The sequence below is a fragment of the Fructobacillus parabroussonetiae genome (assembly GCF_018437265.1).
GTDB lineage: Bacteria > Bacillota > Bacilli > Lactobacillales > Lactobacillaceae > Fructobacillus > Fructobacillus parabroussonetiae.
In genome coordinates this window covers 57,150-103,009 of the sequence record NZ_JAAMFL010000004.1, presented here as the reverse complement: position 1 = coordinate 103,009, position 45,860 = coordinate 57,150, and the positions used below count along the sequence as shown (strand labels likewise).

Genomic DNA, 45,860 nt, shown 5'->3' with positions numbered 1-45,860 from the left:
GGTTCGAATCCAGGATGGCCCATTGATCAGTCGACTTCGGTCGGCTTTTTTTGTGCCCTTTTTTCAAAATACTTCTTGTCAAAGTCGGCCTTCTAGCATACAATAAGGGAAGAGCTCATCATAAGTAGGTCGAAAACAGAAAGGTAGCGGTTGTTGGAAGCTGCCAGATCGAAACTCCAATGAGTCACGTTTAGCAGGTAATGATGCTCGGTTTCCACCGTTATCAGGTAATGAGTGCTGTACATCATTGTGCAGAAACTGGGTGGTACCACGGATTGCGTCTCTTTCGTCCCTGACTTTTGTCGGATGAAGAGGCGCTTTTTATATCAAAGGAGAAGAGAGCAATGCTTGATTTAAAATACTTACGTAAGAACAAAGAAGAAGCGGCAAAGAAGCTTGCCGACCGCGGCGTGGCAGAAGGCGTCTTGGCAGGACTTTTAGAAAAGGATGAAGCACGGCGTGCCCTCATTGCCAAAGTCGAAGAAATGAAGGCCAAGCGCAACGAGGCGTCGGATAAGATTGCCTTTGCTAAGCGTCAAAAAGAGGACGCCTCCGAAGCGATTGCTGAAATGCAGGCCGTTGCCAAGAAAATCAAGGAGATGGACCAACAGCTGGCTGATCTTGATGCAGCAGTTCATGAAGCGGCGGCCCACTTACCAAACATTGCGGAAAGTGACGTACCAGTTGGTCCCGATGAAGATAGTAACGTTGAAGTTCGCAAGTGGGCGCCAGCTGATTATCAAGGCCGTCCGGAAGCGTTGACGAAGGCACCGGCTTGGTTGAAGCCCCACTACGAAATTGGTGAAGACCTTGGCATTTTGGACTTCGAACGAGGCGCCAAAGTCTCTGGTGCCCGCTTCCTCTACTACGTTGGTGATGGCGCTCGTTTGGAGCGTGCGGTTTACAACTTCATGTTGGATGAGCACCGTAAGGAAGGCTATACGGAGATGATTACGCCGATTGTTGTCAACGATTCGGCAATGTATGGAACCGGGCAGTATCCAAAGTTTAAAGATGATGCCTACCGAGTACAGGATTTGGATCAAACTTACATTCCGACGGCGGAAGTACCGCTGACAAATTACTACTCAGGTGAAACGTTGCCAGCTGAAGATTTGCCAATTTCCTTTACGGCTTTGTCACCTTCTTTCCGAAAGGAAGCGGGTGCTGCTGGTCGTGATACTCGTGGCCTCATTCGTCTGCATCAATTTAACAAAGTCGAAATGGTGAAGTTTGCAAAGCCAGACGATTCAGACAAGCAATTAGAAATCATGACTAACAACGCGGAAAACATCTTGCAGAAGTTGGGCTTGCCTTATCATGTCATTACCTTGTCAACGGGGGACATGGGCTTCTCAGCAGCCAAGACTCACGACGTTGAAGTTTGGATTCCGGCACAAGACGCTTACCGTGAAATTTCTTCGGTATCGAATACCCGGGATTTCCAAGCCCGTCGAATGCACATTACTTTCCGTAACGAAGATGGTAAGTTAGAATTAGTGCACACGTTGAACGGATCTGGTTTGGCCGTTGGTCGGACGGTTGCTGCCATCTTGGAAAATTACCAAAACGAAGATGGTTCAGTAACAGTGCCAGAAGTACTGCGCCCATACATGGGTGGACAAGAAAAGTTGAACAAAACGCCACACCATTAAAAGGGAGAAAAAGCGCGAAAATGAAGGCTCTGCCTTCTGTCCTTTTCGGGCTTTTTTTGCTATAATAAAGCTTAGTTTCTAAAATATTTCAGATTAAGTATGACTTTTATGAAAGGGGCGTATCTGGGCAACTAGATACCGAACATTCGATGGCAAATCCAATTCGTAAGGTGCTGGATAACTCCAAGCACAAATTAAAGAAGATTGACAAGGTAGCAAACCAGGTTGAGGCCTACGCCGAAACGATGGCTGCCATGTCCGATGAGGCCTTGCAAAAGAAGACCCAGGATTTTCAAATTCAAATTCAAAAAGCCTTGGCTGGTGTTAAAGATGACAAGGCCAAGCAAAAGGCGACCGCCAAAGTATTGGACGAGTTGTTGCCTGAAGCTTTTGCCGTCGCTCGAGAAGGGGCCAAGCGTGTGCTTGGTTTGTATCCTTACCACGTTCAGGTGATGGGGGCCATCGTGCTTCACGGTGGAAACATTGCCGAAATGAAGACGGGTGAAGGAAAGACTTTGACGGCTACCATGGCGGTTTACTTGAACGCCTTGGCCGGAAACGGTGTTCACGTTGTGACGGTTAACGATTACCTGTCAAAGCGTGATGCCGAACAAATGGGCCAGCTTTACAACTGGTTGGGCCTTTCGGTTGGAATCAACGTTGGTGATGATTCACCAGACAAGAAGCGTGAAGCTTATGATGCCGACATCACCTATTCAACCAACTTCAACATTGGTTTTGACTACCTTCGTGACAACATGGTCAACCGGGCCGAAGACCGCGTGATGCAGCGTGGCTTGAATTATGCCCTAATTGATGAAGCGGATTCCATTTTGATTGATACGGCCCGTACGCCATTGATTATCTCAGGACCAGGTTCCGGTATTTCACCACTTTACCAACGGGTGGACCGTTTCGTGAAGACGTTGACCCGTGATGAGGATTACAAGGTCGACGAGGAATCAAAGAACACTTCCTTGACGCCTGAGGGAATCAAGAGCGCGGAAATCTTCTTTAACTTGGATAACATTTACGGCAGTGACAACACGGCCTTGACGCACCACATCGATCAGGCCTTGCGTGCCAACTTCAACTACTTGCGTGATAAGGACTACGTGGTCCAAGAAGGCGAGGTCAAGTTGATTGACCAGTCAACTGGTCGTATTTCGGAAGGGACTCGTTTGTCAGATGGCTTGCACCAAGCCATCGAAGCCAAAGAAGGCGTCGAGATCAAAGAAGAAAACAAGTCGATGGCCCAAATTACTTACCAAAACCTCTTCCGTATGTACAAGAAGATTTCTGGTATGACGGGTACGGCGAAGACTGAAGAAGAAGAGTTACTTGAAATTTACAACATGGAAGTCATCGAGATTCCGACGAACCGTCCGGTTCAACGAATCGATATGCCTGACTTGTTGTATCCTTCCCTTAAGTCAAAGTACAACGCGGTGGTCAACCGAGTGGCTGAACTGCACAAGAAGGGACAACCCGTCCTATTGGGAACGGGTTCCGTCGAATCTTCCGAATTGGTTGATAAATTATTGACGGCACACAATATTCCACACAACGTGTTGAACGCCAAAAACAACGAGCGTGAAGCCGAAATTATTGCCAATGCTGGACAAAAGGGTGCCGTGACCGTTGCCACAAACATGGCTGGTCGTGGAACCGATATTAAATTGGGCCCTGGAATCGACGACTTGGGTGGTCTTGCCGTGATTGCAACGGAACGACACGAATCACGTCGTATTGATAACCAGCTACGTGGTCGTGCTGGTCGTCAAGGGGACCACGGGTTCTCACAGTTCTACTTGTCTTTGCAAGATGACTTGATGATTCGTTTCGGTGCTGAAAAAGTCCGAGCACTCTTGCAGCGCATGAACATGGACGATGATGAAACGGTCATTACTCACCGTTGGATTACGCGTTCTGTTGAATCCGCACAAAAGCGTGTGGAAGGTAACAACTATGATACGCGTAAGAACGTCTTGCAGTATGATGATGTGGTTCGTGAGCAGCGTGAATTGATTTATAAGGAACGTGACCAAGTCTTGGATGAAACCAAGTCCTTGGATCAGGTATTGATGCCAATGGTTAAGCGGACCATCGACCGTGTTGTTGATGCGCAAACCGAAGAAAAGGATTCAAAAGACTGGCATTTGGATGCCATCAACGACTTTATCGAGTCATCCTTAACGTCACCTAAGCACGGTGCCGTTCGCTTGCAGAACTTAACACGTGACGAAATCAAGGATAAGCTCTACTCGCTTGCCCAAGAAAACCTTGAGGAAAAAAAGCAGGACTTACCTGATGAAGGTCAGTTGCTGGCCTTTGAACGCGTGGTCATCTTGCGTTCGGTTGATCAACACTGGACTGATCACATTGATGCGCTTGATCGCTTGCGACAGGGTGTTGGCCTCCGTGGTTACGGACAGCTGAACCCATTGGTTGAGTATCAAAACGAAGCCTTTGCAAACTTTAACAAAATGATTGCTGACATCGAATATGATGCCACTCGGACTTTCATGAAGGCCGAGATTCGCACCAACATGTCAGCCTAAGCACAAAGCGAACGATGAGTTCGCTTTTCTTATGGGAGGATCGCCATGGAAGTAGTGGCAGCCAAACAGGCCTTAGCCGGCATTCGAGAAGAAGTGGCGGGCTTTGAAAAAACATTAGATTTGGATGCATTGACGGAAGAAATTGCCGACTTTGAAAACCAAATGACAGAACCGGGCTTTTGGGACGATCAGCAAAAGGCCCAAGGCGTGATTGATGAAACCAACGTGTTGAAGAAGCGGCGGGATTCGTTTTTGGCGCTGGGTGAAGCGGCCGATGAAATCGAGATGTTGATTGAAATCGTCGCCGAGGATCCTGACGATGCCGACTCTGCCGAAGAGTTGGGTAATCTTGTCGAAAAGACCCAGGAAGCCGTGACGGCGTATAACTTAGAGCAGTTGCTGACGGGTGAATACGATGCCAACAACGCCATTTTGGAAATTCATCCGGGATCTGGTGGCACGGAATCAACCGATTGGGGTGAAAAGCTCTACCGGATGTACACCCGTTGGGCACAGGCCCACGACTTTAAAGTCGATGTTTTGAACTACAACGCGGGGGATGAAGCCGGCATCGATTCTGCCACCATTAAGGTGACGGGGCACAATGCTTACGGCTTCTTACGTTCTGAAAAAGGCGTGCACCGTTTCGTCCGGATTTCACCCTTTGATTCAGCCGGTCGCCGTCACACCTCCTTCGTGTCGGTTGATGTCATGCCGGAGTTGGATGATTCCATTGAAGTCGAAGTTCGAGATGATGACATTAAGATGGATGTCTTCCGTTCGGGTGGTGCCGGGGGTCAGAACGTGAACAAGGTTTCGACCGGTGTTCGCTTGACCCACGAACCAACGGGCATTGTTGTCTCATCAACGGTGGAACGGACGCAGTATGGCAACCGTGATTACGCGATGCGACTTTTGAAGGCGAAGTTGTACCAAATGGAGCTGGAAAATAAGGAAGCGGAACGAGCTGCCTTGGCAGGGGAAAAGAAGGAAAACGGCTGGGGTTCTCAGATCCGTTCTTACGTTTTGCACCCTTACCAAATGGTTAAAGACCACCGGACGAACTATGAAACAAATCAGCCGCAAGATGTCTTGGATGGTAACTTGGATCCCTTCATTAACGCCTATCTTCAATGGCAGTTATCTTTGAAAAATCCCGATTAAGAAAAAAGCAGGTAAGCCTGCTTTTTTTGTTACCAAGGATTCTGTGATCGAGACTGCGCTTTATGAAGACATACGACTGCGTTATAATAGAAGCCAATCAAAGAAACGAATGGAATAAAAAAAGGAGCAGATATGGCGAATCAGTATACAAATTCAGCAAAGACTGCCCTGGCAATTGCCCAGGACCAAGCCAAGTACTTCCGTCACTTAGCGGTTGGAACAGAGCACCTGCTCCTGGCCTTGGCCATGGAAAAGCAGGGCGTTGCGGGTAAAATTTTAGCCGAATTTTCTGTTGGGCCAAAGGACGTGCAAGAAGAAATTGAACACTACACGGGCTTTGGAATCGAACAGGCCTTTGATCAGGAGATGTATCTCCCCTATTCACCCAAGGCTGGCACGGTGTTGAACTGGGCCAAGGAACAAAGCGAAACGTTGAATCAAGGCGAAATTGGAACGGAACTGCTCCTCTTGGCTCTTATTCAGGATCAAAGCATCCTGGCGGCGCGGGTCCTCTTGGCGCTGGACGTCAATTTGATGGACTTGCAAAAGGCGATCTTGCGTCGCTTGGGCATTTCGGATTTGCGTAAGCAAATGAAGAAGGGAAAGCCTAGCCAAAAGCCGCTCGAAGGCACGCCAACGCTTGATAAGTTGGGCCGTGACTTAACGCAGGTGGCTCGAAGCGAACAGCTGGATCCGGTTGTGGGGCGTGATCACGAAGTTCGACGTGTCGTTCAGATTTTGTCCCGGCGGACAAAGAATAACCCGGTGTTGGTCGGAGAACCCGGTGTTGGAAAAACGGCCATTGCCGAAGGCTTGGCCCAGCGGATTATCAAGGGACAAGTGCCTGATAATCTGAAACACAAGCGCCTGATGGTTTTGGACATGGGTTCACTGGTGGCTGGAACGAAGTATCGTGGTGAGTTCGAAGCACGGTTGAAGCAAATCATCGACGAAATCGAACAAGATGGGCAGGTGATTCTCTTTGTTGACGAACTGCACACCTTGGTTGGTGCCGGTGGTGCTGAGGGCGCAATCGACGCGGCCAACATTCTCAAGCCGGCCCTGGCGCGTGGTGAATTGCAGTTGTTGGGTGCCACGACTTTTGACGAATATCAGCAGTCGATTGAATCGGATGCGGCGCTTGAACGCCGTTTTGCAAAAGTCACGGTCAACGAGCCTTCGACGGAGGAGGCAGTCGCCATTTTGAAGGGCATCCGGCCAAAGTTTGCCAACTATCACCGGGTCAACATTTCGGATGCAGCCATTGAGGCCGCTGTGAAACTTTCGGCCCGCTACATTACGGATCGCTTTTTGCCAGACAAGGCCATCGACTTAATGGATGAGGCCGCCGCCAAAGTCCAAATCGACGCGGTTGACCGGCAAACACCATTGCATAAGGAACGGGCCGCTTTGGCTAAAATTGTCAACGACAAAGAAAGTGCCATCGCAGACATGGACTTTGAATTGGCCGCCGACCTTCGTTTGCAAGAAATCGCTTTGCGTCAAAAGATTGACCAGGCGGTGAGCCGGGCTGAAAAGAAGCAGTCGAAGCAAAAAGAGTACAGCATGGCTGTCACGGAAGACGATATTGCTGCCGTTATTTCCGAACAAACAGGTGTGCCGTTGACCCAGGTTCACGAAAGTGAAACCGATCAGTTAATCAACCTGGAGAAGGAGTTGGGAAAGCGAGTCATTGGTCAAAGAGAAGCGGTTTCTGCCGTTTCGCGAGCCATTCGTCGCTCACGTTCTGGCTTAGCCGATCCCAAGCGGCCAATGGGGACTTTCCTCTTCCTTGGACCAACGGGTGTCGGTAAAACAGAGCTGGCAAAGGCCTTGGCTGAATTAGTCTTTGGCTCCGAAGAAAACATGATTCGAATTGATATGTCGGAATACCAAGAACAGTATTCTGCTTCACGTTTGATCGGATCTGCTCCGGGCTATGTTGGTTATGACCAAGGTGGTCAATTAACAGAGCAAGTGCGCAAGCACCCCTACTCCATCATTTTGCTCGATGAGTTGGAGAAGGCGAATAAGGACATCTACAATTTGATGCTTCAAGTCTTCGACGACGGCTTCTTGACGGATGCCAAAGGCCGCCGGGTCAACTTCCGAAACACCATCATTATCATGACCTCGAACCTGGGGGCCACTCGTCTGCGGGATGAAAAGACCGTTGGCTTTGGCTCGGTTGATCAGGCGGAAAATAACGCGGCCGTTGCCAAAAAGATTAAGGAAACGGTCAAGGAGACTTTCCGTCCTGAGTTCGTCAATCGAATCGACGAGGTGCTGGTCTTTGACGCCCTGGAAGAAAACGAGGTTGAACAGATTGTCCGACTCTTGTCCAAGTCCCTTTTGGAACGGGTTGCCGAGCAGGGCGTGAAAATAAAGATTACCAAGGCCGCTGTTCAAGCAATTGCCAAGGATGGTTATGACCGTGAGTACGGTGCACGACCAGTCCGTCGCCTGATTCAAACCGAAATTGAGGACCGCTTGTCAGAAGCGTTGCTCTCCGGTGAAATCACAACGGCTGATATGGTGACAATTGGTGCAACAAAGGGTCAAATTACCTTAAAGATTCAAAAGTCAAAAGAGCCAACGAAGGCTTAATTGGATAGCTAAAAGTCCTTGCGGGAAAAACACCGCAAGGACTTTTTTATGTATGAAGAAGTTGAATGAGCAGCCAGGCCAGTAGCAGGAAAGGTAAAAAAGGCAGGGGCGCTCGTTTCGAAATGACAAGACCAAAGCAAAAGGCGAGACTGGCAGCAAGAAAAAAGACCAGTAAGAAGTCTTTAGCAGAAAAACTGAAGAAAGCGAGTATTAGCACAGCCAAGTCCCCTCCGCCCATCTGTTTTCTGAGAATGAAAAAGGAAACGAGGATCAGCAGGAGGCCGTTGGCAATCGAAAAAGCCGACCAGTTGTACGTTAGGACTTGATAACCAACGAAGGGCCAGCAAAGATCCGTATGGGCCCCATACTGTCGGGCATCTTCTCTGGCAAGGAAGAAAAGAAGAAAGCCAAGAAAGGTGTTTAAGGAGAAAGGATCCGAACGAAGGAATAGAAGGGTAAAAAGAAGGGGGCAGAGAAATTCGAAGAAGAAAAAGGGGAGGGGCTTTTCGAATGGCTGCTGACAATGCCGGCAGCGCAGCCGGCTAGCGAGTGCCGAGAAAAAGGGGATGAGCTCAAATGGCGAGAGTTGGTGACCGCAAGCAAAACAATAGGAACGCTTGGTCCAGAGTGGCCGCTTTTCTGTCAGCCGATCGGCGAGGGCGAGTAGAAAGGAACAGATGGTCGATGCGATAAAAAGGAATAAAAGGATTGTCATACTAAATGATACGAAGTAGGGGTAAAAATTCCGACAGAATGTTTCCAAAATTTTTGATTGAAAAAGCGAAAAAACGCTGGAAAAGTCCTTGACTTTGGCCGTAAAGCTGATATTATATTCAACGTGCTTTTAAGACATTCAGCTCGGATGTCGCTGAAAATGCGACAAAGAGCGGTGTAAAGGCAAGTCTAAGCAGGACTTCCGGGAGCACTTTTGTTTAATAACAAAAATGATACACCTGGAACTGTGAAATGAAACGAAGGAGAATAGTAGGATGCCTACAATTAACCAATTGGTTCGTAAGTCACGTAAGTCTCAAGCGACTAAGTCAAACTCACCCGCTTTGAACTTCGGCTACAACTCAATGAAGAAGCAAGCAACAAAGAATGCTGCACCACAAAAGCGTGGGGTTGCCACTCGTGTTGGAACGTTGACGCCAAAGAAGCCTAACTCGGCTTTGCGTAAGTACGCGCGTGTTCGTTTGTCAAACCTGTATGAAGTGACGGCATACATCCCAGGTATCGGTCACAACTTGCAAGAACACTCGGTTGTTTTGATCCGTGGTGGTCGTGTTAAGGATTTGCCTGGTGTTCGTTACCACGTTATCCGTGGTGCACTGGATACTGCCGGTGTTGACGGTCGTATGAGCTCACGTTCTAAGTATGGAACGAAAGCTCCTAAGAAGTAAAAAGGAGAGGAAAACTTATGCCACGTAAAGGTTATACGAAGCGTCAGGAAGTTTTGCCTGACCCAATTTACAATTCAAAGCTGGTTTCCCGTTTGATCAACAAGTTGATGATCGATGGTAAGCGTGGAACGGCATCAACAATCTTGTACGATGCCTTCGACCGTATCAAGGAAGCAACTGGTAACGATCCATTGGAAGTTTTCGAACAAGCCATGGAAAACATCATGCCAGTATTGGAAGTTAAGGCCCGCCGTGTTGGTGGTTCGAACTACCAGGTTCCAATCGAAGTTCGCCCAGACCGTCGTACGACTTTGGGACTCCGTTGGTTGGTTAACTACGCTCGTTTGCGTAACGAACACACAATGGACGAACGTTTGGCCAAGGAAATCATGGATGCAGCAAATGAAAACGGTGCATCAGTTAAGAAGCGCGAAGACACGCACAAGATGGCGGAAGCCAACCGTGCCTTTGCTCACTACCGTTGGTAGGATTAGCGTGACTAGCTTGCTAGCCCTCGCTTCTTAGCAAGGAATATTCTTTTTAAAAAGCGAACTGAATCTAGGTCGCTTTTTATTGCAATAACGAAAAATTTAGGAGATCACAATGGCAAAGCGTGAATATCCGCTTAACCGTACTCGTAACATCGGTATCATGGCCCACATTGATGCTGGTAAGACGACGACGACTGAGCGTATCTTGTACTATACTGGTAAAATCCACAAGATTGGTGAAACGCACGATGGTGCTTCACAAATGGATTTCATGGACCAGGAAAAGGAACGTGGAATCACGATCCAGTCAGCCGCTACCACGGCCGTATGGCGTGGATTCTTTGACCAATACGAAAAGGATCCATTCCGTGTTAACATTATCGATACCCCAGGTCACGTGGACTTCACAATCGAAGTTGAACGTGCCCTCCGTGTGTTGGATGGTGCCGTAGCCGTCTTGGATGGTGCTGCTGGTGTTGAACCACAGACTGAAACTGTTTGGCACCAAGCCACGACTTATAACGTCCCACGTATCGTCTTCGTTAACAAGATGGATAAGTTGGGTGCTGACTTTGGTATGTCAGTTGAATCAATGCACGAACGTCTTCGTGTTAACGCCGAAGCCATCCAATGGCCAATCGGTGCCGAAGACGACTTTGAAGGTGTGATTGATTTGATCACGCAGGAAGCTTTCTACCCAACGGATAAGCTTGGTTCAACTTGGGAACCAAAGCCAATTCCTGATGATTACAAGGACATTGTTTCAGAACGTCGCGAAAAGTTGATTGAAGCGGTTGCCGATGTTGATGAAGACTTGATGAACAAGTACCTTGAAGGGGAAGAAATCTCTGTTGACGAATTGAAGGCGGCCATCCGTCGTGCAACGTTGGCATTGGAATTCTACCCAGTTCTTGCAGGTTCTGCCTACAAGGATAAGGGTGTTCAAATGATGTTGGATGCCGTTGTTGATTACTTGCCATCACCTTTGGAAGTTCGTCCTTACGTCGCAACAGACCCTAAGACGGATGAAGAAGTTGACTTGGTTGCCGATGACTCAAAGCCATTCGCTGCCTTGGCCTTTAAGATCATGACGGACCCATTCGTTGGTCGTTTGACGTTTATGCGTGTTTATACTGGTTCATTGCAAGCCGGTTCATACGTACAAAACACTTCTTCTGACTCACGTGAACGTGTTGGACGTTTGCTCCAAATGCACGCTACTTCACGTACTGAAATCGAAGAAGTCTTCTCTGGTGATATCGCCGCTGCCATTGGTTTGAAGAACACGACGACTGGTGACTCTTTGACGGCCGTTGACCACCCATTGATCTTGGAGTCAATGGAATTCCCAGAACCAGTTATCGAATTGGCCATCGAACCAAAGACGAAGGCTGACCAAGACAAGTTGGCAACTGCTTTGCAGAAGCTTGCTGAAGAAGATCCTTCATTCCGTGCCACGACGAACCAGGAAACTGGTGACACGTTGATCGCCGGAATGGGTGAATTGCAGTTGGACATCATGGTTGACCGTATGAAGCGTGAATTCAACGTTGAAGCCCAAGTTGGTGCCCCACAGGTTGCCTACCGTGAAGCCTTTACGAAGACTGTTCAAGCGCGTGGATTCTTCAAGCGTCAGTCTGGTGGTAAGGGACAGTATGGTGATGTTTGGATCGAATTCTCACCAAACGAAGAAGGTGCCGGCTTCGAATTCGAAGACGCCATCGTCGGTGGTGTTGTTCCTCGTGAATACATCCCTTCTGTTGAAGCAGGTTTGAAGGATGCGTTGAACGCTGGTCCTTTGGCTGGCTTCCCATTGGTTGACTTGAAGGCCAAGTTGTACGACGGTTCTTACCACGATGTCGATTCTTCTGAAGCTGCCTTTAAGATTGCCGCTTCATTGGCATTGAAGGAAGCTGCCAAGACTGCTGGTGCCGTTATTTTGGAACCAATCATGGCCGTTGACATCGTTGTTCCTGAAGAAAACCTTGGTGATGTGATGGGACACGTTTCCGCACGTCGTGGTTTGATTGAAGGACAAGAAAACCGTGGACCTGTTTTGGCTGTTAAGGCTCAGGTGCCATTGTCAGAAATGTTCGGATATGCAACGACTTTGCGTTCAGCTACGCAAGGACGTGGAACGTTCCAGATGGTCTTTGACCACTACCAGGCCGTTCCTAAGAACGTTCAAGAAGAAATTATCAAGGATCAAGGTAAGGAAGCATAAGCTTCTGCTTGATTTGAAATCAGATGAGCTCAGCTCGTCTGGTTTTTTCTTTTGCAGTCCAAAGTCGGACTGCCCCGATTCGAATCTAGGCTATACGAACCCCTTTCCCCGTTGTAAAATGGAAGCACTGACTGATTGGAGAAACAGCATGGCAAAAGTCGAAAAAATTCTAGAATTTAAGCAAGTCGCTTTGTCCTTTGGCGAGACAGAAGTGTTAAAAAACATTGATTTGTCCCTGGACTCTGGCCAGTTCTACACCCTTTTGGGACCATCGGGATCGGGTAAGTCGACCATCCTGAAATTGATTTCCGGTCAATTGCAGCCGACGGCTGGCCAAGTCGTCTTTGACGGGCAAGTGATTAACGACCTGCCAGCTGAAAAACGGCGGGTCAACACGGTTTTTCAAAATTACTCGCTTTTCCCCAACATGAACGTTTATGACAACGTGGCCTTTGGTCCCCGTTTGAAAAAGATGTCGGAAGCAGCGATTGAAGAAAAGGTCAAGGAAATGCTTGGCCTGGTCAAGCTGGCCGGCTATGAAAAGCGGGAGATCAACGAACTGTCGGGTGGGCAGCAACAGCGTGTCGCCATTGCCCGTGCCCTGGCAAACGACCCAGAGGTGCTCTTACTAGACGAACCGCTTTCCGCTTTGGACTACAAGCTGCGCAAAGTCTTGCAGACGGAGTTGCGGACAATCCAACGACGCCTGGGAATTACCTTTGTTTTCGTGACCCACGATCAAGAAGAGGCCCTGGCCATGTCCGATTGGATCTTTGTGATGAACGACGGGGTCATCCAGCAGCAGGGAACGCCGGAAAACATTTACGACGAACCGGTCAATCATTTTGTTGCCAACTTCATTGGTGAATCCAACATTGTGCCCGGTGTCATGAAGAAGGACTATGTCGTTCACTTTGTTGGCAAGGACTTTGAGAACGTGGATGCCGGCATGCGGCCAAACGAAGCAGTCGAAGTCGTCTTGCGGCCGGAAGATTTGGACCTGACGACGCCCGAAGAGGGAAAGCTCGTCGTGACCATTAAGAACCAGTCCTTCCGCGGGGATTACTACGAAATCATGGCTCAGGATGACGACTTGAACCTCTGGCAGGTCCAGGTGACCAATCCGGCGGTGATTGGTTCGCGGGTGGGGCTGACTTTTGACCCAGAAGATATCCACATTATGCGTTATAACGAATCCGAAGAGGATTTCGATGCCCGTCTAGAAGCTTACGAAGACGAATCAACGCCAACGGATCCATCGGATTCGGCTGACAAAGTCCCAGAGGTGTTCGACCATGAATAAGACCAAGAAACGCTTTACGGAGGCCTACCTCGGCATTTATGGCCTTTGGTTGCTGGCCTTTGTGGTCGCGCCGCTCTTGCTTTTGCTCGTTCAGTCGCTCAATCTGCCTGGGCAGGGCTTTTCCTTTGACAACTACCGGGACTTTTTCACATCGGGCCCCTACTTGGCCATGACGGTGAATTCGATTTGGTACGCCTTTTTAATCACGCTGATTACCCTAGCCATTTCTTACCCCTTGGCGCTGTGCTTGACGCAGTTGAAGCATCGCCAACTCTGGCTGCTCCTGGTCATCTTACCGACCTGGATTAACCTGCTGTTGAAGACCTACGCTTTCATCGGCTTGCTGGGAAAGGGTGGCTTGCTGAACCAGAGCCTTTCAGCCATGGGCTTTGGGACCAGTCAGCTGCTCTTTACAAACGGGGCCTTCTTGCTGGTGGCGGCCTACATTGAGCTGCCCTTCATGGTGCTGCCCATCTACAACGCGCTTTTGGACATTGACCCACTGCTGCCGGCAGCTTCGCGGGACCTGGGCGCTTCGTCTTTTCAAACACTTAAAAAAGTCGTCTGGCCACTGTCTATGCCCGGGGTAAAAACGGGGGTCCAAACCGTCTTTATCCCCAGCCTGTCACTCTTTATGATTACCCGCTTAATTGGTGGAAATAAGGTGATTACACTGGGAACGGCGATTGAGGAACATTTCTTAGTCACGCAAAACTGGTCCTTTGGTTCGACCATCGGTGTGGTCTTGATTATCGCGATGGCCTTAACCATGGCTTTGACGACGGACCGAAAGAAAAAGAAGGGAGGCGGCCGAAAATGAAAATGGTACGTGGAGCCTGGCTGGCTTTTTGTTTCTTTCTGCTTTATGCGCCCATTCTCTTTTTAGTGGTTTACTCCTTTAACGCAGGGGATGCCATGCAGGGATTTTCTGGCTTTTCCTGGGTTCACTACCAGGAGCTTTGGCAGGATACCCGACTGCTGCAGATTTTGTTGAACACCTTAATTTTGGCTTTAACGGCGGCCTTGATTGCCACGGTTATTGGCACCATTGGTGCGCTGGCTATTTACCGGACGCAGCGCCAGCTCATGAAACAAACTCTGCTCAGCTTAAATAACGTCTTACTGGTGTCACCCGATGTCATTATTGGGGCAGCCTTTTTGATTTTGATGACGGCACTTGGTTTGAAACTCGGCTTTTTGACTGTCTTGCTTGCCCACGTCGCCTTTTCCATTCCGATTGTGGTCTTAATGGTGCTGCCCAAGTTACAGGAAATGAACCAAGACCTGGTCTTGGCCGCTGCTGACTTGGGCGCCAAGCCGACGGAAGTCTTAACCAAAGTCACGCTGCCCGTCATCACACCGGGCATCTTCGCTGGTTTCTTCATGGCGCTAACTTACTCCTTAGATGACTTTGCCGTGACCTTCTTTGTAACGGGTAACGGTTTCTCGACGCTGGCAGTCGAAGTCTATTCCCGTGCCCGCCAGGGAGTGTCGCTTGAAATTAACGCCCTGTCGACCATCATGCTCGGCTTGGCCTTTGTTTTGGTGATCGGCTATTATGCATACAGCCAACGTCGGCAAGGCCAAAAGAATACCAAGCTCAAGGAGAAGGTCCAATGAAGAAATTGATGATGACCTTTCTGGCGATTTTGGCCTTGATTGCCGCTTTGCTCCTGCTCGAGTGGGGGCTGACGGCCTCGCGTGCTCAGCACAGTAGCCAAAAGGGTGATACGCTGACTTTTTACAACTGGGGGGACTACATTGACCCTAGCATCTTGACCGACTTTGAAAAGACGTCGGGCTATAAGGTGGACTACCAGACGTTTGATTCGAACGAAGCCATGTACACAAAGATTCAGCAGGGGGGAACCAATTATGACTTGGCCGTTCCCTCAGATTACATGGTGGCCAAGATGAAAAAGGCCGGTCTGCTCGCAAAATTGGACAAGAGCAAGCTGACTGGCATGGACAACTTAAACAAGCAGTTCTTAAACCAGTCCTTTGATCGAGGAAATCACTACTCGGTTCCATACTTCTGGGGAACACTTGGAATTCTATACAACCGGCAGAAGGTCAATGGGGCTGACTTAAAAAGTTGGTCGGCCCTTTGGTCGGAGCGCTATAAGAACCGGGTCTTGCTCGTGGATTCCGCCCGCGATATTTTGGGCATGACTTTGCTCTCACAGGGCAAATCGGTTAACGATCAAAACAAGGCCGACCTTGCGGCCGCCCAGGGAAAGCTGTCATCCTTAATGCCAAACGTCAAGGCAATTGTTGGGGATGAATTAAAGCTCTACATGGCCCAAGGTGAAGGCGACTTGGCGGTTACCTATTCAGGTGAGGCCAAGAACGCCATTGAAAAGAACGGCGATTTAGCTTACACGGTGCCGGAAGACGGGTCGAATCTGTGGTTGGATAACTTGGTCATACCAAAGTCGGCCAAACATAAGCAAGCGGCCTATGCCTTGATTAACTATCTGAACCGCCCGGATGTTGCGGCAAAGAACGCGCAGTACATTGGCTATGCCACGGCCAATCGGGCAGCATATGAAAAACTACCGAAAAACGTTCAAAACGATCGCGCCTTCTACCCAAAGCAGTCGGTATTGGATAAATTACAGGTCTATCAAAACTTTGACCAATATTGGACGCAGAAATATAACGATGCCTTTTTGGAATTTAAGTTGGGAAAGTCCTAAAAAAATCACACATGATTTCAAAAATTTCCTTGCGAAGAGGCGAAGAAAAAAGATAAAAAAATCATTAGAAAATATCGAAAAACCCTTGTATACCAAGGGTTTTTCTGCTATTATATTCAAGTACGCCTTTTGGGGATGCCGATGCAAACCCGCTAAAAAGACTGGTGTATCAACGTTTAGCGATGATGATTAAGGTTGCGACACGCGCGGCCGCGTTGCCATGGGCGCGCAAACACAGCATGTGTTGTCGGTTTTTGATCGGAGTTAGCTGATTTACAAAATCAACGAGGAGGCAGAAAATGGCACAAAAGAAGATCCGTATCCGCTTGAAGGCATACGAACACCGCATCTTGGACCAATCAGCGGACAAGATTGTTGAAACGGCAAAGCGGACTGGCGCAGAAATCGCCGGCCCAATTCCGTTGCCAACTGAACGCTCTTTGTACACGGTGCTTAGCTCACCACACAAGTACAAGGATGCCCGCGAACAATTCGAAATGCGGACGCACAAGCGTTTGGTCGACATTGTGAACCCTACTGACAAGACAGTTGACGCATTGCGTAAGCTTGAATTGCCAGCTGGTGTTGCAATCGAAATCAAGCTCTAATTAATTTGTACCACCCCGCTGGATTCGTTTCAGCGACGAAATGAAGGAGATTAGTCATGACTAAAGGTATCTTAGGCCGTAAAGTCGGTATGACTCAGGTTTTCACTGAATCTGGTGAATTGATCGCCGTGACTGCTGTTGAAGCAACGCCAAACGTTGTCTTGCAAGTAAAGACGCAAGCAACTGACGGCTACAACGCTTTGCAGTTGGGTTACCAAGACAAGCGCGAGATTTTGTCAAACAAACCTGAACAAGGCCACGTTGCAAAAGCCAACACAGCCCCTAAGCGCTACATTCGTGAAGTCCGTGATGCGGAAGGCGAATACAACGTTGGGGATGCAATTGCTGTTGACACTTTCCAAGCCGGTGAATATGTTGATGTCACTGGTGTCACTAAGGGACATGGTTTCCAAGGCGCAATCAAGAAGCTTGGACAATCACGTGGACCTATGAGCCACGGTTCTCGTTACCACCGTCGCCCAGGTTCAATGGGTGCCATCATTAACCGTGTTTTCCCAGGTAAGCTTTTGCCTGGTCGCATGGGTAACAACAAGCGTACGATGCAAAACATCGCCATCGTACACGTTGACGTTGAAAACAACCTCTTGTTGTTGAAGGGTAACGTCCCTGGCGCTAACAAGTCATTGTTGACAATCAAGTCAACGGTTAAGACAAACGCAAAGCACCCTGAAATCAAGATGGCCGGTTCAAAGCCAGCTGCTGATTCAGAAGAAAACTAAACTAATAGAAAGGAGAACAATCAATCATGACTAAAGTTGCTGTATTAAAGCAAGACGGTTCAAAGGCTTCTGACTTGGATTTGAATGAAGAAGTGTTCGCCGTTGAAGCAAACAACGCTGTGATTACCGATGCCGTATTGATGCAACGCGCTTCAATGCGTCAAGGTACGCACTCTGTCAAGAACCGTTCAGCGGTTTCTGGTGGTGGACGTAAGCCTTGGAAGCAAAAGGGTACTGGTCGCGCACGTCAAGGCTCAATCCGTGCACCACAATGGCGTGGCGGTGGAATTGTCTTCGGACCAACTCCTCGTTCATACGCATACCGTATCAACAAAAAGGCTTACAACTTGGCCTTGAAGTCAGCCTTGTCACAAAAGGTTGCTGACAACAAGTTGGTTGTAGTTGACGCATTGGCCTTTTCAGAAGCTAAGACAAAGGACTTCAAGCAAGTTCTTGCAAACTTGGCAGTTGATTCAAAGGCCTTGGTAATCGTTGACGAAAACAACGAAAACGCTCTCCGCGCTGCTCGTAACTTGGCAAATGTTCAAGTGATGACCGCTGCTGGCGTTAACGTCTTGGACGTGGTAAACGCGGACAAGCTGGTGGTTGTTCAATCAGCGATTGAAGAAATCCAAGGAGGTCTCGCCTAATGGATGCACGCGATATTATCCGTCGCCCAATCATTACCGAAGCTTCAATGGCGCAAACTGAAAACAAGCGCTATGTCTTTGAAGTTGACGTACGGGCCACTAAGCCAGAAATCAAGCGGGCAATCGAATCAATCTTCGATGTACAAGTTGCTCGTTTGAACACCGCAAACGTAAGCGGAAAGAAGAAGCGTCAAGGTCGCTATGTTGGCTTCACTCGTAAGATGAAGAAGGCAACGGTTACTTTGAAGGCTGACTCAAAAGATATTCAAATCTTTAACGAAGGTTAATTTTAATAGGAGGATAAGACATTGGCTATCAAGAAGTACAAGCCAACCTCAAACGGACGTCGTAACATGACTTCTTCTGATTTCGCTGAAATCACGAAGTCGACGCCCGAAAAGAGTTTGTTGGCCAAGAAGTCAAAGACCGGTGCACGTAACGCACAAGGTCGCATGACCGTTCGCCACAAGGCTGGTGGACACAAGCAAGCCTACCGTATTATCGATTTCAAGCGTGTCAAGGACGGTAAGTTCGCGACTGTTAAGGCAATCGAATACGATCCAAACCGTACGGCTAACATTGCTTTGATTGTCTATGAAGACGGAATCAAGAGCTATATCTTGGCGCCTAAGGGATTGAAGGTTGGCGATAAAGTTCAATCTGGTCCTGATGCCGATATTAAGGTCGGTAATGCCTTGCCATTGAGCGCTATCCCTGAAGGTACTTTGATTCACAACATCGAATTGAAGCCTGGTAAGGGTGGCCAATTGGCCCGTTCAGCCGGTGCATCAGCACAGGTTTTGGGACGTGACGGTAAGTACGTTATCGTTCGTTTGACTTCAGGTGAAGTACGTTTGGTCTTGGAGACTTCTCGTGCAACCATCGGTGAAGTTGGTAACGCAGAACACTCATTGATCAACTGGGGTAAGGCTGGTCGTAACCGTTGGCGCGGAAAGCGTCCACACGTTCGTGGATCAGTTATGAACCCTAACGATCACCCACACGGTGGTGGTGAAGGTAAGGCACCTGTTGGTATGCCTAGTCCACTTTCCCCATGGGGTAAGAAGACTGCTGGTAAGAAGACTCGCGACAAGAAGAAGAACTCAACGAAGTTCATTATTCGTGGTCGTAAGAAGAGTAAGTAAGGGAAAGGAGATAACTAATGGCTCGTAGTTTAAAAAAGGGACCATTTGCGGACCCGCACTTGCTTAAGAAGATCGAGGCCCAAGCGGACCAAGAAAAGAAGTCAGTGATCAAGACATGGTCACGTCGTTCAACGATTTTCCCAAGTTTCATCGGCTTCACGATCGCAGTTTACGACGGTCGTAAGCACGTTCCTGTTTATGTCCAAGACGATATGGTTGGTCACAAGTTGGGCGAATTCGTTCCAACGCGTACTTTCCGCGGACACAAAGTAGACGATAAGAAGACTAAGTAAGGAGGAAATGCAAAATGGCTGAACAAGTAACATCAGCTCGGGCGACTGCCAAGATCGTTCGCGTTGCCCCTCGTAAGGCGCGCTTAGTTCTTGATACGATTCGTCGGAAGAATGTCAACGAAGCCTTTGCAATCCTAAAGTTCTTGCCAAATACTTCTACGGAAGATATTTATAAGGTATTGAACTCAGCAGTTGCAAACGCCGAAAACAACTTTTCACTTGACCGTGAAGATTTGATCGTTAAGGAAGCATTCGCAAACGAAGGACCTACGCTTAAGCGTTTCCGTCCACGTGCGAAGGGATCTGCTTCCGCTATTAACAAGCGCACAAGCCACATCACAATTGTGGTTGCTGAGAAGGAGGAAAAGTAATGGGTCAAAAGATTAACCCAACTGGCTTCCGTGTCGGTGTCATCCGTGACTGGGATGCGAAGTGGTTTGCTGATAAGGCAGACTTTTCTAACCAACTTCTTGAAGACTTGCGTATTCGCAAGTACATCGAAGAAAACTTAACGGATGCGTCAGTTGACCGCGTTGAAATTGAACGCTCAACCAAGTCACGTATCGATTTGACTTTGCACACTGCCAAGCCAGGAATGGTTATTGGTAAGGGTGGTTCCGAAGTTGAAAAGTTGCGTACGCAATTAGCTAAGTTGACGGATGTTGACTCACGTGGCCGTCACAAGCGCGTGTTCATCAACATCGTTGAAATCAAAAAGCCAGACTTGTCTGCTCACTTGGTGGGTCTTCAAGTTGCTGGTGATTTGGAACGTCGTGTTGCCTTCCGTCGTGCAATGCGTGGTGCGATCCAACGTGCCCGCCGTGCCGGTGCTAAGGGAATCAAGATTGTTGTTTCAGGTCGTTTGAACGGGGCAGATATGTCACGTATCGAACAGTACACTGAAGGAACTGTTCCACTCCACACACTCCGTGCCGATATCGATTACTCATGGGACGAAGCAGTTACTGCTTACGGAAACTTGGGTATCAAGACTTGGATCTACCGCGGTGATGTGTTGCCAAAGAAGAAGAACAAGTAAGGAGGGAAGCAGACATGTTAGTACCAAAGCGTGTTAAGTTCCGTCGTGTACACCGTGGCCACATGCGTGGTGAAGCAAAGGGTGGAAAGACGGTTGCCTTCGGTGACTACGGCTTGCAAGCAACGACTTCAAGCTGGATCACTAACCGGCAAATTGAAGCTGCCCGTATTGCAATGACCCGTTATATGAAGCGTGGTGGTAAGGTCTGGATTAAGATTTTCCCACACAAGTCATATACATCGAAAGGTGTTGGTGTTCGAATGGGTAACGGTAAGGGTGCTCCCGAAGGTTGGGTAGCCCCAGTTAAGCGTGGTAAGGTAATGTTCGAAGTTGGTGGCGTGGCAAAGCCCGTTGCCTTGGAAGCATTGCGTCTTGCCTCACACAAGTTACCTGTACGTACAAAGATTATTGCTCGGGAGGCTGAATAATGGCTAAAGCAAATGAATTAAAAGCTTTGTCACTTGCGGATTTGCAAAAGCGCGAAGCCGAATTCAAGGAAGAATTGTTCAACCTTCGTTTCCAATTGGCTACTGGTCAATTAGAAAACACGGCCCGTATTTCAAAAGTTCGTAAGGACATTGCACGTGTGAAGACTGTCATTCGTGCACAACAGTTGGCAGAAGCCAACAAATAAGACGAAAGGAAGAAGCTGAATAATGAGTGAAGAACGTAACGCTCGTAAGGTCTACCGCGGCCGCGTCGTTTCCGACAAGATGGAAAAGACGATCACTGTTGCCGTTGACACTTACGTCAACCACCCAGTTTATGGTAAGCGAGTTCGCTATACGAAGAAGTTCAAGGCCCATGATGAAAAGAATGTTGCCAAGCAAGGCGACATCGTCCAAATCATGGAAACTCGTCCTTTGTCTGCAACGAAGCACTTCCGTTTGGTTAATGTCATTGAAGAGGCCGTTATCCTTTAATTTAGGTTAACCATTCGTCTGTAATAATTGCTAACAAGGAGGATGAACCATGATTCAACAAGAGAGTCGTTTGAAAGTGGCTGATAACTCTGGCGCACGTGAAATCTTGACGATTAAAGTGCTCGGTGGTTCTGGCCGTAAGGTTGCTGGCATCGGTGACATGATTGTTGCTACTGTTAAGCAAGCTATTCCTGGTGGTACAGTAAAGAAGGGTGACGTCGTTAAGGCTGTCATCGTGCGAACTGTTTCTGACGTACGTCGTACGGACGGTTCATACATCAACTTCGATGAAAATGCTGCTGTTATCGTAAAGGATGACAAGTCACCAGTCGGAACGCGTATCTTTGGTCCTGTTGCACGTGAATTGCGTGACAACAACTTTACGCGTATCGTTTCATTGGCACCAGAAGTGCTCTAATATTGACAAGGAGGAGCCAATCATGTTTGTAAAAACAGGTGATAAGGTTCGCGTCATTGCAGGTAAGGACAAGGGTAAGGAAGGAACAATCACTAAGACTGTTGCTTCAAAAAACCGCGTCGTTGTCGAAGGCGTAAACCTCGTTAAGAAGCATCAAAAGCCTTCTAACGAATACCCACAGGGTGGTGTTATCGATACTGAAGCACCTATCCATGCATCAAACGTGCAAGTACTTGACCCTTCAACCAACGAACCAACGAAAGTTGGATTCAAGTTTGAAGACGGCAAGAAGGTACGTTTTGCCAAGAAGTCTGGCAACAAGCTGGGCTAATTAAGCTAACCATTTGAAAGGTAGAAATCATTATCATGGCAAATGAATTAAAAGAAAAATATGTTAATGAAGTTCAACCTGCTTTAATCAAGAAGTTTAACTTCACGTCAATCATGCAAGCACCTAAGATCGAAAAGATCGTTTTGAATATGGGTGTTGGTGATGCCGTGTCAAACTCAAAGAACCTCGATGAAGCGGTTGAAGAATTGAAGCTGATCGCTGGTCAACAACCAGTTATCACGCGTGCTAAGAAGTCAATCGCCGGTTTCCGTTTGCGTGAAGGTATGGCAATCGGAACCAAGGTTACTTTGCGCGGCGATCGTATGTACGAATTCTTGGACAAGTTGATTAACATCTCCTTGCCACGTGTTCGTGATTTCCACGGTGTTTCTGGTAAGGCCTTTGACGGTCGCGGAAACTACACGTTGGGTATCCGTGAACAGTTGATTTTCCCTGAAATCGACTTTGACAAAGTGAACAAGGTTCGCGGTTTGGACATCGTTATTGTAACGACTGCCCAAAACGATGAAGAAGGTCACGAATTGTTGGCTCAACTTGGCATGCCTTTTGCTAAGTAAGACAACTTTGAACGGTCACTTTTTAAAGTGACCCGTTCTTAAGTCTGGTAGACATCGGTCTGCTGGACTTAAGAGCGTATCAATTGTTGTTACGTTCAAAATAATAAAGGAGGATATCGATAGATGTCTATGACTGATCCAATTGCTGATTTTTTGACTCGGATTCGTAACGCCAACTTGGCCCGTCACGCTTCCGTTTCAATTCCAGCATCAAAAATGAAGAAGAGCATGGCTGAGATCTTGAAGCAAGAAGGTTTCATCCGCGACTTTGAATTCGTTGAAGACAACAAGCAAGGTGTTATCAACGTATTCTTGAAGTACGGGGAAGATCAACAGCGTGTCATCACTGGAATCAAGCGTGTGTCAAAGCCAGGTTTGCGTAAGTATGCCAAGGCCGAAGACATGCCTAAGGTCTTGAACGGCCTGGGTATTGCAATCGTTTCAACATCAATGGGTGTTGTTACGGACAAAGTCGCACGCGCTAACCAAGTTGGTGGCGAAGTGCTGGCTTACGTTTGGTAATATATCTAAGAAAGGAGACTTACCATGAGCCGTATTGGTAATAAAGTAGTTACGATTCCTGCTGGCGTTGAAGTTAAGCAGGACGGACAACACGTCACGGTTAAGGGACCTAAGGGTGAATTGTCATACAACATCAACCCTGAGATCACGATGCACATGGATGGAACGGAAGTTCGTTTCACTCGTGCAGCCGAAGACAAGAAGCACCGTGCTTTGCACGGAACGACCACAGCAAACTTCATCAACATGATCGAAGGTGTAACCGAAGGTTTCGCTAAGACATTGAAGATGGTTGGTGTTGGTTACCGTGCCGCAAAGAAGGGTTCAGTATTGAACTTGTCAGTTGGTTATTCACACCCAGTTGACTTTGAAGACCGCGAAGGATTGACGGTTGAAGTGCCTGACGCTTTGACGATCAAGATTTCTGGAATTTCAAAGCAAGCCGTTGGTGACTTTGCCGCTGAAATCCGCGCCATCCGCCCACCAGAACCATATAAGGGTAAGGGAATTCGCTACGAAGGCGAAGTTGTTAAGCGCAAGGAAGGTAAGACTGGTAAGTAAGCCTAAGGCTCTACGAACAGTTTTCACCGATTTAATTAATTATTTTGAACAGGCGATCAAGGTCGCCTAGAAAAGGAAAGCACAGCTATGATTTCAAAACCAGATAAGAACAAGCTCCGTGCACGTCGCCACAAGCGCGTCCGCGGAAAGGTCTCTGGTACTGCTGCTCGCCCACGTTTGAACGTTTTCCGTTCTAATGTAAACATCTACGCTCAATTGATTGATGACGTAGCGGGTGTAACGCTAGCAAGTGCCTCATCACAATCTGCCGATGTTACCGGTACGAAAGTCGAACAAGCCGTTAAGGTTGGTGAGATGATTGCCAAGAACGCCAAGGCTGCTAAGATCGAAGAAGTTGTCTTTGATCGTGGTGGTTACGTCTATCACGGACGTGTAAAGGCTTTGGCTGACTCAGCCCGTGAAAACGGCTTGAAGTTCTAAGGAAAGGAGGAATAAACAAATGGTTGAATTCGTAAACCCTAAAGAATTAGGTGAATTAGAAGAAAACGTTGTCGCAATTAACCGTGTTACCAAGGTTGTTAAGGGTGGACGTCGTTTGCGCTTCGGTGCTTTGGTTGTCGTTGGTGACAAGCAAGGACACGTTGGTTTCGGAACTGGTAAGGCGCAAGAAGTGCCAGAAGCTATCCGTAAGGCCGTTGAAGATGCAAAGCGCAACTTGATTACTGTCCCAATGGTTGGTACGACTATTCCTCACGATGTTCTTGGAGAACACGCTGGTGGTAAGATCTTGATCAAGCCAGCCGAAGAAGGTGCCGGGGTTGCCGCCGGTGGTTCTACTCGTTCCGTTATGGAATTGGCTGGAATCGCCGATGTGACTGCAAAGTCCCTTGGTTCATCAACTCCAGTTAACGTTGTCCGCGCAACTTTTGATGGTTTGTCAAAGTTGAAGGATGCAAACGACGTTGCAAACTTACGTGGTGTTTCTTTGGAACACTTGGCTGAATAAGGAGCGATAACATGGCTGATTTGAAAATCACTTTGATTAAGAGTGCGGCTCATCGCTTGCCTAAGCAACGTGCCATCGTTAAGTCACTTGGACTTAACCGTGTGTCAAGCTCAGTGGTGAAGCCAGATAACGCAGCGACTCGTGGCGCAATCTTCCATATTGCACACTTGATCTCTGTTGAAGAAGTAAAGTAAAAAAATTAAGAAAAGGAGGGACCAAACCATGGATTTGAACGAATTACAACCTGCTGCTGGCTCACGCTCAGTACGCAACCGTGTTGGTCGTGGTACATCATCTGGAAATGGTAAGACTGCTGGTCGTGGACAAAAGGGTCAAAAGGCCCGTGGTAAGACACGTCTTGGCTTCGAAGGTGGTCAAATGCCTTTGTACCGTCGTATTCCAAAGCGTGGATTTACGAACATTTCACGTAAGGAATTCGCTGTTGTGAACTTGGACAAGTTGAACAACTTCGATAACGGTACTGAAGTTACGCCTGCTTTGTTGATCGAATCTGGTCTCGTTAAGAACCAAAAAGATGGTGTTAAGATTTTGGCCAACGGTCAACTTGATAAGAAGTTGACGGTTAAGGCAAACAAGTTCTCAGCATCTGCTGTGAAGGCCATCGAACAAGCTGGTGGAAACACTGAGGTGATTTAATGTTTCGCACGTTATTTAATGCCATCCGACAACAGGATATTCGCAAGAAGATGCTCTGGACGGTGTTTCTGATTTTCGTTTATCGAATCGGAACACACATCACGGTTCCAGGGGTAAACCCTGCTGCTTTGCAGTCAGTGGCTAACTCTGGACTCTTGAACATCTTAAATATCTTCTCGGGTGGGGGATTGTTGAACTTCTCCCTCTTTGCGATGGGAGTTTCACCCTATGTGACGGCACAAATTGTTGTGCAGTTGCTGCAATTAGATATCGTGCCACGTTTTGTCGAATGGAGTAAACAAGGTGAAGTCGGTCGACGGAAGCTGAATCAAGCGACCCGTTATTTGACCATTGTCTTTGCCTTTTTGCAATCAGTCGGAATTACGGCTGGTTTCAACTCCTTAGCCGCCTATGGCTTGGTCCAGCAAACCAACAACGTGACCTCCTTCTTATTGATTGGGTCGGTCATGACAATGGGTACTTTCTTTGCCATGTGGCTTGGTGAAATGATTACCGAAAAGGGTCTTGGAAACGGTGTTTCGATGATCATCTTCTCTGGTATCATTTCCCAAACTCCTTCTTCGTTTAAGGAAATCTTTACGCAAAACGTTTTGCAGGCTTCCAAGTCGCAAGTCGTTAATGGTTGGATTTTCGTAACGGTATTGGTATTGGCCATTATCTTGGTAATCGGGATTACCACTTGGTTCTATGAAGCTTCTCGGAAGCTTCAAATCCAATACACGCGTTCAGCGGCATCATATGGTGCTGAGGCCTATCTCCCATTGAAGTTGAACGTTTCTGGTGTTATTCCCGTTATCTTTGCTTCGTCATTGATTTCAACACCTCAAACGATTCTCTTCGCCTTCCAGAGTAAGTATTCGAGTGAGCAGTGGTTCAAAGTCTTAAAAGAGATTTTCTCAATGCAGACGACGACCGGTGCCATCTTCTATACGGTGATGATCATTCTCTTTACTTACTTCTATGCCTTTGTTCAGGTCAACCCGGAAAAGCTTTCCGAGAACTTGCAAAAGCAGGGGGCATACATCGTGTCGGTTCGTCCTGGTATCGAAACACAGAAGTTCATTACGAAGCTTTTGCTTCGTTTGTCCTTCGTCGGTGCCCTCTACCTTGGCTTTGTCGCCTTGGTACCGTTGATTGCCTCCGATGTATGGGGATTGAACGAAAAGATTGGTTTGGGTGGAACATCCCTGCTGATCACCATTGGAGTTACTCTTGATTTGCTTCGTCAAATCGATGGTTTGCTGCAAAAGAAAAACTACGTGGGCTTTATCCACTAGTTTGCTAAAGGAGTCTCGTCATGACAAAAAACTTAATTCTTTTGGGCCTGCCTGGTGCAGGTAAGGGAACCCAAGCTGAAAAGATTGTTGCCGATTATCCGATGGTTCACATCTCAACCGGTGACATCTTCCGCGCAAACCTCCGTGACAACACGGAGTTGGGTGAAAAAGCCCGCGCTTACATGGACGCTGGAAACTTGGTACCCGATGAAATCACGAACGCCATGGTCGCCGATCGGTTGACGCAGGCTGATGTGGTTGAAAACGGCTTTATGTTGGATGGGTATCCCCGAAACGAAGACCAAGCGAAGTTCTTGGACCAATTCTTGGCTGAACGAAACGAAGCGGTATCCGCTACTTTGTATTTCAAGGTAGCAGATGACGTTTTGGTTCAGCGCTTGTTGGGCCGTGGACGTGCGGATGACACAAAGGAAGTTATCGCACACCGCTTGGAAGTCAACAAGAAAGCGAACTTACCATTAGTTGACTACTATGAAAAGCACAAGGTTCTGCACACGATTGATGGTGAAGGCGATTTGGATACGATTTATTCAAACGTGAAGACTGTCTTGAATGGCTTGAACTAAGCATTTCTTGTCAGCTATTGATAATTCTGGTATAATTTGATAGGTTAAGCACTTATCGATTATGTTGAAGCATGGTTACATAGGAGGTAATCTGCGTGGCCAACGATGTCATTGAAATTGAAGGCAAAGTCAAAGAGACAATGCCAAACGCAATGTTTCAAGTCGAACTTGAAAACGGGGCGGTAATCCTGGCGCATGTTTCCGGTAAGATTCGAAAGAACTATATCCGTATCTTGCCAGGTGACCGCGTCACAGTTGAGATGTCACCCTACGACTTGACAAAGGGTCGTATTACTTACCGTTTCCGTTAAGGAACGGTCAATAATCAGTTAACCGAATAGGAGGAATAGATTATGAAGGTACGTCCATCAGTAAAAAAGATGTGTGAATCTTGTCGCATTATCAAGCGTAACGGCCGGACAATGGTTATTTGCCCAGCTAACGCTAAGCACAAGCAACGCGCAGGTAAGTAAAACTTACCACTTAATAACACTTGAAATTGAACGTAAAGGTTCTTTCAAAATATCAAAAGGAGGTAAATTGTTATGGCTCGTATTGAAGGTATCGATTTGCCACGTGACAAGCGAATTGTCATTGGCTTAACATACATCTACGGAATCGGTGCAAACACTGCACAAAAGATCTTGAAGACGGCCGGTGTGTCAGAAGACATCCGTGTTCGTGATTTGTCAGTTGATGACGAAGACAAGATCCGTGAAGCAATCGCTTCATTGAACTTGCAGTTGGAAGGTGATTTGCGTCGTAAGGTATCACTTGATATCAAGGGACTCCAAGAAATCGCTGCGTACCGTGGTATTCGTCACCGTAAGGGCTTGCCCGTTCGTGGACAACACACGAAGAACAACGCCCGTACTCGCAAAGGCCCAGCTACGGCAATTGCAGGTAAGAAGAAGTAATTTTTCTTACCATCTCTTTAATGAAAAAGCGGCTTAAGCCATTTTTTAGAAGAGCCTCACTTTCGTGAGAAATGATTATCACAACCAAAGTTGTGTAATGTTGATGAGCTTGTCTCATCCGAGAAATTATAAGAAAAAGAAGGAGGCATATTATGGCAGTTCGCACTACGCGCAAACGTCGCGTCAAAAAGAACATTGAATCTGGTGTGGCACACATCCACGCTACTTTCAACAACACGATCGTCATGATTACCGATGCACAGGGTAACGCTGTTGCCTGGTCATCAGCCGGTGCCCTTGGATTCAAGGGATCCCGTAAGTCAACGCCATTCGCTGCTCAAATGGCAGCGGAAGCAGCCGCAAAATCAGCATTGGACGTTAACATGCGTACCGTTGCTGTTACGGTTAAGGGCCCTGGTTCCGGTCGTGAATCAGCCATTCGTGCATTGGCCGCAGCTGGTCTTGAAGTAACGTCAATCAAGGATGTTACCCCAGTTCCCCATAACGGATCACGCCCACCAAAGCGTCGTCGTGTATAATTGATTTTCATTGCGCTTTGCTTTGAAAAGAGGGGGGTTAGAGTTAACAGATGATTGAATTTGAAAAGCCAGATATTCATAACATCGAAGAGGATGCCAACTACGGTAAGTTTATCGTAGAACCTCTTGAGCGTGGCTATGGGACGACATTGGGAAATTCCCTTCGTCGTGTCTTGCTGTCATCGCTTCCTGGCGTAGCAATCAACACCGTTCAAATTGACGGCGTTGTCCACGAATTCTCCACCGTTGACGGTGTTGTAGAAGACGTTACGCAGCTGATCTTGAACTTGAAGAAAGTTGTCTTTGCTACGGATTCAGCTGAAGAACACGCTTTGGAAATTGATGTTCAAGGTCCAAAGGATGTCACAGCAGCCGATTTGATGGGCTCTGCTGACGTTGAAGTGTTGAACCCTGATTTGCATATCGCGACTTTGGCAGCTGGTAAGTCATTACACATGACGGTTTCTGCTGTTAAGGGACGTGGCTATGCTTCAGCTGAAGAAAACAAGCAATTACGTGATGAAATGCCAATCGGTGTTTTAACGGTTGATTCAATTTACACGCCAATCGAGCGAGTAAACTACCACGTGGAACAAAAGCGTGTTGGTGCTCGTGATGACTATGATAAGTTGACGATGGAAGTTTGGACCAATGGTTCAATCAAGCCATCTGACGCTTTGAGTCTTGGTTCAAAGATTCTAACAGAACACCTGAACTTGTTCACGGATATTTCCCCAGTAGCACAAGAAACCAAGGTGATGGTTGAAGCTGAAGCGCCTGTTAACGCAGCCGCAGATGCCGCTCCTATCGAAGACTTGGACTTGTCAGTTCGCTCATACAACTGCTTGAAGCGGGCCGGTATCAACACGATTGAAGAGTTGACCGACCGTTCCGAAGCCGACATGATGAAGGTTCGCAACTTGGGCCGTAAGTCATTAGACGAAATTCAAGAAAAGTTGACTGAGATGGGCTTGGGCTTCCGTCAAGAAGATTAATTCATCAAAAGTTTAGAAAAAAGGAGGATTAACCGATGTCATACCGTAAGTTAGGCCGTACTTCATCACAACGTAAGGCAATGATGCGTGATTTGACTACTGACTTGTTGATTAACGGCCGGATTCAGACCACTGAAGCCCGCGCTAAGGAAATCCGCAAGACAGCTGACCAAATGATCACGCTTGGTAAGAAGGGTGACTTGGCTGCACGTCGTAAGGCTGCTGCCTACATGCGTAACGAAGTTGCTGACGTCAAGGAAGACGGCGACAACATCCGTATCCAAACGGCTTTGCAAAAGTTGTTTGAAGATGTTGCACCCCGTTTTGCTGACCGCAATGGTGGTTACACGCGCATCATGAAGACTGTTCAACGTCGTGGAGACGCTGCACAAATGGTTATCTTGGAGTTAGTCGACTAATTTCTCGAAACCTTTAACCTCCGACCCTTGGGTCGGGGGTTTTTCTTTTGCTCATTTTTACCGCTTAACCGACAATCACTACCGCTTAGCGCCTTGGCGCGTTTTTATAAAGCCTTGCTCGCTATACTATTCATTGTAAAGGAGCAAGAAATGATGCAAATTGAAACCAAAAACCTCTGCCAGCGGTACGGCGACCATCTGGCAGTCAATCAACTGAACCTCAAAATTGACAAAGGATCGCTTGTCGCCCTCCTTGGGCCAAACGGTGCCGGCAAATCCACGACGATGCGTACGCTGACAGGTTTGACCAAGCCTTCCTCTGGTCAAGTCATCTACGCCCCCAAGACCAAAATTGTCTTGGTCTTCCAGGAATCCGTCTTGGATAACGAGCTAACGGTTAAGGAGAATTTGGAAATTCGAGCCAAACAATATCGACACATTGCGGCCTCCCAAATTCCCTTGCTAATCCACGATTTGGGATTGACGACTTTTCAGGATCAAATGTATGGGTCGCTTTCTGGCGGACAAAAGCGCCGGGTCGATATTGCCCGTGCCCTGTTAAACGAACCGGACGTACTCTTTTTGGACGAGCCGACAACCGGCTTAGATATTCAGACACGCAATGCCATCTGGTCCTTACTCCACGACTTGCAAGAAACAAAGGGGCTAACCATAGTGCTGACGACCCATTATTTGGACGAGGCGGACCATGCCGATGAGGTTTTCGTTGTCGATCACGGCCAGTTGATTGCATCTGGCTCGGCCATTGAAATTAAATCCAAGTACGCCAAAAATCAGCTAATCATTTGGCCAAAGGAAGGACAAGTTGAAACGATTGAAAAGCGGCTTGCCGAAAGGGCTGTCGACTATAGCCGGTTAGCGGAAGGCGCCTTGCAAATTGCGGGCTTGGATACAAAAAAAGTTCTGGAAGTGCTCAACCAAGAGGAAGAACGAATTGAGAATTTTGAATACCGGCCGGGAACGATGGACGATGCCTTTGTTGCCCTGACTGGAAAGGAGATGCGCTAATGTTGTCACTTGTTAAACGTCACTTAATGCTTTATTTCAGAAATCGCTCCGGCGTGTTTTTCTCACTCTTTGGTGCGCTCATATCCTTTGTTCTCTACTTGGTCTTTTTAAAACAATCCATTAAGGCCAATTGGGCAACCCTACCAGATGCTTCGCAGCTCTTGGATAACTGGCTAATCGCGGGTACGTTAACGATTACGGGGATTACGACCTCGTTGACGGCACTTTCCCAAATGGTCAAGGATCAGGAGCAAAAGATTGATCTTGATTTGCGTCTAACAGACATTGGACCGGTCGCTGTTCGAGCTTCCTATCTACTGTCAGCTGCATCGATTGCTTTTGTTATGCAAGCCATCGTCTACCTGGTGATGACCGGCTACTTTGCCTGGACGGATTCGCTGTCCTTTTCCATTAGCGTTCTGCCAGAAGTCTTCTTCATTATGCTGCTTTCCGCAATTTTATCAACGGCTGTCAATGCCTTGATTGTCGGCTTGCTCCACTCGGTGGATTCTCTGTCAAAATTAGCATCGTTAATCGGAACGGCTTCGGGCTTCCTAGTGGGTACCTATGTACCGCTTGGCACGCTACCGGACTTTGCCCAGTTGTTAATGAAGCTGACACCAGGCACCTACATTGCGGCGCTCTATCGACAAGCATTGATGACACCAAAGCTAAATGAGGTGTTCGCAAAGGCGCCAGCACAACTTGATTACTTTGAAAAAAAGATGGGTGTTAAAATAGAATTGACGGCGCTGCTAACGCATGCGCAAAGTTACTTGGTTGTCCTCGTGGTACTGCTTGTTTCCGCAGGGGTTTTGACCATTCAAAGTCTAAAAAAGAGGCGTTTTGCCTAAGTTAGGTTGATCCAATCGTGAAAATCCAATTTGTTGAAAAGGAAATGCCGGAAGGCGAGGTGGAAGTGACCGTTGCGGCTGCTGAAAAAAATCAGCAAGTGGCCAAAGTCATTGCCAGCCTATCGGCGTTGGAGAAAGAAAGCCCCAAAGTCCTCTCGTTCAAAACAGCGGATGGCATTCAGCTAGTCCGGATGGCAGACGTGATATACGTGGATGTCTCGGAAACAGAGCTGCTCATTTACACGACAAAGGACTTGCTCGTCACAAAGGGGACGTTGACACAGTTGTTGGCTCGCATGAAGAACGAAAACGTTGTTCAGGTATCCAAACATGCCGCGGTCAATATTGCCCATCTTGAACGGTTAGAAAACTCTTTTTTCGGCTCCATGTTGGCAAAATTGAGCCAAGGGAACCAAACCATGGTGAGCCGACGTTACGTCAAAAAGCTAACCGAGCAATTGGGACTGTAGGAGGTCATTCATGAAAAAAGTATTCCAACACGTCATCCGGGGAATTGGCTTTGGTTCGGCGACCTATTTAATTATTTTAGCCAGCACGATGACGAGCGAACTGACCATTTCAATAAGCAGCATTTGGGCCATTTTATTGATGTCGGCAGGCATTGGCCTGCTGTCCATAATTTTTGAAAGCGATCGCTTTAGCTTCTTGACGCTCTTTGTCAGCCATCTCTTTGGCACGGCTTTTCTAGTTTGGCTAGCAGGAACATGGACGAACTGCTTTGATATGAAAATGGACAATCCGATGATTTGGCTCAATTTTCTGATCGCCTACGCCATCATTTGGGGGATTATTCGCTTCAACCAACAGAAAAAAATTTCAAAGATCAACCAAGCACTTTCCAAAAGACATCAGCAAGAAAAAGACTAAGTGATTAGTCTTTTTTTACTGTCTGGCAAAGTCGGCCGAAGACCCGGCAATATGGTAAAATAACAGGTAATGACAGACGCAATCACAATCAAAAAATTAACCTATGCCTACCCGGATCAAGAAGCCCTTTTCAAGGATTTCAATCTCTCCGTTGCAGTGGGGGAATGGCTAGCCATTGTCGGACATAATGGCTCTGGTAAGTCCACTTTAGCCAAGCTGATTTTGGGCTTGCTTGACTTTGATGAGGGCCAAGTGACGGTCTTTGGCCAAGTGCTTTCCGAACAGAGCCTGTCGGCCATTCGCCGTCAAGTGGGGATGGTTTTCCAAAACCCAGATAACCAGTTTGTTGGGGCGACGGTTGCTGACGATGTGGCCTTTGGATTAGAAAACCACCAGCTACCATCGATTGAGATGCCGGCCAAAATCGAACGGGCGCTCAAGCAAGTTGGCATGGCAGACTTTGCCGACCGGGAACCACACACGCTCTCCGGCGGACAGAAGCAGCGGGTGGCGATGGCTTCCGTCCTGGCCTTAGAACCAAAGGTCATTATTTTAGACGAAGCAACCGCCATGCTGGATCCCGAAGGCAAGCAAGCACTCTTGCAAAACCTGAAGGAATTGAAGGCGCGGTATCAAGATGAGTTAACGTTGATTATGATCACCCATGATATGGAGGAGGCCGCCATGGCAGACCGCGTGGCCGTGATTGATGATGGGCGCCTGGTCTTTGATGAAAAGCCGGAAACGCTCTTTCTAAAAGGTGATCGCTTACGGGCATTGGGCTTGGCCCAGCCATTTGCCATGGACTTGCAAAAGAGCCTTGGCATCATGAATCCTTCCTATCTGACGACGCAGGAGTTGGCCACATGGTTATCAACATTGAAGGCGTAGACTTTGCCTATGGAACCGGAAAGCAAGAAGTTCCGGTGCTAAAAGATATTCAATTAACAATTCCAGAGAACCAAATTACCGCCATTATCGGACAAACCGGTTCTGGTAAGTCCACGCTGGTTCAGCAATTGAACGCCTTGCTCAAGCCGACGGCCGGGCAGGTCCAAATTGGTCAGCACCTGGTGACCAGCCAGACGAAGGAAAAGCAATTGACTGCCATTCGTGCGGAAGTGGGGATGGTTTTTCAGTTTCCTGAAGCGCAACTCTTTGCCCCCACGGTGATTGAAGATGTGATGTACGGGCCGTTAAACTTTGGCGCCGAGCCAAAAGACGCACGGGCAGCAGCCGAGAAAGCGCTGACGCAAGTGGGGCTGGATGCGACTTTTTACGATCAGTCACCCTTTAATTTATCGGGCGGGCAGATGCGTCGCGTGGCACTGGCCGGTGTTTTGGCCATGGATCCGCAAACAATGGTTTTTGATGAACCTGCGGCTGGCTTAGATCCAGCTGGACAGGAAGAACTGCTGCAGCTCTTAAAGGATTTGCGCGCAGCCGGCAAAACGATTGTTTTGATTTCCCACCAAATGGAGCAGGTGTTAGCCCTTGCTGATCGCGTGGTCGTGATGAATGACGGACAGGTTGCCGCCGATGAAACGGTGACGGCACTCTTCGAGCGCCCCCAATCCTGGTTCGAGGCACAGCACTTAGACTTGCCTGAAACCGTTGCCTTTCAAAAGCAATTGGCGGCAGCTGGTTTCATTTTTGACCACCTGGCCAAGACGGCTGATGACTTGGCAGAACAAATCAACGATCAGATTGATTGGCCGAAGGGCAATGCCGAGCAGAAAAATGGGGCGCTGACGAGCCAGTCTGCCCAACCAACCAGTGATAAAGGGGGATTCCGCCATGAATAACCTCGTAATTGGGCAATACGTACCGGGTGACGGGCTGTTATACCGTCTTGACCCGAGAACGAAAATCTTGATGACGATCGTATACGTTTTCCTCCTGGTTTTTGCTAATGACTGGCAAAGTTACCTCTGGTCGGCCGCCTTTCTACTCACGGCACTCTTGCTGACAAGGCAGGGGCTCGGCCTTTACTGGCGCGGCATTAAGCCAATCTTGTGGCTGATTCTCTTCACCGTGGTCTTGCAGCTGCTTTTTTCTGGTGGAACCCCGGTTCTCTTCACCTTTGGCCCTGTCAAAGTCACCACACCAGGCCTAATAAACGCCGTTTATGTGGTCGTTCGCTTTGTTTTGATCGTCTTAATGTCAACCATTCTGACCATCACGACAGCACCGACCGCCATTGCATCGGCCATTGAATCACTGCTGAAACCGTTAAAGTTTTTCCGAGTGCCGGTTGCTGAACTGGCCTTGATGCTTTCGATTGCCCTACGTTTTGTGCCATTACTAATGGCCGAAACGGACAAAATCATGAAAGCGCAAAAGTCCCGGGGGATGTCGCTTTCGACCGGTTCGCTCATCAAGCGGGCCAAAGCGGTTGTTCCCTTGCTGGTGCCGCTCTTTGTCGGCGCCCTGCAACGTGCCTTAGACTTGGCCAACGCGATGGAGGTCCGCGGCTTTGAGTCAGCGGAAGGCCGAACGCGCTATCGGGAACTGTCCTATGGACGGGATGACACCCTGGCCTTCTTTGCCACGCTGATTTTTGCCATTGGCTTTGTTTGGCTAAGCATTTTATAAGACTTTTTTATTGAAAGGAGCTCGGTATGCCACGCTACCGTGCAGTTGTTTCTTACGATGGCTCGGATTTTCTGGGCTTTCAAGTACAATCGAAAAACGGCGTCGAGCGCCATCGAACGGTGCAAGGCGAGCTCATTAAGGCCGTCAACCAGATGGGCAAGAATCCGGCCGAACGGATCAAAGTCGTCGGTGCTTCTCGCACCGACACCGGCGTTCATGCCAACGGCCAGGTCATTCATTTTGACCTTCCTTATGACATTCCGGGTGAGGGGGTCCGCAAGGGGCTCAACACCATTTTGCCACGGGATATTCTGGTTAAAGAGGTGCGACAGGTCAGCTCGGACTTTCACGCCCGCTTTGCCTCGCACAACAAGCGCTATTACTATCGGGTATCGACGGCTGACTATGTCGACCCCTTTAAGCGTCGCTATACCGGCCACTTTCACTGGCACTTAGATCCAAAGCGGATTGAAGCAGCCTTGCCTGACTTAATTGGTGAGCAGGACTTTGCCACCTTTGCCGCCTCGGGCAACCAGACGGCCACAACTATTCGGACGATTACCCGGGCAGAAGTGGAAGTAAAAGAGGCTGAGCAAGAGCTGGTCTTCACTTTTGAGGGAAACGCCTTCTTGTATAATCAAATTCGAATCATGGTTGGTGTTTTACTCGAAATCGGCACCGGTCGCCGTGAACCTGATTGTATTCCAGCACTGATTGCTGCTAAGGATCGGGAGCAGGCACGTTATACGGCACCGGCCGCTGGTTTATATTTGGATCATATCGACTATAATGGAGATAGTGACATTGAAGGGGGTAGCAAATGACATTGTTTGAAGAGTACGCCCAAGCTGCAAAGGGCTTGATCTACGTAGCGACTGAAAAAGATGGACAGCCAGGTTTGCGCATCATGGGGTTTGCCATGGATCCGAACAGGGTCAACCACTGGTACCTCGTGAGCCAGCCAGATGCTGGTAAGATGGCCGACCTAAAGGAAAACAACCGAGTGGCCATCATGACGGTCATGAATGAAAACGGCGCACGAATCGAATCGAACCGTGCACGCCTGCAAGCATCGAATAAGACTTGGGCAGATGTGAAGGATTACTTCACCAACCCGGTCTTCCACCAAAATCACCCACATCCAGAAAATGAGGTGCTCTTGGAGTTGACGATTCGTTCAGCTCGCTTGGCCTCCTATGCCGGCAATGAAGTGGTGACCTTTGAAGATTAAAAGCTAACTGAAAAAGCATCCGCAACAGCCGGATGCTTTTCTTTTTGTTTAAAACGATACAAATTTTAATATTTTGTATATTAACTGCTTTTATTTAAAATAATCAAACAAAAATCTTGCCCTTTTATTCCAAACCGTGGTATAAATGAAACAGGAAAAAGGCGGTTGCTTCTCCACCGACTTCGCCGATTGGTTGCCTAGTGCTTCTCTCTTGTGCTTGGTACTCTTCTCTTCCGTAATATCGTGCACGTCTTTGGGGTGATGACCTGAAGGAAGGATCACTGTGCCTTGAATAGGCGCTTTGATCCCGTGTCGATTATTAACCATTGGCGAAGACGGTATCGTAATCATGTTCCATTGCAAAATCCTCTTACTTTGCTAACTGGACTTCCTGAAACTTGTCTTTAGTAGCTGCGGGATGCTACTGGCAACCCCTTTTTCCTAATTGGATCGGTGGCTAATTACTCCTTAGCCACCGGTCTTTTCTAACAAAATAAACCCAAAATAAAAAGCCGTCCGAAATCATTCGGACGGCTTTCTTTATTGATTTACTTCTTTTGACGTGTGATGAAGTACAGACCAGCGGTTGTTAAGCTGGCCGTTAATCCAAGGACTGTCAATAAGCTTGTTGCTTCTTTTCCAGTTGCCGGTAGGGCAGCGGGTGCAGCCGCTTGGCTCGTACTTGCTGGTGCGCTAGTCGTCTTCGACTGCGAATCGTTTGACTGATTCGAGTTTTCTGGAAGAGCAGGTGTCGATGGGATGTTAGGCGTTGATGGCGTACTTGGTGTGTTTGGTGTGTTTGGCGTATCACCACCACTACCATTCGAACTTGCCGAGCCACCACCAGAATATGCAGGTGAATAAACGGTTCGCCTTTCTGTGGCAATATTCTTACCAGTTAAATCTGCGGTATTGCCATAATTTTTCATAGCACCGTTGTCCGTGACCTCTGTTTCATAATAAATGATGTAAGTGGAGTTAATATCACCTAGATCAATATGAAAGGCCGTATCACTATCTCGTTTAAAAGCAGAATCGGTATAATATTCGACAGATTTTACAAGGGTTCCGTTAGCGTCATAGACGACGAAGCGGCCGGAGAAAGTGCCGACAAACTTCTGTCCTGGACCAAGTTGATCAGACAAGACGGCGTCGTTAATTTGTTGCTTTTTATAATTAACGCGGATTGCCCAGTGAAAAATTTTAGGATTTTGTTTATCTGGCCAAGACCATTTCGAGAGTTTCTCATTTGGGTCAGGACCCGTAGCGGGGTTGATAATGACATTCGTACTATTAGGTGTCGTGCCATCACTGTCCGGAAGATTCCAGTGAATGGTAATTGTGGTGGCAGTGGAAACCACGTTTAAATCCCATTTCAGTGCGACGTGAAATTCCCCAGTTAAATCGCCGTTCTTATTTTCATTGATGCCCTGGCTTGTAAAAGTAACGTTCACTTTCTTTGTATTAGGGTCAGCCACAGCGTTCCCGATGACATTGCCTGAACTATCCTTGAGATCAAAGTTCAAAGAAGATTGAAGCGAAAACTGGTCAGGCAGCTGAACAGTCAGAGTATTGTTTTCACTGCTTAAGGAACCCTTGGGGATGTGAAAGCCGTAGTTGACTTGTAAATCGTCAACCGGGCCAAAATGCGTTGTGGCACTCGGATCGGTCGTATCTTTCAACGTCACGCTGGTGAGATAGCTGTTCGTTTCACTAGCGTTAACCGGTTGCGTTGCAAGGAATGCCATGAAAAACGAAGCTAAAACAGCGAGTGACAAAAGATAAAGCGAACGAATGCGCTGCTTGTTATTTGTCATGTTCTGCCTCCTTAGCGGAAATGGTAACAAAATCAGAAGTTAAATGATAGGTGTTCGTATTCTTTCGATAGAATATCATTTGTATCAAATATTTCTACATCTTCTATTTTACTCGGGTATTTTTCAAAAGAGCAGGGGGAGGCGACTTTTTCCCTATATAATAGATAAAAGACAAGGAAAAGGTTGATGACTTTTAAAAGGGCGAAAGAACGGGAAAAGTCCCGCAACTTTCATTGACAGTTAGCAGATTATTTTATATACTGTAAGTCGGTATTGTTTACCTCACGATAAGCCCCGGAAACTTATTGTAACCGTCTGAGAAGGAACGCTCAGACATTGTAAACAACTAATTAAAGGAGCGCGCCATGCGTACAACATTTTTAGCAAAGCCAGGCGAAATCGAAAAGAAGTGGTACATCATTGATGCAAAGGACGTCGTATTAGGACGTTTGTCAACGGTTGTTGCTGCCATTTTGCGTGGTAAGAACAAGCCAACTTTCACGCCTAACGTTGACATGGGTGACAACGTCATCATCATCAACGCTTCAGAAGTGAAGTTGACTGGTAAGAAAGCAACAGACAAGATTTACTACCACCACTCAAACCACCCAGGTGGCTTGAAGGAACGTACTGCTGGTAACTACCGTCAATACGATTCTGAAAAGTTGTTGGAATTGTCAATCAAGGGTATGTTGCCTAAGACTTCTTTGGGTCGCAAGCAAGGTTTGAACCTCCACGTTTACGCTGGAGCCGATCACGACCACGCTGCACAAAAGCCTGAAGTGCTTGACATCAACAAGTTAGTTTAAGAAAGGAGACCAAGAATATGACTGAAGCAGCACAATATGCCGGAACTGGTCGTCGTAAGAACTCAGTTGCCCGTGTACGTTTGGTACCTGGTACTGGCGCAATTACGATGAATGGCAAGTCAATTGAAGACTACATTCCTTTCCCTAACTTGCGTGAAGTTGTTTTGCAACCATTTAACGCAACGGATACGTTGGGTAACTACGACGTACTTGTTAACGTTAACGGTGGTGGATTCTCAGGTCAAGCTGGTGCAACTCGTCACGGTATCGCCCGTGCCTTGTTGACGGTTGACCCTGACTTCCGTTCAGCATTGAAGCAAGCTGGTCTTTTGACTCGTGACGCTCGTATGAAGGAACGTAAGAAGCCAGGTCTTAAGAAGGCCCGTAAGGCATCACAGTTTTCAAAGCGTTAATTTTACGATTATCGTTTTACAAAAGTCCGACCAATTGGTTGGGCTTTTTTTGTTTGAACAATTGACTGAAAGGAGTTTTCTTATCGTCTAATTTTCTCTTTGACATCTTTGTAAAAGAGCGGGAAAATGGGCATTAGAGAGCGATTGGTAAGAGTCGGCAGAGCGCTAAGGCCTGGCCGATTAATTGAACCAATCAATGAGGGAGTGAACCGTGACAAATCATCAGAAAAAGGGGTTGGCAGATCATCAAAGCACACAGCCAACCAGTAAACAGAAGCCTGTTCAACGTTTCATTTCATTAGCAATGCTGACCTTCCTGTTGTTGCTAGGTCTGAATGCGCTGACCTTTTCTTCCAATAACCAGGATGAATTTCAGGGCTTTCATAATAGCCGGTCGGCTGCCGCCGCTGCCGTGTTAAATCCCAAGGATTACATTACGAGCATCAATTTGTCGGATGTATCCGATCCGGGTGCCAATCCCATGGGCTTTTATGACAAAGTCCTGGCCACTTGGAACTTTGCTGTGCCAAATAACGCCGAGTTGTCGGCGGGGGATACGCTCACACTGCCGATTCCCGCACAACTCGATGCCTTGACCGATGACGACTTTAATATTAAATCAACGGCGGGCAACATTTTTGCCGCGGTTCACGTGAATAGGAGCGCCAAGACGATTGTCGTGACCTTTAATGACTACACCGCCCAGGCGATTAAAACCCATACGTTGACTGGAAGCCTAAAATTGCCGCTGACCTTCAATGCTGGTGCGATTACGCCTGATAAGAATAACGTCATTCCTTGGGGAATTGGCGATTTGTCGACGACGGTTCCCGTCGGACCCATCGCCGGGCCAGCCAAACAGGAGCAGATTTTCAAGTGGTCCTGGTTTGACCCAACCGACAAGGATCTGGTTCACTGGCGAATCCGGTTAAACGCCAATGCCCAGTTGGCCATTCAAAACGGCGTCATTACTGACCAAGTCCTGTCGGGCCATCAGATTGTATCGCCTATCACGGCAAACTATGCGACCTTCACGGATGGGCAAAACTATACCGTTGGGGCGGCAATCGCCAGTGATCAAATTCATCAGACTTCCGGACAAGACTTTACCGTGAATATCGGCGATACTCACGGCGCCGTCGTCGTCGCCTACGATACGCGAATCACCGATGACCGCGAGTCGCCTTCCTACGGCAATACGGCAAAATATACTGCCAGCAACTTGCCGGGCGATTCCGTGACTGTCTGGCAGGGACTCACCAATGGTTCGGGTTCGGCGAACTCTGGTAATAAGCCAACGCCGGATCCTAGTCCAGCGCCTAGCCCAAACCCGGCACCGACGCCAAATCCTACGCCAAGCCCTAGTCCCAGTCCGGCACCAAGTCCAAATCCTAGTCCAAAGCCCACGCCGGCACCAAGCCCTGCGCCAAAACCTGAACCAACACCAGCGCCAACCCCTAATCCAACACCTGCTCCCGTTCCCAATAAGGGTAAGCAGCCAAGCGATGAGAAGGGAAAACAGTCGAATGATTCGGCAAAGAATGCTTCTGGAAATGCCCAAGCGGACACGACACCGCTGATCCCATCGGATGTTGGAAACAAGTACCGCATCGGCAAGACTTTGCCAGCAACGGCCCAAGTGATTAGCCGGAAGGGTTCCCTTCTGTTACTGACCGCTACGGTTTTGACCGCCGGCCTCGTTTGGTATTCAACCAAGCACAAGTAAAACAAGCAAAAAGCAGTCCATTCGGACTGCTTTTGTTGTCTATCAGGCTGTCGATAACTCAGTCGATAAGTGCACGAAATCCACATTACCTGTCGATAAGTAGAAAATGCCCTGTCGAAAAGTCGCCTTCGTTCTTTAAAAAAAAGTCATTTTTACGATAAAAAGCAACCTAATCCTGGGCTTTATTGAAAAAATGACACGTTTGTTGATGTATACCCGAAAGCTATATGACATGAATCCCAGAATAAAGGACGAGCGCCGAGATTATCGGTCGTTCGTCCTTTTAACTTGCTTAATAATAAGTTAAAATTTTTGGAATCAATCACTTGATCATCGCTTGTCTTAATCAAGTAAAGCCATCATTTCCTTTAACTTGGTTGTGCCCTTATACTGCTTATAGAGTTTTGAAAGGGAGTTCGTCCCGATTTGTTGACCTCGACGGAGGTTTTCATCGGGGTCACCTTCAACACGATTACCCTGTGTGCGATAGGTAATGGTATCTCCGTCGATCGTGTAGACACCGTGGCTTTCAGCTCGGTTGTGATCGGCAACATCGCTTGGAACGCCCTCGAGGGTCACCTTGTTGTCGTGAATATCCATGTTCGTGTGCGGAACAATCTTAATCTGCTTGAATGTTGTGTCGACATAGTGACCCACTTCGTTAGTTTGTGCGGAGGCGTCATTTTCAACGTAGGCCTTGGTCTTTTTGTTTAAGAGGTCGCTCACGGTTACTGCAGAGCCGTAGTCAGTTTGGAACTGATTGGGGATGCCAAGAAGCACGAGCGCTTGCTTTTTCTTCGTGGAAAGTTGGTTAACCGCCTTCTCGTCTTTGCTTTCAACGACTTTGGTAAAGACGCTTCCGTCACCTATCGATTGACCGGAGAAGAGATGGTCTTCGGTGTCGGTCATACCTTCGTGTTTGACCCCCTTGGGAACGAAGTCCAGGTTGGTGGCTGAGATGGTGTCTTCGGGAAGACCACCCTTAGGTCCGACGGTGGTACTGAGGTAGCCGTTTATCATGCGGGCTTCAGGTGTTGAGTCATTTTCCTTTGTCAGGTAAACCTCTTGGTCATTGGTAGCAGCAGAACCGTTGTATACGTGGGAAACAAGACCATTCTTGTTAAAAGTAAAAGTACTCTTCCCATCAAGGCTCTTCCATGTTCCTTCAACCGATGAAAAGTCACCCTTTGAGATCGCCGTTAAATCCATTCCTGTTGATTTCTTATCGGACTTGGCTGACGACTTGGCAGTCTTTGTCACCGTCGCAGTCGTCGTTTTATCCTTATCATGTGACTGACTGGCCACATAACCAAATGATGCACCACCGATCACCACCACAGCACCAACGGCTGCGATGGCAATCTTACTTGCTTTCGTAAGCATTTTACTCTCCATTTCTCCAATTCAACATCAAATCAGGCAGGAAAAGTAAGCAACCTTGCTTCTTCTGTCGTAAATAGTATAGCACTGTGGGAATGGATCATTCATTTGGCACATGGCATTTGGTCGGCTACTGATATAATCAAATCATTGAATAATTCTAATTAATGGCTGAGGTAAAGTTTATGTTGGATAAAAAATTTAATCAAATTGATATGCTGGAAAGCTTTACGTTGCCAGTAATAGTAACGGGCACTTTAAAAGAAATAAACGGAATACAAGGGGTAAGTTCGGAAAAGAGTGCTTCAGGAATTATCATGCGTGAAAATGGTAAAACTACCCTTGAAATCAATGATTATCCTATCGATCAAAATAGCTCATCTCAAAATGGGGAAGTAAAGTTTGTCGATAGTGATGAGAATGGTGGCATTTGGTATGCCAGGTCCTGGAACGGAGAGTTGAACTTTGTTATTCGAAAATATCTCTGTACGGGTAGTGGGCTTTATGCCGGTGAGAATCAATTTGGAGCAAAAACATCAAAATGGGAAATTCTGGATTTTTCTATTCAAAAGAAATTGCCTGAAAAAAATGAATTTGATGTTGCCGAAATCGATATAACAAACCTAAAGTTCTGGTTTAAGATTTTTAGAATATCACAGGAATTATCTGATGTACCTACATTGGATTTTAAAAATCTGATTTACAAAAATAAAAAATTTACTTTAAAGATCATTGCTAAGAAATGGAGTAAAACAGAAAGATATTCGCTTAATAAAAGAGTATCTTTAGTTGTGAAACTATTCTTCGAGGAAAGACAAAGTCGAGCATTCATTTTTGACTTATCAACAACAATTCGAAATTTTTTCCAAATTGTTATGGGAGACAATCTTGGTATTCAAAAAATACTACTCAATAAATCGGATAAAGATGAAAACGGAGAAATGATAACTGATTCTGATAATGCTGAAAATTGGTTTGCAAGCCAGTCGGTGCTTTCAGAAGAAGACTTTTCTGAGAAAAATCAATATCCAATTAACTACTTTGATATTAAGGATAATTAGCAAACCGTTTTAGAAAAGTATTTACAGGATAGTAATTTTCAACAATTCACTTCTACTATTTTAATGACTGAGCGGTTTAATATTCCTGTTGAGCCACAGCTGATTTCGCTGGTTGGGGCTGTTGAGTCGTATTTTAAAGACGCTAAATATCATATTAATGGTAAACAAATTAAAGATGCTGCTAAAAAAATGCTCCTTCTCGATGAGATATTGAATCTACCAAAAGGAAAAAATACTGAGTTTTATGAATCAATTAAAAGTAGAAGGGACTTTATCATGCATGGGAAAGGGCCGGGCGCTTATGAAAATGATGCTGAATTAGTACCGGAACTATGGAAATTTAAAGATATTTTAGGCAGAGTTTTGGTTGCGAAAATTAAAGAATTTCAGGAGGCGACTGATGAATCAAAAGGTTGAATTATTTCAAGCTAATTCAAAGGCGTTTTACGAAATAGTGTCACGCTATTTTGAGCTGAATCCAGAATTCGATAAAAAAGATAAAGCGCAAATTATTTCATCAAACATTTATATGCAGTTATCAATCCTGGACATCGTAAATTTATATCAAAAATATACTTCGGAAAAGTTTAGTACAAGTGATTTTTATAAGTTGGTGGTGAAAGTGCATACTTTGTACGAAACATTTATAGCTGTTGCAAAAAAACTGAAGGTTATTAAAAGTATTAAGGAACAGAGTGATACAGATGGGACTTGGGAAATAACAAACCGATTTTTAGCTTTTCGAAGTTTGACTATTGCGCATCCAATTGGGACAGATAAACATAAAAAGTATGGACTGGATGGAACAGTTTGGCTTGAAGAAATTGTGGATTTAAAGGAACCCAACAACTCACATCTTATTCGAACGAATTATGAAAAGACTGATTTTTTACTCAAATATATCAAATTGGAAGGTGATGAATTAACTATTAAATCGTTTAACAATCTACCTGTGAACTTAGATAGTGAAATTTTTGAAGTTGCCAGAATCGTTGATGACAAAATGAAAATGGTAAATGATGGTCTATTAGAAAAAATAAGAAATAAAGAGCAGGAGTATATCAACAGGGAAATAAAATTGTCGACTGAGTTGAATGAGAAGGATTTTGAGATTTTGAAGGATGAGACCATAAAACGTTATCCTGAAATTCTTTCGTCCTACTCCTGGTCCTTAAAAGATGTTTACGAAATCATCAAGTATGCTAAAGAACAAAACAAAGTCGAAATTGTCGAATATCTTAAAAATGCGGTTTGGTTGTATAAAAAACAACTTCAAGAAATGGATTTTAGTCGACCAATATCATTGAATGATGAAAACGATTCGATTGAAAGAATCAATAGGGTCTTGAAGCCTTCATTAAAAACGTTGGCTTCACGAATTGGTCGGAGCCTTTTTTATGAACAAGAAAAATTAAATTTATATTTGAGACCTGAAGTTATAGAAGACTTAAGCAATCTACCTGATGAAGGACAACGACATGGTGATGCCTCTAATGCCCTTTGGGCAATGAAATTGTTGAAGGGCTTGAATAATGATGAGCCTGAATTGGACATTAGTTTTTTTGATGGAAAAGGAGAGATGAAAAGCTTGCGAAACTTGTATCATCAATATGTAGTTTCGGTATTTTACTATAATAAAAAATATAAAAAGACCGACTTTTCATCTCTACCTACTCCTGAAATAAACAGTGATGACATAACGATTATTATGGATGATTTCTAAAAGATGATGTTTGTTCAAAAAAGAGAGCTGCGTGTTTTCT

The 45,860-nt window shown here is 46.9% G+C and carries 57 protein-coding genes; 54 read left to right on the top strand and 3 right to left on the bottom strand.

What is annotated here, in order from left to right:
• Positions 1 to 344: 344 nt before the first annotated feature.
• The 4 genes from serS to G6R30_RS02810 all read left to right on the top strand — a co-directional run bounded on the left by serS (position 345) and on the right by G6R30_RS02810 (position 7,987).
• Positions 345 to 1,655, top strand: a complete 1,311-nt coding sequence (gene serS / locus G6R30_RS02825; RefSeq protein WP_213821252.1) for a serine--tRNA ligase — start codon at positions 345 to 347, stop codon at positions 1,653 to 1,655.
• Between the two features lie 149 nt (positions 1,656 to 1,804).
• The gene (gene secA, locus G6R30_RS02820; protein WP_213821249.1) at positions 1,805 to 4,216 is read left to right on the top strand and encodes a preprotein translocase subunit SecA; all 2,412 of its coding nucleotides are present in this window, start codon (positions 1,805 to 1,807) and stop codon (positions 4,214 to 4,216) included.
• 45 nt (positions 4,217 to 4,261) lie between these two features.
• Positions 4,262 to 5,380, top strand: coding sequence for a peptide chain release factor 2 (prfB, locus tag G6R30_RS02815; protein ID WP_213821247.1), 1,119 nt, complete (start codon positions 4,262 to 4,264; stop codon positions 5,378 to 5,380).
• A 132-nt stretch (positions 5,381 to 5,512) separates the two neighbouring features.
• Positions 5,513 to 7,987 carry an ATP-dependent Clp protease ATP-binding subunit gene (locus tag G6R30_RS02810; protein ID WP_213821245.1) on the top strand — a complete coding sequence of 825 codons (2,475 nt, stop codon included), beginning with the start codon at positions 5,513 to 5,515 and terminating at the stop codon, positions 7,985 to 7,987.
• A gap of 46 nt (positions 7,988 to 8,033) precedes the next feature.
• Here G6R30_RS02810 and G6R30_RS02805 read toward each other — a convergent pair whose 3' ends face one another.
• Positions 8,034 to 8,702: a prepilin peptidase gene (locus G6R30_RS02805; RefSeq protein ID WP_213821243.1), complete on the bottom strand. Its 669-nt coding sequence runs from the start codon at positions 8,700 to 8,702 to the stop codon at positions 8,034 to 8,036.
• A 274-nt stretch (positions 8,703 to 8,976) separates the two neighbouring features.
• Between G6R30_RS02805 and rpsL the strand changes: the two genes are divergently transcribed.
• From rpsL to G6R30_RS02585, 44 genes are all read left to right on the top strand, one after another.
• On the top strand, positions 8,977 to 9,390 hold the full coding sequence (rpsL, locus tag G6R30_RS02800) for a 30S ribosomal protein S12 (RefSeq protein WP_213793319.1): 414 nt from the start codon (positions 8,977 to 8,979) through the stop codon (positions 9,388 to 9,390).
• 17 nt (positions 9,391 to 9,407) lie between these two features.
• The gene (rpsG, locus tag G6R30_RS02795) at positions 9,408 to 9,878 is read left to right on the top strand and encodes a 30S ribosomal protein S7 (protein WP_213793320.1); all 471 of its coding nucleotides are present in this window, start codon (positions 9,408 to 9,410) and stop codon (positions 9,876 to 9,878) included.
• 115 nt (positions 9,879 to 9,993) lie between these two features.
• Positions 9,994 to 12,105 carry an elongation factor G gene (fusA, locus tag G6R30_RS02790; protein ID WP_213821241.1) on the top strand — a complete coding sequence of 704 codons (2,112 nt, stop codon included), beginning with the start codon at positions 9,994 to 9,996 and terminating at the stop codon, positions 12,103 to 12,105.
• Positions 12,106 to 12,253: 148 nt separating this feature from the next.
• A complete protein-coding gene (locus G6R30_RS06325) occupies positions 12,254 to 13,408 on the top strand; it encodes an ABC transporter ATP-binding protein (RefSeq protein WP_213821239.1) in 1,155 nt (384 codons plus the stop codon).
• Positions 13,401 to 14,228 carry an ABC transporter permease gene (locus G6R30_RS02780; RefSeq protein ID WP_213821237.1) on the top strand — a complete coding sequence of 276 codons (828 nt, stop codon included), beginning with the start codon at positions 13,401 to 13,403 and terminating at the stop codon, positions 14,226 to 14,228. Before G6R30_RS06325 ends, G6R30_RS02780 begins: the two co-directional genes overlap by 8 nt.
• Positions 14,225 to 15,028: an ABC transporter permease gene (locus G6R30_RS02775; RefSeq protein WP_213821235.1), complete on the top strand. Its 804-nt coding sequence runs from the start codon at positions 14,225 to 14,227 to the stop codon at positions 15,026 to 15,028. Before G6R30_RS02780 ends, G6R30_RS02775 begins: the two co-directional genes overlap by 4 nt.
• Positions 15,025 to 16,107, top strand: coding sequence for an ABC transporter substrate-binding protein (locus G6R30_RS02770; RefSeq protein ID WP_213821233.1), 1,083 nt, complete (start codon positions 15,025 to 15,027; stop codon positions 16,105 to 16,107). Before G6R30_RS02775 ends, G6R30_RS02770 begins: the two co-directional genes overlap by 4 nt.
• 299 nt (positions 16,108 to 16,406) lie before the next feature.
• Complete coding sequence (rpsJ, locus tag G6R30_RS02765; protein WP_010691177.1) at positions 16,407 to 16,715, top strand: 30S ribosomal protein S10; 309 nt, start codon at positions 16,407 to 16,409, stop codon at positions 16,713 to 16,715.
• Positions 16,716 to 16,771: 56 nt separating this feature from the next.
• Positions 16,772 to 17,455, top strand: a complete 684-nt coding sequence (gene rplC / locus G6R30_RS02760) for a 50S ribosomal protein L3 (protein ID WP_213821231.1) — start codon at positions 16,772 to 16,774, stop codon at positions 17,453 to 17,455.
• Positions 17,456 to 17,481: 26 nt separating this feature from the next.
• Positions 17,482 to 18,105 carry a 50S ribosomal protein L4 gene (gene rplD / locus G6R30_RS02755; RefSeq protein WP_213821229.1) on the top strand — a complete coding sequence of 208 codons (624 nt, stop codon included), beginning with the start codon at positions 17,482 to 17,484 and terminating at the stop codon, positions 18,103 to 18,105.
• Complete coding sequence (rplW, locus tag G6R30_RS02750) at positions 18,105 to 18,392, top strand: 50S ribosomal protein L23 (RefSeq protein WP_010691182.1); 288 nt, start codon at positions 18,105 to 18,107, stop codon at positions 18,390 to 18,392. The genes rplD and rplW overlap by 1 nt, the downstream gene beginning before the upstream one ends.
• A 21-nt stretch (positions 18,393 to 18,413) precedes the next feature.
• Complete coding sequence (gene rplB / locus G6R30_RS02745) at positions 18,414 to 19,250, top strand: 50S ribosomal protein L2 (RefSeq protein ID WP_213821227.1); 837 nt, start codon at positions 18,414 to 18,416, stop codon at positions 19,248 to 19,250.
• A 17-nt stretch (positions 19,251 to 19,267) separates the two neighbouring features.
• The gene (gene rpsS, locus G6R30_RS02740; protein WP_010691185.1) at positions 19,268 to 19,543 is read left to right on the top strand and encodes a 30S ribosomal protein S19; all 276 of its coding nucleotides are present in this window, start codon (positions 19,268 to 19,270) and stop codon (positions 19,541 to 19,543) included.
• 14 nt (positions 19,544 to 19,557) lie between these two features.
• Positions 19,558 to 19,914, top strand: coding sequence for a 50S ribosomal protein L22 (gene rplV, locus G6R30_RS02735; RefSeq protein WP_010691186.1), 357 nt, complete (start codon positions 19,558 to 19,560; stop codon positions 19,912 to 19,914).
• The gene (gene rpsC, locus G6R30_RS02730; RefSeq protein WP_213793329.1) at positions 19,914 to 20,582 is read left to right on the top strand and encodes a 30S ribosomal protein S3; all 669 of its coding nucleotides are present in this window, start codon (positions 19,914 to 19,916) and stop codon (positions 20,580 to 20,582) included. The genes rplV and rpsC overlap by 1 nt, the downstream gene beginning before the upstream one ends.
• A gap of 14 nt (positions 20,583 to 20,596) precedes the next feature.
• Positions 20,597 to 21,010, top strand: coding sequence for a 50S ribosomal protein L16 (gene rplP / locus G6R30_RS02725; RefSeq protein ID WP_213793330.1), 414 nt, complete (start codon positions 20,597 to 20,599; stop codon positions 21,008 to 21,010).
• Complete coding sequence (gene rpmC / locus G6R30_RS02720; protein ID WP_010691189.1) at positions 21,010 to 21,216, top strand: 50S ribosomal protein L29; 207 nt, start codon at positions 21,010 to 21,012, stop codon at positions 21,214 to 21,216. Before rplP ends, rpmC begins: the two co-directional genes overlap by 1 nt.
• 22 nt (positions 21,217 to 21,238) lie before the next feature.
• Positions 21,239 to 21,505: a 30S ribosomal protein S17 gene (rpsQ, locus tag G6R30_RS02715; protein WP_213821225.1), complete on the top strand. Its 267-nt coding sequence runs from the start codon at positions 21,239 to 21,241 to the stop codon at positions 21,503 to 21,505.
• Positions 21,506 to 21,554: 49 nt separating this feature from the next.
• On the top strand, positions 21,555 to 21,923 hold the full coding sequence (gene rplN / locus G6R30_RS02710; RefSeq protein ID WP_213821223.1) for a 50S ribosomal protein L14: 369 nt from the start codon (positions 21,555 to 21,557) through the stop codon (positions 21,921 to 21,923).
• 22 nt (positions 21,924 to 21,945) lie between these two features.
• Positions 21,946 to 22,254: a 50S ribosomal protein L24 gene (rplX, locus tag G6R30_RS02705; RefSeq protein ID WP_213793331.1), complete on the top strand. Its 309-nt coding sequence runs from the start codon at positions 21,946 to 21,948 to the stop codon at positions 22,252 to 22,254.
• 35 nt (positions 22,255 to 22,289) lie between these two features.
• Positions 22,290 to 22,832, top strand: a complete 543-nt coding sequence (gene rplE / locus G6R30_RS02700; RefSeq protein ID WP_213821221.1) for a 50S ribosomal protein L5 — start codon at positions 22,290 to 22,292, stop codon at positions 22,830 to 22,832.
• Positions 22,833 to 22,955: 123 nt separating this feature from the next.
• Positions 22,956 to 23,354, top strand: a complete 399-nt coding sequence (gene rpsH / locus G6R30_RS02695; RefSeq protein WP_213793333.1) for a 30S ribosomal protein S8 — start codon at positions 22,956 to 22,958, stop codon at positions 23,352 to 23,354.
• 24 nt (positions 23,355 to 23,378) lie between these two features.
• Entirely contained in the window at positions 23,379 to 23,915 is a 537-nt protein-coding gene (gene rplF, locus G6R30_RS02690) for a 50S ribosomal protein L6 (RefSeq protein ID WP_213821219.1), read from the top strand.
• An 87-nt stretch (positions 23,916 to 24,002) separates the two neighbouring features.
• Positions 24,003 to 24,356, top strand: a complete 354-nt coding sequence (rplR, locus tag G6R30_RS02685) for a 50S ribosomal protein L18 (protein WP_213820140.1) — start codon at positions 24,003 to 24,005, stop codon at positions 24,354 to 24,356.
• Between the two features lie 19 nt (positions 24,357 to 24,375).
• The gene (gene rpsE, locus G6R30_RS02680) at positions 24,376 to 24,882 is read left to right on the top strand and encodes a 30S ribosomal protein S5 (RefSeq protein WP_010691199.1); all 507 of its coding nucleotides are present in this window, start codon (positions 24,376 to 24,378) and stop codon (positions 24,880 to 24,882) included.
• A gap of 11 nt (positions 24,883 to 24,893) precedes the next feature.
• Positions 24,894 to 25,076 carry a 50S ribosomal protein L30 gene (rpmD, locus tag G6R30_RS02675; RefSeq protein ID WP_010691200.1) on the top strand — a complete coding sequence of 61 codons (183 nt, stop codon included), beginning with the start codon at positions 24,894 to 24,896 and terminating at the stop codon, positions 25,074 to 25,076.
• Between the two features lie 28 nt (positions 25,077 to 25,104).
• A complete protein-coding gene (rplO, locus tag G6R30_RS02670; protein ID WP_213821217.1) occupies positions 25,105 to 25,539 on the top strand; it encodes a 50S ribosomal protein L15 in 435 nt (144 codons plus the stop codon).
• A complete protein-coding gene (secY, locus tag G6R30_RS02665) occupies positions 25,539 to 26,837 on the top strand; it encodes a preprotein translocase subunit SecY (RefSeq protein WP_213821215.1) in 1,299 nt (432 codons plus the stop codon). The genes rplO and secY overlap by 1 nt, the downstream gene beginning before the upstream one ends.
• A gap of 20 nt (positions 26,838 to 26,857) precedes the next feature.
• Entirely contained in the window at positions 26,858 to 27,424 is a 567-nt protein-coding gene (locus G6R30_RS02660) for an adenylate kinase (RefSeq protein WP_213821213.1), read from the top strand.
• Positions 27,425 to 27,519: 95 nt separating this feature from the next.
• Complete coding sequence (gene infA / locus G6R30_RS02655; RefSeq protein ID WP_010691205.1) at positions 27,520 to 27,735, top strand: translation initiation factor IF-1; 216 nt, start codon at positions 27,520 to 27,522, stop codon at positions 27,733 to 27,735.
• 42 nt (positions 27,736 to 27,777) lie between these two features.
• Entirely contained in the window at positions 27,778 to 27,897 is a 120-nt protein-coding gene (gene rpmJ, locus G6R30_RS02650; RefSeq protein ID WP_213821211.1) for a 50S ribosomal protein L36, read from the top strand.
• A 72-nt stretch (positions 27,898 to 27,969) separates the two neighbouring features.
• Positions 27,970 to 28,341 carry a 30S ribosomal protein S13 gene (gene rpsM / locus G6R30_RS02645; RefSeq protein ID WP_213821209.1) on the top strand — a complete coding sequence of 124 codons (372 nt, stop codon included), beginning with the start codon at positions 27,970 to 27,972 and terminating at the stop codon, positions 28,339 to 28,341.
• A 152-nt stretch (positions 28,342 to 28,493) separates the two neighbouring features.
• Entirely contained in the window at positions 28,494 to 28,880 is a 387-nt protein-coding gene (gene rpsK / locus G6R30_RS02640; RefSeq protein ID WP_010691211.1) for a 30S ribosomal protein S11, read from the top strand.
• A 50-nt stretch (positions 28,881 to 28,930) separates the two neighbouring features.
• Positions 28,931 to 29,875, top strand: coding sequence for a DNA-directed RNA polymerase subunit alpha (locus tag G6R30_RS02635; protein ID WP_213821207.1), 945 nt, complete (start codon positions 28,931 to 28,933; stop codon positions 29,873 to 29,875).
• A gap of 35 nt (positions 29,876 to 29,910) precedes the next feature.
• The gene (gene rplQ / locus G6R30_RS02630; protein WP_213821205.1) at positions 29,911 to 30,294 is read left to right on the top strand and encodes a 50S ribosomal protein L17; all 384 of its coding nucleotides are present in this window, start codon (positions 29,911 to 29,913) and stop codon (positions 30,292 to 30,294) included.
• 153 nt (positions 30,295 to 30,447) lie between these two features.
• On the top strand, positions 30,448 to 31,323 hold the full coding sequence (locus tag G6R30_RS02625; protein WP_213821260.1) for an ABC transporter ATP-binding protein: 876 nt from the start codon (positions 30,448 to 30,450) through the stop codon (positions 31,321 to 31,323).
• Complete coding sequence (locus tag G6R30_RS02620; protein ID WP_213821203.1) at positions 31,323 to 32,177, top strand: ABC transporter permease; 855 nt, start codon at positions 31,323 to 31,325, stop codon at positions 32,175 to 32,177. Before G6R30_RS02625 ends, G6R30_RS02620 begins: the two co-directional genes overlap by 1 nt.
• Before the next feature lie 17 nt (positions 32,178 to 32,194).
• Positions 32,195 to 32,647 (top strand): LytTR family DNA-binding domain-containing protein, encoded by a 453-nt coding sequence (locus G6R30_RS06200; protein ID WP_213821201.1) that lies wholly within the window; start codon positions 32,195 to 32,197, stop codon positions 32,645 to 32,647.
• A 10-nt stretch (positions 32,648 to 32,657) separates the two neighbouring features.
• Positions 32,658 to 33,065 carry a DUF3021 domain-containing protein gene (locus tag G6R30_RS02610; RefSeq protein WP_213821199.1) on the top strand — a complete coding sequence of 136 codons (408 nt, stop codon included), beginning with the start codon at positions 32,658 to 32,660 and terminating at the stop codon, positions 33,063 to 33,065.
• A gap of 69 nt (positions 33,066 to 33,134) precedes the next feature.
• The gene (locus G6R30_RS02605) at positions 33,135 to 33,956 is read left to right on the top strand and encodes an energy-coupling factor transporter ATPase (protein WP_213821197.1); all 822 of its coding nucleotides are present in this window, start codon (positions 33,135 to 33,137) and stop codon (positions 33,954 to 33,956) included.
• Positions 33,932 to 34,870: an energy-coupling factor transporter ATPase gene (locus G6R30_RS02600; RefSeq protein WP_213821195.1), complete on the top strand. Its 939-nt coding sequence runs from the start codon at positions 33,932 to 33,934 to the stop codon at positions 34,868 to 34,870. Before G6R30_RS02605 ends, G6R30_RS02600 begins: the two co-directional genes overlap by 25 nt.
• Positions 34,863 to 35,660: an energy-coupling factor transporter transmembrane component T family protein gene (locus G6R30_RS02595; protein ID WP_213821193.1), complete on the top strand. Its 798-nt coding sequence runs from the start codon at positions 34,863 to 34,865 to the stop codon at positions 35,658 to 35,660. The genes G6R30_RS02600 and G6R30_RS02595 overlap by 8 nt, the downstream gene beginning before the upstream one ends.
• 26 nt (positions 35,661 to 35,686) lie before the next feature.
• Positions 35,687 to 36,484 (top strand): tRNA pseudouridine(38-40) synthase TruA, encoded by a 798-nt coding sequence (gene truA, locus G6R30_RS02590; RefSeq protein WP_213821191.1) that lies wholly within the window; start codon positions 35,687 to 35,689, stop codon positions 36,482 to 36,484.
• Entirely contained in the window at positions 36,481 to 36,891 is a 411-nt protein-coding gene (locus G6R30_RS02585) for a pyridoxamine 5'-phosphate oxidase family protein (protein WP_213821182.1), read from the top strand. The genes truA and G6R30_RS02585 overlap by 4 nt, the downstream gene beginning before the upstream one ends.
• 548 nt (positions 36,892 to 37,439) lie before the next feature.
• Here the strand turns inward: G6R30_RS02585 and G6R30_RS02580 are convergent.
• A complete protein-coding gene (locus tag G6R30_RS02580; RefSeq protein ID WP_213821180.1) occupies positions 37,440 to 38,708 on the bottom strand; it encodes a collagen binding domain-containing protein in 1,269 nt (422 codons plus the stop codon).
• A gap of 365 nt (positions 38,709 to 39,073) precedes the next feature.
• On the opposite strand from G6R30_RS02580, the gene rplM reads away from it, so the two are divergent.
• The 3 genes from rplM to G6R30_RS02565 all read left to right on the top strand — a co-directional run bounded on the left by rplM (position 39,074) and on the right by G6R30_RS02565 (position 41,656).
• The gene (rplM, locus tag G6R30_RS02575) at positions 39,074 to 39,517 is read left to right on the top strand and encodes a 50S ribosomal protein L13 (protein WP_213821178.1); all 444 of its coding nucleotides are present in this window, start codon (positions 39,074 to 39,076) and stop codon (positions 39,515 to 39,517) included.
• A 17-nt stretch (positions 39,518 to 39,534) separates the two neighbouring features.
• On the top strand, positions 39,535 to 39,930 hold the full coding sequence (rpsI, locus tag G6R30_RS02570; RefSeq protein ID WP_213821176.1) for a 30S ribosomal protein S9: 396 nt from the start codon (positions 39,535 to 39,537) through the stop codon (positions 39,928 to 39,930).
• 211 nt (positions 39,931 to 40,141) lie between these two features.
• Positions 40,142 to 41,656, top strand: coding sequence for a collagen binding domain-containing protein (locus G6R30_RS02565; RefSeq protein WP_213821173.1), 1,515 nt, complete (start codon positions 40,142 to 40,144; stop codon positions 41,654 to 41,656).
• A gap of 342 nt (positions 41,657 to 41,998) precedes the next feature.
• On the opposite strand, the gene G6R30_RS02560 is transcribed toward G6R30_RS02565, so the two are convergent.
• Positions 41,999 to 43,039: a DUF6287 domain-containing protein gene (locus G6R30_RS02560; protein ID WP_213821171.1), complete on the bottom strand. Its 1,041-nt coding sequence runs from the start codon at positions 43,037 to 43,039 to the stop codon at positions 41,999 to 42,001.
• A 182-nt stretch (positions 43,040 to 43,221) separates the two neighbouring features.
• Here G6R30_RS02560 and G6R30_RS02555 point away from each other — a divergent pair, with 182 nt between their 5' ends.
• The 3 genes from G6R30_RS02555 (at position 43,222) to G6R30_RS02545 (ending at position 45,820) form a co-directional block, all read left to right on the top strand.
• Positions 43,222 to 44,097, top strand: a complete 876-nt coding sequence (locus G6R30_RS02555) for a hypothetical protein (RefSeq protein ID WP_213821169.1) — start codon at positions 43,222 to 43,224, stop codon at positions 44,095 to 44,097.
• 63 nt (positions 44,098 to 44,160) lie between these two features.
• Positions 44,161 to 44,514, top strand: coding sequence for a hypothetical protein (locus tag G6R30_RS02550; protein WP_213821166.1), 354 nt, complete (start codon positions 44,161 to 44,163; stop codon positions 44,512 to 44,514).
• Positions 44,498 to 45,820 (top strand): hypothetical protein, encoded by a 1,323-nt coding sequence (locus G6R30_RS02545; RefSeq protein ID WP_213821164.1) that lies wholly within the window; start codon positions 44,498 to 44,500, stop codon positions 45,818 to 45,820. The genes G6R30_RS02550 and G6R30_RS02545 overlap by 17 nt, the downstream gene beginning before the upstream one ends.
• Positions 45,821 to 45,860: the final 40 nt, after the last annotated feature.

What these genes read in the sequence shown, in the direction of transcription:
- serS (WP_213821252.1), top strand. Translation starts at nt 345, where the DNA reads ATGCTTGATTTAAAATACTTACGTAAGAACAAAGAAGAAGCGGCAAAG.
- secA (WP_213821249.1), top strand. Translation starts at nt 1,805, where the DNA reads ATGGCAAATCCAATTCGTAAGGTGCTGGATAACTCCAAGCACAAATTA.
- prfB (WP_213821247.1), top strand. Translation starts at nt 4,262, where the DNA reads ATGGAAGTAGTGGCAGCCAAACAGGCCTTAGCCGGCATTCGAGAAGAA.
- G6R30_RS02810 (WP_213821245.1), top strand. Translation starts at nt 5,513, where the DNA reads ATGGCGAATCAGTATACAAATTCAGCAAAGACTGCCCTGGCAATTGCC.
- G6R30_RS02805 (WP_213821243.1), bottom strand. Translation starts at nt 8,702, where the DNA reads ATGACAATCCTTTTATTCCTTTTTATCGCATCGACCATCTGTTCCTTT.
- rpsL (WP_213793319.1), top strand. Translation starts at nt 8,977, where the DNA reads ATGCCTACAATTAACCAATTGGTTCGTAAGTCACGTAAGTCTCAAGCG.
- rpsG (WP_213793320.1), top strand. Translation starts at nt 9,408, where the DNA reads ATGCCACGTAAAGGTTATACGAAGCGTCAGGAAGTTTTGCCTGACCCA.
- fusA (WP_213821241.1), top strand. Translation starts at nt 9,994, where the DNA reads ATGGCAAAGCGTGAATATCCGCTTAACCGTACTCGTAACATCGGTATC.
- G6R30_RS06325 (WP_213821239.1), top strand. Translation starts at nt 12,254, where the DNA reads ATGGCAAAAGTCGAAAAAATTCTAGAATTTAAGCAAGTCGCTTTGTCC.
- G6R30_RS02780 (WP_213821237.1), top strand. Translation starts at nt 13,401, where the DNA reads ATGAATAAGACCAAGAAACGCTTTACGGAGGCCTACCTCGGCATTTAT.
- G6R30_RS02775 (WP_213821235.1), top strand. Translation starts at nt 14,225, where the DNA reads ATGAAAATGGTACGTGGAGCCTGGCTGGCTTTTTGTTTCTTTCTGCTT.
- G6R30_RS02770 (WP_213821233.1), top strand. Translation starts at nt 15,025, where the DNA reads ATGAAGAAATTGATGATGACCTTTCTGGCGATTTTGGCCTTGATTGCC.
- rpsJ (WP_010691177.1), top strand. Translation starts at nt 16,407, where the DNA reads ATGGCACAAAAGAAGATCCGTATCCGCTTGAAGGCATACGAACACCGC.
- rplC (WP_213821231.1), top strand. Translation starts at nt 16,772, where the DNA reads ATGACTAAAGGTATCTTAGGCCGTAAAGTCGGTATGACTCAGGTTTTC.
- rplD (WP_213821229.1), top strand. Translation starts at nt 17,482, where the DNA reads ATGACTAAAGTTGCTGTATTAAAGCAAGACGGTTCAAAGGCTTCTGAC.
- rplW (WP_010691182.1), top strand. Translation starts at nt 18,105, where the DNA reads ATGGATGCACGCGATATTATCCGTCGCCCAATCATTACCGAAGCTTCA.
- rpsS (WP_010691185.1), top strand. Translation starts at nt 19,268, where the DNA reads ATGGCTCGTAGTTTAAAAAAGGGACCATTTGCGGACCCGCACTTGCTT.
- rplV (WP_010691186.1), top strand. Translation starts at nt 19,558, where the DNA reads ATGGCTGAACAAGTAACATCAGCTCGGGCGACTGCCAAGATCGTTCGC.
- rpsC (WP_213793329.1), top strand. Translation starts at nt 19,914, where the DNA reads ATGGGTCAAAAGATTAACCCAACTGGCTTCCGTGTCGGTGTCATCCGT.
- rplP (WP_213793330.1), top strand. Translation starts at nt 20,597, where the DNA reads ATGTTAGTACCAAAGCGTGTTAAGTTCCGTCGTGTACACCGTGGCCAC.
- rpmC (WP_010691189.1), top strand. Translation starts at nt 21,010, where the DNA reads ATGGCTAAAGCAAATGAATTAAAAGCTTTGTCACTTGCGGATTTGCAA.
- rpsQ (WP_213821225.1), top strand. Translation starts at nt 21,239, where the DNA reads ATGAGTGAAGAACGTAACGCTCGTAAGGTCTACCGCGGCCGCGTCGTT.
- rplN (WP_213821223.1), top strand. Translation starts at nt 21,555, where the DNA reads ATGATTCAACAAGAGAGTCGTTTGAAAGTGGCTGATAACTCTGGCGCA.
- rplX (WP_213793331.1), top strand. Translation starts at nt 21,946, where the DNA reads ATGTTTGTAAAAACAGGTGATAAGGTTCGCGTCATTGCAGGTAAGGAC.
- rplE (WP_213821221.1), top strand. Translation starts at nt 22,290, where the DNA reads ATGGCAAATGAATTAAAAGAAAAATATGTTAATGAAGTTCAACCTGCT.
- rpsH (WP_213793333.1), top strand. Translation starts at nt 22,956, where the DNA reads ATGTCTATGACTGATCCAATTGCTGATTTTTTGACTCGGATTCGTAAC.
- rplF (WP_213821219.1), top strand. Translation starts at nt 23,379, where the DNA reads ATGAGCCGTATTGGTAATAAAGTAGTTACGATTCCTGCTGGCGTTGAA.
- rplR (WP_213820140.1), top strand. Translation starts at nt 24,003, where the DNA reads ATGATTTCAAAACCAGATAAGAACAAGCTCCGTGCACGTCGCCACAAG.
- rpsE (WP_010691199.1), top strand. Translation starts at nt 24,376, where the DNA reads ATGGTTGAATTCGTAAACCCTAAAGAATTAGGTGAATTAGAAGAAAAC.
- rpmD (WP_010691200.1), top strand. Translation starts at nt 24,894, where the DNA reads ATGGCTGATTTGAAAATCACTTTGATTAAGAGTGCGGCTCATCGCTTG.
- rplO (WP_213821217.1), top strand. Translation starts at nt 25,105, where the DNA reads ATGGATTTGAACGAATTACAACCTGCTGCTGGCTCACGCTCAGTACGC.
- secY (WP_213821215.1), top strand. Translation starts at nt 25,539, where the DNA reads ATGTTTCGCACGTTATTTAATGCCATCCGACAACAGGATATTCGCAAG.
- G6R30_RS02660 (WP_213821213.1), top strand. Translation starts at nt 26,858, where the DNA reads ATGACAAAAAACTTAATTCTTTTGGGCCTGCCTGGTGCAGGTAAGGGA.
- rpmJ (WP_213821211.1), top strand. Translation starts at nt 27,778, where the DNA reads ATGAAGGTACGTCCATCAGTAAAAAAGATGTGTGAATCTTGTCGCATT.
- rpsM (WP_213821209.1), top strand. Translation starts at nt 27,970, where the DNA reads ATGGCTCGTATTGAAGGTATCGATTTGCCACGTGACAAGCGAATTGTC.
- rpsK (WP_010691211.1), top strand. Translation starts at nt 28,494, where the DNA reads ATGGCAGTTCGCACTACGCGCAAACGTCGCGTCAAAAAGAACATTGAA.
- G6R30_RS02635 (WP_213821207.1), top strand. Translation starts at nt 28,931, where the DNA reads ATGATTGAATTTGAAAAGCCAGATATTCATAACATCGAAGAGGATGCC.
- rplQ (WP_213821205.1), top strand. Translation starts at nt 29,911, where the DNA reads ATGTCATACCGTAAGTTAGGCCGTACTTCATCACAACGTAAGGCAATG.
- G6R30_RS02625 (WP_213821260.1), top strand. Translation starts at nt 30,448, where the DNA reads ATGCAAATTGAAACCAAAAACCTCTGCCAGCGGTACGGCGACCATCTG.
- G6R30_RS02620 (WP_213821203.1), top strand. Translation starts at nt 31,323, where the DNA reads ATGTTGTCACTTGTTAAACGTCACTTAATGCTTTATTTCAGAAATCGC.
- G6R30_RS02610 (WP_213821199.1), top strand. Translation starts at nt 32,658, where the DNA reads ATGAAAAAAGTATTCCAACACGTCATCCGGGGAATTGGCTTTGGTTCG.
- G6R30_RS02605 (WP_213821197.1), top strand. Translation starts at nt 33,135, where the DNA reads ATGACAGACGCAATCACAATCAAAAAATTAACCTATGCCTACCCGGAT.
- G6R30_RS02600 (WP_213821195.1), top strand. Translation starts at nt 33,932, where the DNA reads ATGGTTATCAACATTGAAGGCGTAGACTTTGCCTATGGAACCGGAAAG.
- G6R30_RS02595 (WP_213821193.1), top strand. Translation starts at nt 34,863, where the DNA reads ATGAATAACCTCGTAATTGGGCAATACGTACCGGGTGACGGGCTGTTA.
- truA (WP_213821191.1), top strand. Translation starts at nt 35,687, where the DNA reads ATGCCACGCTACCGTGCAGTTGTTTCTTACGATGGCTCGGATTTTCTG.
- G6R30_RS02585 (WP_213821182.1), top strand. Translation starts at nt 36,481, where the DNA reads ATGACATTGTTTGAAGAGTACGCCCAAGCTGCAAAGGGCTTGATCTAC.
- G6R30_RS02580 (WP_213821180.1), bottom strand. Translation starts at nt 38,708, where the DNA reads ATGACAAATAACAAGCAGCGCATTCGTTCGCTTTATCTTTTGTCACTC.
- rplM (WP_213821178.1), top strand. Translation starts at nt 39,074, where the DNA reads ATGCGTACAACATTTTTAGCAAAGCCAGGCGAAATCGAAAAGAAGTGG.
- rpsI (WP_213821176.1), top strand. Translation starts at nt 39,535, where the DNA reads ATGACTGAAGCAGCACAATATGCCGGAACTGGTCGTCGTAAGAACTCA.
- G6R30_RS02560 (WP_213821171.1), bottom strand. Translation starts at nt 43,039, where the DNA reads ATGCTTACGAAAGCAAGTAAGATTGCCATCGCAGCCGTTGGTGCTGTG.
- G6R30_RS02555 (WP_213821169.1), top strand. Translation starts at nt 43,222, where the DNA reads ATGTTGGATAAAAAATTTAATCAAATTGATATGCTGGAAAGCTTTACG.
- G6R30_RS02550 (WP_213821166.1), top strand. Translation starts at nt 44,161, where the DNA reads ATGACTGAGCGGTTTAATATTCCTGTTGAGCCACAGCTGATTTCGCTG.
- G6R30_RS02545 (WP_213821164.1), top strand. Translation starts at nt 44,498, where the DNA reads ATGAATCAAAAGGTTGAATTATTTCAAGCTAATTCAAAGGCGTTTTAC.